We start from the raw sequence: 50,329 nt of genomic DNA on the forward strand, positions 1-50,329 counted from the left end.
GATCCAAACCGACAAATCTGATATGTTCCATATGGCCCGTCTCCTATGCATGAGGCTCTGCGCCGGCCAGCCGGCTTAACCCTCGTACCGTTGCATATCGGATGACGGGCCGCCCTCAGGCCCAGCAATCATAGGGACTAGGCTGGGGTCTGTTTTACTGTGTTTCGTTTCTCGAAGCGATGTATCGCCGTCAGTGCTGCAGTGATGGCGTCGATTTGCGCCATCCATCCAGCTTGGTCGCAATCATCGGATGTCTCATCATCGGGCACGGCGTTTTTCGTCAGCGCCGACGGATGGCTGGTCACTAACGCGCACGTCGTCGACGGTTGCAAGAGCGTAACGGTGGTCGGCCGAGGTGAGGTCACCGACCTTAAGGTCGACGTTCAAAATGACTTGGCTGTTGGCAAGAGTGCTGGCGCCGTACCGGCTGTCCTCAAGTTGAGGAATTCTGAGCCGCGGCTGGGAGAAGACGTCGCGGCGTTCGGCTACCCGCTAACGACCGTCCTGTCGAGTTCAGTGAAGATCACGACCGGCAACGTGAACTCGCTACTCGGAATCGGTGACGACTCCCGCTACCTGCAGATTTCTACGCCAATTCAACCAGGCAATTCCGGCGGTCCCCTCGTAGATCGAAGCGGTGCGGTCCTCGGTATCACGACGGCGGTCCTAAACGACCGCGCGACCGGCACAGATAATGTGCCCCAGAACGTCAACTTCGCCGTCAGGGGAAGTGCGGTTCGATCGTTCCTTCAGAGCCGAGGCGTGGCATTCGATGCCGTCGATGCCATCGGGCCGCACCTGGAGACTGCGGATCTCGCAGAGAAAGTCGCACCAGCTGTGGTGCTGGTCCTCTGCCATAGTCGTGAGAGTGCCGCTGTCACCGACGCGGCGCCCACTACGAGCAGCCCCGCCCCCGAGCCCTACGTGGCGTCGCGACCCTTCCGCAGCGTTGACGATTACGACGTGATCGGTTTTGACTACGCGACGCTGCGAAACGTTTCCGAGGCTCAATGCCACGCAGCCTGCAATGCCGATCGTTCTTGCCTAGCTTCGACCTACAATAAGCCGGCTCGATTTTGCTTTCTGAAGAGCGACGCCAAGCTGCTCGTGAAGAACCCGGATGCGTCGGCCAGCGTGGCCGAAGAACTGAGTTCTAGCGTGCTGGTGTCCACGTTCGCCGTCGCTTCTGGTCGTGACATGGTGGGCGGCGACTACGCGCGCATAAAGACAGATTTCGTGGGATGCTACATTGCGTGTGAGGCCAATCTGCAATGCCGCGCCTTTGCGTTCGTGAGGAAGAAGCGTACGTGCTGGCTGAAGGATCGGTTGGGGTCGCTTTCGGCAGAGCTGGGCGTCGATCTCGGCGTCAGGTGACCCGCCTCGCTCGCGGCGCGCGCCTTCCGCCTCGTCAAGGACCCGGAGCTAGACGATGATTCGTGCCTTCCTTGTCGTGACGATCGCGACCCTCTTCGACATCTCGCCCCACTTGGCTCACGCTTCTTGCTGAGGTCGACAGCGCGATGCAGTTCGTGGCTGGTTCCGCACGCTAGCCGATCTCGAAGCGGCACGACGAGGGTGAGCGGGATTTAGCAAATTTTGTGCGCGTATTGCTGAGACTTTGCTCGGACCAACGAAGCATACGAGAAAAAGCGATCGAACAAGACCTGATTTCTCTCGCTGGGGAGAGGATGCATTGGAATTGGTTTCCGAGCTGCGAGCTATGACCGTCAGTCGTGTCGGTACGATGGCTTGAACGCGGGAACTCCGCCCCGATTCCAGGGGTGGCGATGCGGCCAAAGAATCGCTATCTTCCGTGTATGGCAAAGAGGTCGACCAACAGCCGCAGCGCCGCGGCTCCATCAAAAGTCACAATCTACACCACCAGGAGCTCGCGCCCTGGGAAGGTGAAGTTTGGCAGCGTCGTCATTAGCGGTGCGAAACCTAATGCCAAGCTTGTGCAGGCTAACGTCGAACGAAGTACTGAAGCGCTTGAGCAGGTAACAGCTAAGCTGGCAAAGCCCGGGGTCTCGCTTCGCCCTAAAAAGGGCGTACCCCGCTTTTCGATTGCGGAAAACGAAGCTGGAGTGTTCATCCGGCGTCTGGACGGTCGTACTGAACGTGGTCGTTTGGTCAATGGCGTTTTCGAGGTCATTGATTGAGGCGCCTGAGCGAGGCAATCGATCAGATACTTCAGGCCCAGCGGAAAGAAGCCGCTCGCTATCGTCCTCGCAGGCCACAACGGTTCAGGAAAGTCCACGATGTGGCGGAAAGTCCTGTCGGATCGTCTGCAAATTCCACTCATCAATGCTGACCGGATGATGCTGTCGATTCTGCGTGAAACGGGCAACGATGGGGCTCTTGTTCCATGGGCACAATCTCTCAGGGATACTGATAGAAGCTGGATGAAGGTGGCGCAGGATGGCGTTCAAGCTTTCGTCGGCAATGCGATGCAGTCCAAAGTTCCCTTCGCTATGGAGACGGTCTTTTCGTATTGGGAAGAGCTTCCGGATGGCACCGTCCATTCCAAGCTCGATCTCATCCGTGACATGCAGGCAGCAGGCTATTTTGTTCTGCTGCTATTCGTCGGCCTCGCCAATGTCGAACTTTCAATCCTGCGCGTTCAGACTCGTGTCGCGGAACATGGGCATGACGTTGAGACGGAGCGGCTGCTGCGCCGGTTCCCGAGAACCCAGCGAGCCATCGGGGCAGCGTCAATGATTGCCGATGCATCGGTGTACGCAGACAACAGTCGCGAGGGGCTGGCCTTCACGGTCTGCCGAGTGCAAGTGGGCGAACAGTGCCTGTACGATCTGAGGCAGACGGGCCGCTCGGTACCATCGGCGATCGCACAATGGATTGATATCGTCAGTCCGCAAGCATGAAACGCAACAGCTTCTCCTTTGACAGCAGCCCGGCATCCTCGAGCGCCTCGAAATCCGGCAAGTCGCGCAGCGTCTCAAGCCCGAACTCCAGCAGGAATTCTTTGGTGGTGACGTAGGTGTAGGGCGCGCCGGGTGTCGGGCTGCGCGGACCGGAGGCGATCAGACCGGCACCGCGCAGATGGCCGATCAGGTCGACCCCTATTGCGGGGACGGGTATGGAGACAGAAGGGGAGTGGGCCAACTCTTTGCGGAGGTCGATACCAACTGGGGCAAGCTCGGACATAGATGGCTCCTCTGCTAGGGACGATAACATCCCGACTATGGCGCAATACGACGCCGGGAGCAGGAGCTATCCATACCATCAATCGAGATGGCATTTTCGAAACTCAAGGCGCTGCTGCGCAAGAAGGCGGCCAGAACCTTCAACGCCCTCTCCGACGCTCTCGGCGAAATCTGCCACCTTTTTGACCCGACACAGTGTCGAAACTTCTTCAAGGCTGCCGGATATGAGGCCGATTAAGCGCGACACGCGCTTTAATCGGCGCCCGCCGCCAGAGGCACGCAAACTGCGGCGATATTTGGAGGAGTTCAGCTGCCGATCTCATCCCGAATTTCGCTGAACGCCACCGTTACCGGGAGGTCGTTCAAGCCCCTTCGTTGAGTCAACCATCAATCAGGCAATCGCCAAGCGGTTTGCCCAAGAAGCAACAAATGCAATGGACGCCGCGTGGCGTCCAATTGCGAACGCGCATCCTCGACGGCACGCTCGACAGCGACTTCAAGCGCTGGCGAGAAACGACTGAGACCAGAAAATGCACCCAAGCTGGCCGCCTGACGACCCCCAGCTTTTTCATGCTCCCCTTCCTGATCAGCACTCGCAAATACGCGTCAGTCGCAACATCTCCTTCAAAAAAATTCATAGACTCTTAGCAATTCCAAACGGCTGGGCAGGGTAGACCTATCGCAACATCTTAAGTCAGCGGGTCAACGCCATTGTGCCATGTAGTCTCCGGCCACCGAACGCGGCAAGTCGCTTTAAACAGGACGTCAAGAAGGATGCTCACCTCTGTAAAGGAGCGTATATATCATACTTAATATACTGATACGGCGTCAAATCATTGTCAAATGTACAAGCCGTGAATCCAAATAGAAAAGTTGTTTAACCAAGTTGCCTTTCTTTTTATCATTCACGATGATTACCAATGATGACACTGTCAATCGCCTAAGGACGGCGGCATTTATTAGGCGACGCGCAAGCAGAGACGATAGATCCACTCACTCATCCAGGCACGCAGACGAGACCGCTCTATTCGGAACTAAGTCTGTGACTTTCGCTGAGATTTCAGATGGATGAGGACCACTGCCTCGTCAAGCGGAGGCGAATTGGCCGCTGCAATCGTTACTTGCGGCCGCGAGCGAGAATTGTCGGAACAAGGCCAAGCTCATGAATTGCCGTCTCGCCGTCCCTGTGACCACGCACGGCCCGGTTGATCGGAGGGGTGGGGATTCGACCAAAGGCAACTGCGGCCAAACGAATCGGTTTGCAATTCCGGCTTCGCCGAAACGCGGATTGTGCTGTGCTGACCCCGGTTTCTCCCAAGAGCCTCAGTGGCACCGACATGCAGAGCCGATGCCCGCGAGGAAGCTCGCAGAACACGACCCTCCCAAGAGGAGAGACAAACGGCTGAGCCTGCTTGCGGCTGGAAGAAGGCAAAAGAGTATGTGGGATCGCAGCTGATGAAACGTCGTAACGCCGCGCGGCAACGGCAGATGCCGAACCTTGCATCGATCGACCTGAATCTGCTGATCGTGCTTGAGGCGCTGCTGGAGTACCGTAACGTAACTCGTGCGGCCCACCACGTTGGCCGAAGCCAACCGGCAACCAGCCGGGCGTTGGCAAGGCTGCGCGGCCTGTTCGATGACGATCTCCTGGTTCGCGCCTCAACCGGATTGACTCCGACGCCGCTCGGCGATCGCCTCGCCGAAATGCTGCCGGCAGCGTTAGATTCGATCAGTGAGATCGTAACGAGCCGCTCCGCCTCCCCGGAAAGGCGGTGGAAGGCAACGATCATGTTACCCGACCATCAAGCGCTGCTCTTGCTGCCGCGGCTGTGCGAGCGCGGCATTCATCTCGACATTGCCACCGATCGGCTCCTCAGCGATGCCGCGAGCCGGCTTGAGCAGGGTGAGATCGACCTGGCGATCGGGCAGATTGACGCCGCTCCCCCTGGCTACATGCGGCGCAGCCTGTATACAGACCGCTTTGCTTGCCTGGTACGCCACGAACACCCAGCCGTGACACGGGGATGGACCAGGGAGAATTTTGCGTCGCTCCCCCACGTGGCCATCTCCTCGAACTTCAACGGCGGTTTCGGCCTGATCTATGATAGCCTGGCTAGGTTAAGCTTGCCGGACCAGGACCCAATGCTGGTTTCCGACGTGCTGACGGCTGCCCTAGTGATCTCGACAACCGACATGGTGCTAATCGTACCGCAGCTCGTTGCTGCGCGACTCGCCGCCATGCTGCCGCTGACGGTCGTCGACCCGCCTGTGCAACTGCCGACCTATGAGATTGGGTTGATTTGGCACGAGCGTTGCCATCACGACCCGGGCAATAGTTGGCTGCGCCGCGAGATCGCCGCGGCGCTGAGCCCCCAGAACAAAACCGTCGAAACAAACCGAGGCCCGACGGCCGAATATTTCGTCACATCGCAATAGCGTTGAAGTCGGGCATGCCAGTCAGGGCCAGGATGGCGCGTTCGGTTGCAGATTGATAAAGCCGTCGTTCTCTAGGGCGCGAATGTTGCGTGCGAGGATTTGATGCGCTTTAGGCCGTTGATGATGTCGGCGAGCCCCGCCCGCAGAGTCTGCCCGATGGTGCCCGGGCCGAGGTCCATTGGAGGATTATCGAGCAATGCAACAGTCGCGTTGCTGTCGAGATAGCTGAGCATGCTATGGACTGTGGCTTCGAGGCGCTCAATCGCGCTTGGCATTGCCTCGCCTTCTTCCTCCATCATGGCGGTGAGTTGATCCGAGAGCTCACCATTGAACTGCAGGAAGATGTCGTCGACACGCCTCCAGCTTCCGCCACGGGTTTCCACATCGATCAGCCGGTTGATCCTGATCTTTACGTCGTCCCTCAGTGTCAACGCAGTGCCGAGACACGCCTCCCATGTGTCCTTGATGTTTTCGACCAAATTCACGATGACCTTCTTGCCTTTCTGCTGGTCGGTCACTTTGACGCCAAGCAGATCAACGAGGTGATCATCGTTGCCAAGCCGCTGCTCCACCACGGCGATCAGACGCTCGACAATCTCGCGCCTGCGGGCTGCATCGCCTTCTTCCTTGGGCCATTGCGACGACACTATCATCGCGATTTTTTCAGAATTCGCCTCCGCCAGGGCAAAGGAAAGCTGTCGCTCTTGAGCCTTGGCCTTGGCCAGGCGAAACAAGGTCTCTATCACCTCGTCCTGTTTGAGGGTGTTGGTCGGAACTCTGTTGAGATCTATGCCGTTTACCGCGATCTCTTCCGGGCCGGAGCCGTGTGTCTCGTCCTGGACCACGCCGTCGGCCGTCTCGTCCACGTATTGGAGATTTCGCAGATTCTCAGGACACGCCAGCATCAGCATTAACCGGCTGGTGGAGTTGTGCAGCTTTGCCTCCTGCTCGTCCGAGGGCGTCGCAGCCAGCATCGGCCCAAGCCAATCGGTAACTTTCTTAGTCAATCGGGCCAACTCGGCGGTCTGGCCCGCGCCGATTTGCTCGCTCAGACTTAGAACGTGATTGGAAATTGTTGCCGCCGCGCTGGCAACGCCCTGCTTCAGCACGTCCGAAAGAGGCCGCTGCGAATGCCCTTCCGCTTCGCTCCGGTCTATCCCCTCCCCGTTTTCGACACGTTCCGAAAGGGTATCCTCGGCGTTCTTGACGGTGTTCGTCGGTTGTTCATCGCCGTCTGCCGGGAGATATTGAGAGTTCGTCATGGCAGTGCCTTCAAATAACCGAACGTCTTCTTCCGTTAACACTCCAGCTTCTTCCATGTCGGGTAGCCTCAGGCCGAAGCCCCTGAAATACTCTTTCATCCTCCTTTTCACCTGCTGGAATCCGGCTTTGCCTCCGCGGGCAAGTCGCAGAAGGATAACGCCGTCTTCGTTCATCTTGCCTGTGCCGCGCTGCAGAAGCGCAAAGCCGTCTGCTTTACCATCCTCACCGATTTCATAAGGCATTTTTTTCAGGACTCCGACCAGACTATTGAGCCCGCTCTTCTTCACCAGCACGACAGCTTTCTCCTCCGGATCCCCGATTGTGCCAACGGCAAAACAGAACTCCACATCGGCTTTGCCTTTGGTCTGTTCGATCAGGTTCAGGAACGTCTGTGCTCTTTGCCTGTTATGGGCCTTAGCCATTGTTTGTCTCCAGTTCATCCTGTCCTTGATTATGGTGTGTCGGGTGAAGGGGGGGACAGGATCCGCTCACCCATCAAACTAACTGGCGTCTTCAGCTCGCCTCCGAGTTCATTGTTTGATAGGCTTCGGGCAGATTGGTGGCTCCCGATTCAATTTGGCGGATCGCAACGCCCGCCTGATCGTCTTTTTCCAAGGAGTCCGAACCCGTCAGCCCTTGGGTCTGGCTGAGCGAACGATACAGTTCGCCGAGATTCTGGAGCGCACTGTCGATCGGCGCCTGCGCGCTCACCTGACTATTCGGCGGTATGTCGACGCGTTGGTGCAGCCACCTAACATGATCGTCCGTATAGAGCCGGACGTAAGCTTCAGGCGTGTCCGCGACCGCTCGCGAGGGGATCAGTTCCGCGACGTCAGTTGGTGGTGCCTCGCTCTTTGCGACGCCGTTACCTTTCGTCATTCCGTCCTCGGGAGCCGGTCGCTGCTCGAGCCTTAACTCTTGCGCCATCGCGACAAGGAACCGGCGCATCGGCGACGTCGGCGCGGACGGCGTATCCAAGGTTCGCAGCGCGTCATCCATGGTGCCAATTGGGCGCAGAGACACATCGCCAATGAGCTGGTCCCGGCGGAACGCGAACTCCCGGGCGTAGAGGTCTGCCGCCGGGCGCCGCAGCTGCTGGCTCACGTCACCGGCCGCGGCCGGCGCGACTGCCTGTGCATCGAGCACCCAGCTTTCTGCAGCGATAGCGTCAGCCACCTGCGGCAGCAAGTGCAGGAAAGTCCCGTAGAAACCCATTCGTGTATAAAGGCCAGGAATTTTAGCACTGAGCGGCTGTCCCGATTTACAGACCAGGACGGTTTCCGCAAACGGCCCGGCATGGTCGTCCAGACGCGAAGTGGGCGGCTGCGAGGCCGCGGGACTGGTCGCGATGATGTCGAACACGCCGCGGGGCATCGAGACGGCCTGCAGTTTCGCGCGGCTCTTCTCGATCAGTTCACTATTAAGCGCAACATGAGGTAGTGGCGGTTCCAGGAGGGCGTCGAGGTGATCAGCGAGCGCGTGCCGAAGGTCGGCGTCCGCTTCGGCCGGAAACATCACGCGCCAGTCAACAGCCATCCAGTTCTTGACGACCTCGCGCTGGAGCGGAGCCTGCTTACCCAGCATCAGGTAGACATTCAGCACCTCGTAGAGAAACAAAGGATCGTGTGTTTCCGCAAGTAATGTTTCCAACCGGGAGATCAGCCGCGGCAGCAGGACAGTATTGAGAGCGCGGTGGTACGCCGCGCGCGCTTGAAGCGAGATTTTCTTGCTTTGGTCGAGACCCAATCCCGCGAGGCGATCGCCCGCCGTGTCGCCGTCGGCATTGCCGCCCCTGATATTGCGTAGCCGCTGGAGCAATGGCAGGATGGGTCGAAGCTCGCCGTTATCAACCCGGTCGAGATTCAGCTTCTTGGCCTCTGCGGCATAGCTGTCAGCGGTTAGACGAACGCTCTCGATCAGCGTGACGTTTCGAACATAGGTGACCGTCCAGAAGACGCCAGCGGCGATCATGGCCGCCGCACCGATCGCATAGACGCCATATCGGACCCGCCGCTGACGCCGGAGGAAGCGGGGATCGGCATCGACGAGCTCGGCTTCGGCGAAAACGACTTCGCGGAGCAGCCGGCCGATGAAATAACTGCGCCGCTGGCCAGGGAGCCCAGGACAAGGCGGCCTAGCGACCTCGAATATCTGAGATCTGGCCTCCGCAACACGATCAAACCGCGTGCCGACTTGCGTCCCGCTTACGAAGTAGACGCCGCGGAGCATAATCGGCTCCTGAAACGGATTCCGGGCGAATGCCTCCTGCAAGAACTGCTCGGTCAGATACTTCAGGCTAGCAACCTGCTGTGGAAAGTCGAATATGAGTGCGCGACGTTGGGGGTTACTTTCTTGCTGCATTCGTTCAAGCAGCCTTTCGTTCAGGCGGCCAACCAGCGCCTCGTATGCTGGTATGTAAGACTCCATCGGATCGCCGTCGCCCTCCGAAGGCTCTCTCGCGAATGTGAATCCGCACACGGCCCCCGTCCCCTCACCACCAAGCTCACCGAAGAACTCGACAAATCCCGCCGCCAGATCACTCTTGGTGAATAGCACATAGACCGGCAGCTGCAGGCGGAGCTCCCTGTTTAGTTCAAGGAGCCGCTGACGGATGCAACTGGCTTGGTCGACGCGCACGTCGTCGGATGTCGAGTTCAGGTCGCTGATTCCGATGGTTACCAAGACCCCGTTCAGCGGCTGGCGCGGCCGATAGCGACGGAGCAGCCGAAGCAGGCCGCGCCAAGCCGCTTTGTCCCGCTCTGAATCGCTTTCATGAATCGTGTAGCGGCCGGCGGCGTCGATCAGCACCGCTTCGTCGGCAATCCACCATTCGCAGCTGCGCGTTCGCCCGAGGGCTCTCCGGCTGGACCTGTCCGCCAGCGGAAAGCTGAGCCCGCAATTGACTATTGCGGTGGTCTTGCCCGATCCGGGGGGGCCAATGACCAGATACCATGGCCGCTGATAGAGCCAGCTCCTGCCGATGATTCCGGCCAAGCGGCGCCCCTTGAGGATAGTAAGGGTCTCGCGGAGACGAATGAGTGTCGTCTGCAGCTCCTTTTCAGCAGCCGTGCCAGCTCGGACCACGTCGGGGTCGGAACTCGCGGGATTCGCCTTCTTTCGCTCTGCCCCAGTCCCGTCCAGCGCGTCGGACACTTGTGATTGGACGAGGTCTTCGAAATAAGCCCGAACCCCGTCGAGTTTAGACTGAAGCGCGACGCCCACGGCATATCCGAGAATCACCATCGACGCCGCAATTTGACTGCCGAGGTCGTCGAGTGGCGTAGATTCACCGACCGAGATGTGCGGTCCGAGGATGAAGATTAAAGCACAGGCGATGCCCGCCAAGCTGACACGCACCCATAGCGACCGAAGCGTCTTTCGGATTGACTTCATGGCTGCCTCTCAGCGTGTCTTCCTGATGATGATTTCGATGCGACGGTTCTGCGCGCGGCCTTCGGGCGTATTGTTCGGCGCGATCGGCTCCGCGCGGCCTTTGCCTTCCTCTCGCACTCGCCCTGCGTCGCTCATCATGGATTTGATAATCTCGCCAGCCGCCTTGGCACGGGCAAGCGAGAGGTAGTGGTTTGAAGGAAAGACGAGCGATTGGATGGGCATGGCATCGGTGTGCCCGATCAGGACGACCGTTCCTGCCTCATCATTAAGAGATTGGCCGATCCGCAGAAGAAGCGGCACGAATGGTTTTTTCACCTTCGGACTCGCAGAATCGAACATCCCTGCGGCGTGGATGGTGACGACGACCTGCTGCGCGTCCTCGCTCACAGTGACGAGTCCATCACGGATTTCGGGCTCGAGAAAGTGACGCAGTCGATCGCCGCGCAATGCAACGGCTGGTTGCGGTACGATCCTCACCACGCTCCCTGTGCCGTTCGGCGGCAATTTCGCGAGATCGTTGAGGACTGTGTCAGCGCGGGCATTTAGTGCAAACAGGAGCCCGGTATAGATCGACAGGAGGACACCTGCCAAGAGCGCTACGACGACCCAGATCGGAACGAATTTGCGGCGCAGTTTCCGATCTTCACAGTCCCCGCGCCAGTGCAGGGACAGGTCGCGCTCCAAATCACCGCGGCCTCGGCGGATCAGACGGTAAACGTCTTCGCAAAGTACCCTGAGCTCGGCGGCTCCGCGCATAGTGACCCGGTGTCGGCCCTTAAAGCCCAACCTTATGCAGTAGTAGAGCAGTTCCAGGAGTTCGAGATTGGCGCGCGGTTTTTTTCTCAGGTGCGCCATCAGGTCGAAAAAACGGTCGCCACCGAAGGTATCGCCAAACAGTGATCCGACCATGCCCCGTGTCATCCAGACGCTGTGGCTGCCCCAGCGTGTGTTGAGAACAACATCATCGATTGTCGCGCAAAGGGCGTATTTGCAGATTTTGATCGCTGGGGAGGACAGTCCGAGCGGCATGATACGACGCTCAAAGGCACCAATCTCTTGCAACACTTTCAGGCGCAATCCCTCAACGTCGGAATGGCTGCCACCGCGCTTGAGTTGAGCGCAAAGGCCCAGCAGCGCCGCCGCGGCCGCGATCAGCGGATTAGGTTGATGGAGCGCAAGCGTCTCCCAGAAAGACTCGTTTGGTGCCGCCGCCGGCGGCGGAGGGATTTCCAGCGGCTTCTCGGCTGGCAAACGGGCCGGTGGCTGGTAAATTGGGATCGTTTTTTCAATCAACATCACCCCCCAGCTCATGCCTCTCGGAACGGGCGCTCTCGTCACGGCCCTGTGCCGGGTGCAGGTCGCCGACGCCCTCGCGATACGCGGATTCGAAGTGGGCGCCGAAGCTTCGGAGCTTATCAGTTTCGATGCTTGAGACGACTTCATCCAGGACACGGCCGAACGCATCCCAGCTTGCCGCCTTATGTTTGCTGGGCCAGATTGAACGGGTCCGCCCCAGCGCCCTTTCGATCGCTGATGGGGAGAGACGTTCACGGACACTGAACAGAGCCTTCTGCATAGTGGGCGCCCCAGGAAACTGTTTTGCTAACAGGCTCGAATGGCCCACAGTGCCATTTCGAGCTTGGGGAAGTCGCCGGCGACGTGCAGGGTCAACGCGGCGGAGCGAGGCAAGTCCATCCAGCAGCGGCTGTGCGGATCGACCTCGAAGTAGGTGAATCCAGCATGGAACGGAATCTGACGCGGCGCGACCGAAATGGGATTGATGGTGATGCCCGGCAATGCGACTTTGACGAGTTCTTCGATCTTCTCGGCCGGCCCGATCTTGACACGGCGCGGGAACTCGCGTCGGAGTCGCTCGATCTCGACATCGGCCCGAGCGGCCAGCACGAAGCTTGCGGTCGTAAACAGCGACCGATCGGTCACCTCGGCGATATGGAACCCATATTTGTGCGGCCGTAGCGGCACCGGCTCCGCCGTCTGTTCGGGTATGGCGTTTAGTGACGACCGGATAGACTGGATCACAGGCAAAAAAGTATGCGCGAGAGCGTGGTGCTTGTAGTCACCGAAGGTCTGAGTACGTTTCTCAACCAGGGCAAAGGTGGCTAGTTCGCCCGCCAGTTGGAGCATGACGCCATACAGTGATTCCGGGTTTACGACCGCTGCCTTGGAAAGGTGGGAGAAGTAGGGCTCGTAACGATTGATCGCCTGTAGCAGAAGGAAATCGGCGATTTCCGCGATCCCATGCGTCCCCGAGTGCGAAACTCGCGCGGCCAAAGCCTCACCACGATGGTGAAGCAGGCCAGTGATCTCGGTGATGTAGTTCGAGAGGACGTGGGAGCTGGCACAGTCGGGAGTTGGCGCGACGTGCGCCTCATCGAGAATGACTTGCCGGTCGGCCCGGACTTGCATGATACGGGCGATCGGGAGGCAAGTGAAGGCTGACCGATCCGCCGCGTCCGGCAAGAGCTGAAACCGCAGCTGCGCCACCTCAATGGAGGCGCTGCCCCTTTCGCCGGCATTTGTGTCGATGATATCCTGGCTCACGCCCGCGAAGCGGATCGGCACGTCAGCTTCCGCTCGCACGTCGGTTTCAACGGCCCCGCTTCGATGAAGCGGTACCGCCAAATGGATGAGCGAATCCCGAAGGTACTCCGGAACATCGTATGGAGTTGGCTGGTTGGCGTCATCAGGGATGCTGAACGGCGTGCCATCCTCCAAGACGCCACATGCCGTTTCGACGGCGATCTTGCCGAGAGCGAGTAGTTCGCGATTGATGCGGAGCTCAGTGATGCCCCAGCCATAGCCATGTAGAGCGGCAGTCCTGCCGCGCAGCAACTTTTCCACGTAACGGTCGTTCTGCTGAAAGTGCTGCGGTCGAAGAAACAGGCCTTCCGACCACACCACCCTGTTTTCTAACGACACCTTAACTGCCCCGCGTCTGACGAACCGATGATTCAACCGCAGCGGCAATTTAGCAGGCTTCTACTGCTCCCTAACATGCGTAGCCGATATGCAACCATTCGCGGCCCGAATGCAGTGTCTGGGGTCGCCAAAAGAGGCTGCTGGCTGCCGCGATTTGCCATGCAGGGCTCTCGGATTGGGATAACGGATGCCGTTTCTAATGCGGGATCGCCAATTCCAATCTGATGCCGCGTGCGGATTGCTGAATTCGGGGGGCGGGCAAGCGTCGATCTAGCCCTTCTGGCGTGCCGCGAGTGGTGGGCCGGAGCGGCAACCGAAACCGCCCAACTGCGTGTTGGTGCTTACGCGTCCACGTGACGGCCAGCGAGCTGATCTTCAGTGTATTAGCGCCGGCGGACGCTGATGGGCGCGAACAAGATCACCTATCTTAGAGCCGCGGCGGTCCACCAAATGCCTTCTGGATCAAACGGCGAAGCTGCGGCGCGACAATCAAGGTGAGAGCGCGCCTCTCACCCAGATTGTCGCGCTACAGGCGAAGCAGCGGAACCCGACGCTGCACGCATCGAACCACCTGCGAATGATCGCCAAGCAACATCGAATGCCGTCGAGGCCGGTCCTTCCAATGGTATCGGGTAAAGCGCGGGCCTGTCTACGTAGAAGGCCCGACACTATCACCAATATGCTTCGAGAGGTTCCTTCCACCATAAAACTCTTCCGCTGCCTTTCGGCAGACAACCGTGTAGAACTCATCCGCATCCTCGATGGTGTAGCCAGCGCCCGCGAAACAGCCGCGCGCTATCTCGTGAAGCGTATGCCGCATTGAACCCGTGTCATCGTACACTGCGTTGACGCACGCAATGATTACTATGACCTCTTCCTTCGAGAGCCGCTGCCGACCACTCATTAAACGAGCGTGGTTGATGCAGGCGACGGCATTGGCGCATGTGAATGAATCGCCCAGTCCAGAGCAGTCCTCGAAACCATTACCCTGCTCGTTCAACTTGAAATGCGCGATGGGCAGGTATTTCATGTCCGCGATTTGCGGATGGTTCAGATCCGCGACCACTGCGGGCTCCTGACCCGATCGGATCTCCTGGAGCCGGGTTTCGAAATTGTGCAGCCACGGACCCACCAAGCTAGTGTTGCGCTGCAGCTTGTTCTTGTCGGGTTTCTCGAACATCAGAGTCGAATCGAGCTTCTCAGTCTCCACCGGTGACAGGAAGCCGTGCTCAACCAGAGTCTTCATCACGACCTTTTCGGCATGGCCCCAGTGCGCAGCATAGACCTGTCTAAAATTAAGAATGCCTTGGCCGGCCGCGAACTGAGCTTCCTCGCCAAGCCCGCAGTCCTTATCGAGGAGTGCTTCGAGTGTCTCGTTGCATCGCTTGAGAGTTACGCCCTTCTCGCTGTGGATGGTATCGTGGAAGTGCCGGGCACCCTTGTTCACAAAGGGATGAGTGATTGACCTTGACGTGTAGCCGTAGGCACCGGTCTCCTCGTTGAGTACGCCTGTCAAAGCGTACTTGTTCTTCTGATCGTACAGCTGGCTCTTTGTAAGGTCCGGATCCTTGGGGACTTGCGGCGGCCTGTACTTGGTCACGCACTCATTTTTAACAAGATGACCCTTCATGCACGCCAGGTTCAGAAGGAGTGACGCGCGCGCCTGCTCATCGTCCACGAGGCGCGCGACGTGCACGCGGGTCGCCGCCCGGTAATCAATCAATGTTGCAAATTGATTGTTGCCACAGGTACGGATTCGATCCGTGGTGCGCTCACTCGAACGCTGGGTTTCGGCGCCGGCGGCGTGATAGCTGTCATAATACTCCCTCGCTTTCGCGTGAGCGGTCCTGAGCCGCTCGTTGCTGGTGAAGCCCATTTTCCCGTCATGCAACGCCGTGGTGGACAGGAAGAAGTTGTTGGCGACTTCGTTGTAGGCGTAGCCCGCACCCGCGAGGAACAAGCCGTACTTAACCGCGCGCGCGGAAAGGCTCGATCCTTGCCCCGTTCCGCCTTTCCCCGCTCCTTTCCTGCCGAGCTCTCCCTCCGGATTCAGCAGTGCAGAATGCCTTGCAGGGGGTGGCGCCGTGCTCTGGGAACCAACCTCGGTGAGTGCACGAACCCAAGCGTAAAATACACTCCTCGCACTCGGATCCCCAGCCACTCCGTCAAGAAGCCGCTGGGTCACCGTTAATGCGCCTTTAGGTTCTCTATTTCCACCCCTCATGTCGCCCTTACGACGCCTCCGCTTCGCCGCTTTTTAATCTGCCGCACAGATCGATGTCGCGGTTACCAAACACCTGGCGCATCAGCTCGCCCTTAATTTCGCGGGCGATCTCGTTACGGATGTGAATCCGAGCTCCCGCTCGGCGTCAGCGTCGCCGGCCCCGGTCAAACCTGCTCGGGCCAGTCGTCGCTGCAGGCGTCTTGTTGCCTCTTCCCGATTCTCATTTTCTCTTTGATCCTCCTTTGCAACCCATGCGTCCAGGACGTGGTCCAGCTCCGCTTCCCCGTGGGTCATGCCTTCGATCCACCATTCCGTGGTCGGGCTGAGATTGCATTGGTCGCCGCTACCCGGTGGGTTCCCTCTTCTGTTCACCACTGCCGCCACTCCATACCAGGATAGTGAGCGTCCCATGCTAGTGCCTGGCCGCCGCCCCTTGCCATGCACAATCAATATTCCATGATGCACCGGCGACAGAGTTGCTCTCGGTCAGGCTCGACGACCAAGCAGACTCAGCAGTTCGTGCGTCGCCGCCGCCGTCGCCCCAACCGATCGGTTCCTCCGCAATGCCAGTCCCTTGTACGTGTTCCACGGCGCAGCTTGAGTTTTCAGTCGGGCCGAATAGCTCCGATGAGAGTACTGGCCAATGCAGCTGCTACAGCGCCACGTTCAGGATCAGACGCGAGCGACCCCGTCATCTCCCGTTGGGGCGTTCAGGCCGCGGCCAACAAACGGCTTGGCAGCAGCTGCTATCCGGGCCCGTCGTATATTTGCCGCTTGCATCGGCGCGGATGTGAGCGGCAAACCTCCGTGCCAGTTCACCTACGAGCAGGAGTTCCGGCGCTTGCTAAAACAGATGATAGAGAAAGCGCTGGGTGGCGTCGTCGAGCGCGCTCGGCTCCTCGCTTAAGAGCCATTCGCAAACGCGCTGCGATGGCGGCTGGCATTTGTGGCGTCGCAGCGTCACGCTCAGGCGCCTGCCGACGAGCGGCCAGCCAACGATAAAGGGGCGCCTTGCTGCCTTCAAAGCCGCGCTGTTTGACTCCGGCCCATGGGAGAGCGCCGTTCCGCCGCCCATCCCGCCATGTTCAAGATAGTCGCGAAAGGGATCGATACTGGGATCACGCGCTGCTGGCCGCCGGTGCTCGGGCTGGCGGCTGGCGGCCAACCAGCGTTCGAGCGTGCTCACGCTCAGGCAAATCCGCGGCGCGATTTGCCGTGGCGACAGGCCGGCTTGCCGCAAGCGCAAGATTTCCGCATCGCGGTCGCGGCGCTCAACCGCTACATCGACCTGCGCGAGCACAAGAAGCTCGCTCTGCGCCAAGCCGCATGACCAGCCTCGTGGCCGCCCCTTTTTGCAGAATTTGACGCACACAACCGCTCACCCCAGGCATTCACTGCTCCTCTACATGCGCAGCGATATCAGCCACAGGATGAAGCGTGGACTCCGCGCTTCAGCATACCTGCATATCAATCACGCATGCGAAATATCCCGGGATCATCGTTAAAATGAGCGAAAGGGCCCAAGGCACTCCGGGATCGGGGTAGCACGGACCCAGTAAAAGTCACGACGTCCAGGGTTGTCATGCTCGATGCAGAATATCTATTGAGGCCGGTCAGCGAGGGCAACGCGTGCGGGGACGCTCTCGATTACGACTTAAGCTTCCTGGAATTTGAAATGGCGTCGCAGGGGAGGCCTGCCCAGCATATCGGCGGCTCTCTCAAGGCGGAAGAGGCTCCCAATTGGGAAGAGGTGTGGCGGCTCGGCCTCGACCTTGCTACGCGTACCAAAGACCTACGCATCGGCGTCTTGCTGACACGCTCCGCTGTCAGCCGGTTCGGTTTCTCTGGACTGGCCAAGAGCCTTGAGCTTCTCGTCGCTTATGTCGAGATTTACTGGCCGGAGCTACATCCGCGGCCGGATGCAGACGACGGCGGCGACCAGACCGTGCGTCTCAATGCTTTGGCAAATCTGTGCGATCCCTCCGGGCTTATGGCGGACATCCGCCGCGTTCCTCTCACCGCTTCCAGGCGGTTCGGAGCATTTGCGCTCGGTGACTGGATGTCAGCGCAGCAGTCTCAGCCAGGTGAAGTTGATACCACGACCATCAAACTCGCCTTTGGCGACACCGATCCTGGCCAGTTCGACCAAACAAGCGGTGATCTCGACGCCAGCCTCTCGGCGGTCATCGATTTGGATGGTAGCGTTAAGCGGCGCGTCGACATGGCCGAAGCCGTCCGTTTCCAACCTCTAACAGCGCTGCTTCGCCAAGGCAAGGAACTGGTCGATGCCCATAGACGCTCCGAGCCCGTGGCCGCAATGCCCCTGTCGGAGGATTCTGGCGACGCCCCATATCCGGGAGAGATCCGCGACCGAGATGACGTCGTCAATATCCTCGGCCGCGTTTGCCGCTGGTATCAAGTTAACGAGCCGGCCAGCCCCGTACCAGCGCTGCTCGAGCGGGCGAAGCGTCTCGTGTCGAAGGACTTCATGGCTCTAGTGGCAGAGCTGGCGCCGGAGGGCGCTGCGCACTACCGCTCCATAGCCGGCCTGATTGCCGACGAGGGTACTTGAGGCATCGCAACTTCATAGCCGACAAGGAGAATAAAACACATGGCAAAGGAGAGCAGTCAAAAGTTCATTTCGCGAAATCGCCCTCCTCGCGTCCAAATCGAATACGACGTCGAGACCTACGGCTCGCAAAAGAAGGTGCAGCTTCCCTTCGTGGTCGGCGTCATGTCTGATCTCGTAGGCGATCCTGCCGCGCCGTTGCCTCCGCTTGCCGAGCGCAAGATGATGGAGATCGACATTGACAACTTCGATGATCGGCTCAAATCGCTCAACCCCAGGGTGGCGATGCGGGTAGCGAACCTGTTGACGGGCGAAGGCCAGCTTGCCATCGAATTGAGTTTCGAGCGAATGCACGATTTCTCGCCTGCGGCCGTGGCGCGTAAGGTCGACAGTTTGAACAAGCTGCTTGAGGCGCGAACGCAGCTTTCTAATCTTCTAGCCTACATGGACGGCAAGAACGGTGCCGAGCGGTTGATCGCCAATTTCCTCGCCGACCGGTCCCTGCTCAGCGCCCTGAGCGGCGTGCCCGAGGCTGAACATAAAGCGCCTCAGTTGCCACCCACAGAGACGAAGTAGAATTGATCATGACGTCCACAGATACAATCTCCGCCGGGTTGCAAGACGCCACTGTTGCTACGTTTGATCCGGACGGTTTCAGCAGCTTGCTACAATGCGAGTTAAGGATCTACTCGGACCAAGCCCGTGATGCCGTGGATAGCGCAGTCAGAACACTGGCCGAGCAGGCGCTTGGTAACACGTCCCTGATCAGCGATGACATCGTGGCTACTATCCAGTCGATTATTGCGTCCATCGATGACAAGCTGTCCACACAAGTCAACGAGATCCTCCATCACGAGGATTTCCAAAATCTGGAATCAGCCTGGCGGGGCTTGCATCACCTTACGGTGAACACCGAGACAGACGAGACGCTAAAGATTCGCTTTCTTCCGGTCTCCAAGAAGGAGCTTTCTCGTGCCCTGAAAAAATACAAGGGCGTCTCCTGGGATCAGAGCCCGCTATTCAAGAAAATCTACGAAGAAGAGTATGGGCAGATCGGCGGTGAACCCTATGGCTGCCTGATTGCCGACTACTATTTCGACCATACCCCGCCAGACATCGAATTGCTATCGGGACTCGCGCAAATTGCTGCGGCAAGCCACTCCCCTCTCATTTCTGCTGTCTCGCCGCATCTGCTGCAGATGGACTCTTGGCGCGAGCTCTCGAACCCACGCGACATCACGAAGATTTTCCTAACGCCCGAGCACGCCACTTGGCGAGCATTTCGCGAGAGCGAAAACTCGCGATACGTGGCGCTGACGCTGCCGCGCACCCTCGGGCGGTTGCCCTACGGGACCAAGACCAACCCGGTCGACGAATTCGCCTTCGAGGAGGAGACGGACGGCGGCGATAGCCAAAGGTACCTCTGGACGAACGCAGCCTATGCCATGGGGGTAAACATCACGCGCTCGTTTAAGCTCTACGGCTGGCTCTCCAGAATACGCGGTGTAGAATCCGGTGGCCTCGTCGAAGGCCTGCCGGTGCATACCTTCCGAAGCGACGACGGCGGCGTTGATCTCAAATGCCCCACTGAGACCGCGATCAGCGACCGCCGCGAGGCCGAGCTCTCCAAGAACGGCCTTCTGCCGCTGCTGCACCGCAAGAATACCGATCTTGGCGTATTTATTGGCGCTCAGACCGTAAACAAACCGATCAAGTACGAAGACTTGGACGCGTCAGCGAATGCTGAGCTCAGCGCTAGGCTACCCTACATTTTCGCAATCTGCCGCTTTGCCCATTATTTGAAGTGCCTGGTTCGGGACAAGATTGGCACGTTTAAAGAGCGCCATGAGGTCGAGGAGTGGCTCAACCAATGGATCCAGCGTTACGTCCACCCCTCGCCCGAGCTGGGGAGCGAAGAAAGCAAGGCACAACAGCCGCTCTCCTCGGCCAAGGTCGAGGTGGACGAGGCTGAAGACAATCCTGGTTATTACACCGCCAGATTCTATCTGCGGCCGCATTACCAGCTTGAAGGCTTGACCATCTCTCTGAGGCTGGTGTCGCGCCTGCCGTCTGCCCGAAAAGGCTGAGAGGGTACGTCCTTCCATAAAGGAAGTGGCGGAGGCAAATTCGGTCCGCAGAGGGCCGTTCGCCGCACCCGGCAGCTCTATATGACAAGAACGCCCGGCCCCAGTGTCACGATACCGAAGGAGAATTCGTCATGGCGTTCGACGCAGTCATGAAGTTCAACACAGTGTCCAAGGATGGCATTCAGCCCAAAGGGGAATCTCTTATCCTGAAGGATGGTTTTACGCTTGCCGACGAATGGAGCTTCTCAATCGAAAACAAGCTCAACATCGGGCCTCACACTGTCGGCGCTGGGACAGGCAAGGCTGAATTCGAGGTTTTCACTATTAAGAAGCAGGTGGATACCGCCTCATCCGCGCTGTACGTGGCCTGCGGTCGAGGCGCGCATTTTAACGACGTTGACTTAAAGCTCTTCAAGTCGACAGGCAGCGGACTTCTCACAGCTGATTCCAACCTGTTCTTGCACTGGAGTTTCAACATGCTCGCCATCGAGAAGGTCGAGTGGGCCTATGCGGAAGACGCTCCGGAGGAGACGATCACCTGCCGGTTCGGCGCCTGCAAGATGATCTATTACAAGCAGGATATGCATGGCGCTCTAACCAAGGCAGGCGAAGGCATCTGGAACCAGGTCTCGAACAGCGCCGAGTTCAATAAGCTGGTTGTCGACTGACGGTGGCGAAATTGGCAGTCGCCTCGTCGAAAATTGCGATCTGGAGATCGAACATGACCAGACATCTTAGGCGGGATCTGGTGCAGCCTTCCCTCCTCGACAGGCTCACTGACGATGAGCCGAACAGCGCGTGCGAAACGCAGGACAAGCGCAGTTTCTCAATTCGCCAACTACAAGAGGTGATTCTACGCGACGTGTCCTGGCTGTTGAACACGAATCAATTGGCTTCAAGCGTGGCACTCCACGCATACCCCCTCGTCGCGGCCAGCACACTCAACTACGGGGTCCGGCCTCTCAGCGGGCACATCCGCGAAGGCATCGATTCGAGCGCCTTGGGAGACGAAATCGCCGAGAGCCTGCAGCGATTCGAGCCACGGCTCTTACCGCGCAGTATTAAGGTGATGGTCCTCAACGACGGACAGGACTGCAGCTCCTTTCGCTTTAAGATTGCGGCCGATCTGTGGGCGCTGCCTGCTCCGCTGCCGATGACAATGCGCACGGAGGTGGATCCCGAACTCCAAGTTGTCCGTGTTGCTTTGGATCCGGAGACAAGCTGATGGATCCCCGGCTTCTCGGATTATACAACGATGAGCTCGCCTACATGCGCGAGATGGGGGCCGAATTTGCTCGCTCCTTCCCGAAGGTTGCCGGACGGCTCGGGATGGAAGCAGCAGAGGTCGCCGATCCTTATGTCGAGCGGCTGCTGGAAGGCTTCGCCTTCATGGCCGCGCGGGTGCAGCTGAAGCTGCAGTCACGTTTCCCGAATTTCACGCAGCACCTGCTGGAGATGGTGTATCCGCACTTTCTACCGCCGATACCGTCGATGACGATCGTGCGCTTCGAACCGGATGCGGAAGCCGGACCGATCGAGAATGCATACGTCGTGCCGCGCGGAACCAAACTTTTCGGCCGACTCGCTCCGGGCGCCGTCACCCATTGCGAGTTCCGCACGGCTCACGATGTCCATCTATGGCCGATCATGGTGAGCGCCGCCGACTACTTCGCGACGCCCGGGCAGATCTCCTCCCTGGATCTTCCGGCCCGGCAACCGGTGAAGGCTGCCTTTCGACTGCGGCTTCGTACCACCAACGGCATGCCATTCAATCGACTCTCACTTAAGGCCCTGACACTACACCTTCTCGGGCCCGGTGGCATCGGTGCGGCGCTTGCCGAGCAGCTGATCGCCGACACACGCGCCATCGTTGCCCGTCCCGTCGGCCGGCCAATCACTTGGCAGGAGAGAATCCCGCTCAATATGTTGCGGCAGCGCGGTCTCGAGCCGAACTGCGCGCTCCTGCCCGAGGTCCCACGCTCCTTCGACGGCTACCGTCTCCTGCAGGAGTATTTCGCCATCGCGGAGCGGACGTTGTTCGTCGAGGTGAGTGGGCTTGCCGACGCCGTGTCCCTGTCAACGACGGAAAGCCTCGAGATCGTGTTCGCGCTTGGCCGAGTCGAACCACGGCTGGAACGTCATCTCGGACCTGAGAACATCGCTCTCTTCGCGACCCCTGCGATCAATTTGTTCGAACGCCAAGCTGATCGAATTCACGTGAGGGAAAAAGACCATGAGCATAATGTAATCGTAGACAGGATGAGGCCCCTCGACTTTGAGGTCCACTCCATCCTCGCAATGAGTGGCTACGGAGAGAGCAACGGAGCAGCCCCCGCCGAGTTCCTCCCCTTCTACAGCATCAGCGCGCACGGCCGGGAGGAGCAGCACTCCAGGTACTACATGCTCCGGCGGGAGCAGCGGCAGATGTCGGAGCACCAACGATCGAATGGGGCGCGAACTGGCTATATCGGCAGCGAGACCTTCGTCTCTCTGGTCGATCGCCGGGCGGGTCCCTATTCGGCGGGACCTCAGCAGTTGTCGGTGCGCTGCCTGTGTTCGAACCGGGATTTGCCGCTGCTGTTACCGATCGGCCGAGACGAGACCGACTTCACCCTGGAAATCGGCGCTCCGGTTACCGCCACCCGGTGCATATCGCCACCGAGCCGACCAGGCCACTCCTTCGCCAACGGCGATTTCACCTGGAAACTGGTCAGCCACCTTTCGCTGAACTACCTTTCAGTCAGTAATTCCGACAAGGGTGGTCACCAAGGCGCAGAGGCGCTGCGCGAACTCCTGCGCCTCTACATCGATCCGGACAATGCGTGCGCCTCACGGCAGATCGACGGCATCCGGGAGATCCGGTCACAACCTGCGATCCGGCGGCTGCCTGGCGGTGGACAAGCCGCCGTGGCACGTGGAATCGAGATTGGCATCACCCTGGACGAAGCGGCTTTCGAAGGCGTCGGCATCTTTCCGCTCGCCTCGGTACTCAACCAGTTCTTCGCAAAATATGTTTCGATCAACAGCTTCACGGAGACGGTCATCTCGACGTTGCAACGAGGGGAGATCATGCGATGGCCGACGATGACCGGCCGCCGGGCGATCCTCTGATTGCAGACGCTCTCGGCCAATTCCTCAGCACCGTTGCAGCCGAACCGCATGGTTACGACTTCTTCGAGGCTCTGCGGCGGGTCGACGCGATCTGCTCAGATCGACCTCGACTGGGGGAATCGGGCCGGCCGAGCCTGGATCGGGTGCGGATCGGCCAAGAGCCCTCGCTCGCCTTTCCGACGCGACCGATCGCGGGCGTGACGGATGGAGGGGAGACTGATTTTGTGCGAATCTCCACTTACCTCTTCGGATTGTTCGGATCCAACGGTCCTCTCCCGTTGCATTTGACGGAGTATGCTCTTCTCAGACAGCAAAACGCCGCAGATGAGACGCTGGTCCGGTTTGCCGATATCTTCCATCACCGTATGGCCTCGTTCTTCTTTCGTGCCTGGGCGGAGAGCGAGCCGACCGTAAGCCACGACAGGCCACACGAAGATCGCTTCGCGCTTCAGCTCGCCTCCCTCGCCGGCTTTGGCATGACCGCCCTGCTTGCACGAGATGCTATGCCCGATCTGGCCAAACTCCACTTCACCGGCCGTCTCGCCTCACACACCCGCAATCCCGAGGGGCTTGCCGCCATCGTCGCGAGCTTCTTCGAGGCGCCGGTCGATATACGTGAGTTTGTCCCGCAATGGGTCAAACTGCCCCGCGTCTCGCTCTGCCTCCTGGGCCTCGACCCGCGCACGGGCAGGCTGGGCTGCACGGCTACTGCCGGTAGGAGGATCAGAGTGCACCACCACCGCTTTCGTCTCATTGTCGGTCCGCTCAGCCTGGTTCAGTACGAGTCGCTTTTGCCCGGGGCTCTCGGTCTTAGGACCATGGCTCAGATCATCCGCAATTATATTGGAGATGAACTGGACTGGGAGGTCAATCTTGTCCTCCGCCGCGAGGAGATGCCGGAAGTGCGGCTGGGTCGCCGCGGCAGGCTCGGCTGGACGAGTTGGATAGGCAAGCGGAAGATGCGGCGGGACGCCGATGACCTAACGACTACCCCGCCTGATCAGCGGCTGGAGCAATTGTGTCCAATTCCGCCGTAACAGCTTGAGCGTGGCGCCCACACCGGTTCGACGACGCTTTCCATCACATTTTGCTAGCGGATCTTCGGTTGGGTCTTTTCCACTTACGCCAGATCGCAGCGAAACCAAGGAACACAATGATGGTCCGATCAAAAATCGACAATCTCCTGAAGCGCAATTGTTCTGCTGCGGTCACCTTGGCCGCGTTCCACCCCGATGATGTCTTTCTCCGACGGCTCACAGGCACCGAGCGGCTGGGGCAACCCTTCCACTACGAGGTGAGGCTCGTCAGCCGCCATCCGATCCAGAACTTTGCTACGATTCCCGGGCAAAGCTTGGCGGTAGGCCTTAAACTCAAGGGCTCTGCAATGCGCTTCTTCCACGGCATCGTTACGGAGTTCCAATACTTGGGGCACGATGACATCGCAAACCTGAACTACGTGGCGCAGATGCGACCTTGGCTTTCGCTTCTCGATTATCGCTCCAACAGTCGGATCTTTCAAAACAAGACCAGCATAGAGATCATCACCACGATTTTTCGGGAACACAAAGGAAATTTTAAGAACCAGACCACCGGACGGTTCCCACAGCGCACCTACTGCGTCCAGTACGATGAGACGGATCTGGCCTTTGTCAGCCGACTGATGGAGCAGGACGGCATCTACTACTATTTTGAACATGCGGAGGACCAACACGACCTAGTGCTGGTCGACAACGCCGCGAGCCACATCGCCTGCGCGCCCGAGATTGTGGAGACGCACCACAACCTCAGGCCTGCACCAAATCTACATCGGGACGGCGTCATCCTGCGTTGGGAGGAGGTCGTGTCGCTCCAGCCGAACAAGGTCGTTCTCAAGGACTACAACCATGAGAAGCCGAGGGCAGAGCTCACGGCCGTCGCGCAAGTTCCTTCCGTGAAGATCGGAGGCATTCCAGCTTGCAAGCCTATGGAAGGCACCTTCATCCGATCTCCCGAGGCCGGGCGCTTCAGGCCAGTCAATACCTCAACAGCCTTTGGCGGCGGCTCCACGGCAATTCGGGAGACCTTCGTCTATCCGGGACGCTACACCGAAAAAGCGGACGGGGATTTCTATGCTTGCATCCGCGCCGAAGAGCTCGCCTGCAACGCTTATCGTGCGCGGGTCGAATGTACGGCACGCCAGATTAGAACAGGGTTGATCTTCAAGGCTGCGAATCCCTTTTACTATGGCGATGTGGGTGCGCGCCCAACGCCCAGTGATCGGTTTTTGGCGGTCGCGAGTGATTTCACTTTGGTCGCAGAGTTGGGGGACATTCGCACCGAAGCGGACGCCGCGGGTCGGGAGAGAGAAGTCGTATATCGTAGCACGGTGGAGATTATCCCCGCGACCACCCAGTATCGCCCGCCGCGCCGCACGCCCGCGCCGGAGATTCGGGGACCGCATACGGCGGTCGTCGTGGGCCCAAAGGGAGATACGATCGCGACGGACCAGTTCGGCCGCATCAAGGTGCAGTTCTTCTGGGACCGCGAAGGCAATAAGGACGACACCAGCTCCTGTTGGATCAGGGTTGCCCAGAGCTCGGCGGGTAAGGGCTTCGGCCACGTCATCATTCCCCGGATCGGCCAAGAGGTTGTCGTGAACTTTATTCACGGCAATCCAGACTGGCCCCTGGTGACCGGTGTCGTCTACAACGGCTCTAATCTGCCTCCTGAAACCCTGCCGCTGGACAGGACCTGCTCGACTTTCCGAACGCACACCGATCAGGGCGCCGTCAATGCCTACAACGAGCTGCGCTTCGAGGACAAACAAGGTTGCGAAGAGGTCTATCTGAAGGCAGAAAGGGACCATACCGTGGAGGTTGGTAATTCCTATTGCATCGATGTCAAGGGTCAGTACCTCCTGACTTCAGCCGGCAACTGCATCGAGGTGACGCCCGATAAGATCCGCCTTGTGGCAATGGGCAAAACCGGTCAGCAGGCGATCGAAATCAGCGGCAAGGGTATCAGCATCGCCGGCGCGACGATCGGCTTTTGGCAACGGCTCCCCGGCTCGGAGCCACCGTTTCCATCCCACCGACGACACCAGGCCCGCCCACGCCAGCGATGATGAAGGCCATGCGGCGCCCGTGACGGAGCCCGCGCTCGGTAGGTTCCTCTCAGGAGTGCGAACTGCCTGGAAGGGGGCGACGAAATCCGTCCCACCGCGTAGCTTGCAGGAGTTACCGAGGAGTTGCTTGGCTGGTTTGACGAAGAACCATGGCGGCGAGCCGGGAACGCAGGCAGCAAACCAAGGTGAAGATATGGCGCAAGGAAAAGGTTCACGCGATGGCATTTGATACGCCGCTGGCGGTCGCGACCATCAAGATAATGGTCAACTGAGCGTCCCAGTCGTGGGGAACAATCCTGGTGAGGCAACGCGGGGGTCAGTTTCTCAATTCGCCCGACAAGGCGGCCAGCAGATGGTTCTTTGGGACGATATTCGAACCGCCCCACGGCACCATATGCAGATGTCTTTCCAGCAGCGCTGCCGCGGGATCGTTGGTGACGTTCGGCAGCTAAAGGTCGATATCGATAGCTACAACGAGGCGAGGTCGGACGAAGAGCCTATCCAGATGGATTTCGACTTCACTATGGACTTGGCGGAAATCGAGGCAGCAGAAGCCGCCTAGTCGCCGCGCTTTCTCCAGCGGGCGGATGCAGCTAATCGCGTCGCTGCTTCGGCCCTTTGTTCTGCCGACATGCGGTCAGCCCGCACGCGGCCGCCAATCTTGCCACAGCGCCGCCCCAGCTCCACAGCGGCCTTGTTCTTGAGATCTTCTTCAGCCGGCGCCTCGCCGCCAATTGGTTTGCGTCGCGCGGGCGCTTTGGATGCTTATCGGTCATAGCTTGAAGATGGCCTTCGTTTCCGCCTATTTCCAGACGGCGCATAGGCGAAAGCGCCTATTGTGATTGGGACGGAGTTTCAAACTGACCCCACTACCGCCGCGCCGCAGGGCTTGCACCACCCGCTGGATCCGGCGTTGCTGAATGCTCTCGAACGCGCATGATGGCATATCCGTTTTATATGGGACGCTTCAGCACATCGCAGCTAAACAAAGAAATGCCGTTTTGCCGGCCAGGAGACAGGGAGAGTTGGGGACAGTAGTCGGCCCGGCAGGAGCGGCTGGTGAGGCGATGGGCAAGGAGTTGAAAGCCGCGTAGCCAACGCTCAACGAGGCGCGCCCGACCGGCGACGGCCATGTGGAGCTGGCGTTTGGGCCCAGCTCAGGACGAACTGGCCCGCGAGATCAAGTCGCGCTGATGCCAAGTGCTCCGGACCAAAGGCTCGAAGTTGTGAGTGAGGACACCAAGCGAAATGATGCCACAACTGGACCACTGGCTCCAACAGGTAACAGGAATAACGGGGCTGCTCCCGGAGTTACTCGGCGCGATTGCGGAAAGGCTCAGCCCGATCGATCTGCTGGCGGTGTCGCAGACAGACGGCGAGCTGCGTGCTGCTGTCCAAATGTCCGCGGCGTTGGAACAAAGGCGCCAGATGGCGATCCGGGTTCAGGCCGTCTGGAACAGGTTAATGGTCCCGCAGCCAGGAGTCGCGAATCCCTTTGTCGCACTAGGTGTTCCCGGCGTGTTGGAATCTCTCGCATCCAATTTCAATTGCCTGACCAGCGTGCAGCAGGAGCAGCTCGTTGCCATCGCCGAAGGACATAACGACCCCGAGCACCGCGTCTTTGCCCTGCGAGCCCTCGGCGGGAGGCTGGGAGGGCTCGCGCCCACGCTTCAGCAGCGCCTCGTCGAGGTCGCCGAAGGACTTGACGACGAAGAGCACTGCTTCCAAGCCCTGGAAGCGCTCAGACGGGGGGTGGGAGGGCTCGCGCCCGCGCTCCAGCAGCGTCTCATTGATCTTGCCGAGGCGCTTGACCCCGAATATCGCTTCTTGGCCTTGGAGGACCTCGGGCTGGCCGTGGGTGAGTTTACGCCCATGCTCCAGCAGCGTCTCGTCGAACTCGCCGAGGGGGTTGACGATCCCCAGTATCGCGTCTCTGCCCTCGTTTGTCTCGCAATGGGTGTGGGAGGGCTTGTGCCGGCGCTCCAGCAGCGTGTCGTCGATCTCGCCGAGGAGCTCAACCCGGAAGACCGCGTCTCGGTGCTTCGAGCGCTCGGGATAAGCGTGGGAGAGTTTGTACCCGCGCTCCAGCAGCGTGTGGTCGACCTCGCAGCAGGGCTTGTCGATCCCGTGCATAGCGCTGAAGCCCTGCAGCGCATCGGACTGGCCGCAGGAGAGTTTGCGCCGGAACTACAGCAGCGCCTCGTCGTGCTCGCCGAGGCGTTTGTCGATCCCGAGCATCGCGCTCAAGCCCTGGAGGGCATCGGACGGAACCTAGGAGAGCTTGCGGCCGCACTACAGCAGCGCCTCGTCGTGCTCGCCGAGGGGCTCGCCCAGTACGAGCATCGCGTCACAGCTCTGCGGGGCCTCGCAGTGGGCGTCGAAGGACTTGCGCCCACGCTCCAGCAGCGCCTCGTCGACCTCGTCGTGAGCCCTGACCTCGAAGATCACTTCTCGGCCCTCGCAGCCCTGGAGTCAGCCGTGGGAAAGCTTGTGCCCGAGCTACAGGAGCGCCTCGTCGTGCTCGTCGAGGGGCTCACCCAGCCTCATCAACGCGTCTTAGCCCTATGGGGCTTCAGATGGGGCGTAGGCCGGTTTGCGCCGGCGTTACAAGAGCGCATCGTCGTGCTCGCCGAGGGGCTCGCCCAACCTGGAGATCTCAACCAGGCCATGTGGATCTTGAGAAAGGGCTTTGGACGTTTTACGCCCGAGCTACAGGAGCGCCTCGTCGTGCTCGCCGAGAATCTCAACGACCCACACGATCGTGTCACTGCGCTGCTAAGCCTCGGAGAGAGCGCGGGATTGCTTCCGCCCGAGCTACAGGAGCGCCTGGTCACCTTCGCCGAGAGTCTTAACGACCCGGACAACCGTGTCGCGGCCGCGCGGGTCCTTGGAGCAAGCGTGGGAGCGTTTCCGCCCGCGCTACAGCAGCGTCTCGCTGCTATTGCTGAAGGTCTTGTCCATCCGTGGGCTCGGGCTGCCGCCCTGGCAGCCCTGTGTCCTAGGAACTAAACCCATTCACTTGGGGTTTTTCCGCCCAGGGTAATTCAAGTCTTGCAATCGGGCGGCCTCCGGCCGCGTTGCCGGTACGAAATCAGGGACCACGAATGGTTGATCATGTCACCGCTGTTGGCGAACATGCCTCGTGGTGTTCTCGCGTCGATCATCCGCGTCCTGAACAGCTCGGAAATGTCTGGTCGAATGGGTCATGCCCTAGCCCGCGGCGTCCGGGCTCCGTCGAAGTCGAGAACGGTCGTCGTGCCATCAGCTCATCTTGAAATCGCCGGATGGCTCCTGTGGATCTCGATCAACTTTCTGGGAGCATAATGGGACGGGACTGAGAAGATGGACATGGTTGGACAACTTGTTAGCCTCAAAGGCCACATGCATATCTGCCCCCTGGTCGAGCCTGGACCACGGCCGCATATCGGCGGCCCAGTGATCTTGACCGGTCAGAATTTTGTCTGCGTGGAGGGCGTTCCAATCGCCACCGTGAGCGACAAATGCCTATGTTCCGGCGCGCCGACAACCTCCGACAGAATTAAGGAAGGCTCTTCAATCGCGCGGATCAACGGCAAAAGGATTGCGCGGATGGGAGATTCCTGTTCACACGGTGGGCGCTTGGTTCAAGGCGTGCCGTGGATAACGTTCGAGTAACATCGCCGGCTAACGCGCTCGCGCCGACTCGAACTTCGAGACGCCGCGGCAGCGCGTACAGGGCAACGCCACGCCGCCGCTCGTGCCGATGCCGGAGGCGATGAAGCGAGAGCTTGAAGAAATACCCCGGGCGTATTTGCGACCAATGCTGCGGCGGAGCGGGCAACAACTCAGGATGCGGGCGGCCGAGGCCGAGCACGACTGCGAGGACCACGGTGATCGTTGCGATGCGCCAGACGGTGGTCTACTCCTGTGAGCTGAAATTAAACGATCTGGAATATTCAAACAGCTTGAAGGCTGTAGCCTCCCGCATTCAGCACCGGCAGACGTGGCGGCCGCGCAACGAGGGCACGCAAGCGCCGACGATACTTTAGTGGAGTGCGTACATAAATGGTCCCGTGCTCGCCACCCACGAACTGCCGTTGCAGAGAGGACGTGAAGCCGCTCCACGTTGGCACGGTGCCGTCGCCGACGTCCTCTTCCTCGATCGCGTCGGGACGCAGTTTGCCGGGATGGACCGACGTGCTTGAGACGGCATGATCCGTGTCGTCTGGCGTCGCTGGGTTAACAACGTCGGACGTCTGCGCCCCGGTAAGCTGGCAGATCCATTCCATAACATCGGCAGCAAACGCCACCAAACAGGGGCCGAAATCCTGATGGAGGTCGCACGGGACTTTTGAGGCCGATTGCGCTTCATGGTTTGCGATCAAAGGCTGGAGCTAACCAACCCGAGTGCTGGCTACATCGCCAACCATATGTCATTCATGCTCGATCTCCTGAAGGTGCCGCGTCCGCACGCAGGTGCCGTCGACGGCCGCAGACATCTTTGGGCAGTCGCAGCCTGGATTGCCGCCTTTCACTCCGGTAGGCGCAGGAGTCGCCACGAACTTCAATAGCCCTTGACTGTATCGCAATTGAGACACATATAGGGGGTCATATCGCCATTCGATGTGAGTGGGCCACCGGCGAGTTGTTCGTTATAAGGAGTCTTGATATGGCTGCCACTAAAATGATTCATGTTCGGGTCGAAGATGACATTCGTGAAGAGGCTTCCTTGGTTCTTGGGTCGTTCGGTCTTTCGCTTTCGGATGCCGTTCGGGTGTTTCTTCATCGAGTTGTGGCGAGCCAAAGCTTTCCTCTCGAGCTCAAGGTTCCCAACGAAACAACCCGCGCCGCCCTGACGGAGGCTCGTGAGATCAGGAAGGCCCGTAAGGCTCGCTTTACGACACCGGATGAGCTTTTCGCCGAGCTGAACGGCAAGAAGTAAATTCAGCGAGCAAGCAGCTTGAAGAAACCGAGCGACGTCAGACGCACCTCCCTTCCAAGAGCATCGGAATACACCAGACAATTTCGAAAGGACTGGAACCGATACAATAAGGCCGGGAAAATGGATATGAGTCGCGCAATCGAATTGATGACGCTGATCATTCTGAAAAGGCCGCTCGGCGCTGAGTGGGCCGACCACGAGCTCTCAGGTAGAGAGTGGAAAGGGGCGAGGGAAGCACATATCGGTGGTGACTTTCTCCTCGTCTATACTGCCGATGACGACTTCGTCGAATTTGTCAGGCTTGGCTCACATTCAGAGCTGTTTGGAAGATAAGGCGCGGCGCTGGCGCGCCCGACATCGCGATTTGTATACCGCAAAAAAGGGCAGAGCCGCCCAAGGGAGATTGGGGGCTTTTGCTATCCAATGCCGCATATCTGCTTGTCACGAGCACAAGCGGTAGTTCTCGTCCAGGCTCGGGGATAATGGTTACCGCTTCCCGCGCCGAATAGAAAACCGCAATCGCCGCGGTAGTCCCATCCTCTTCGACGCGCTCAAGGTGGTATGCATCCCGCCGTTCCGGTCTATTTTTGTCAGTTAACTGTAAGCGGTTTCCGACGGCCGAACGCTCGCCCACGAGTGGAGAAGGCTTGCGTTGCGCCTTAGCTCGTGAGCCCCCCAAAACACAAATATTTCAGGTCCAGGTAATCATCGACGCCGTATTTCGAACCTTCCCGGCCAAATCCTGACTGCTTGATACCCCCGAACGGCGCGACCTCAGTCGAAATGAGCCCGGTGTTGATGCCAACCATGCCATACTCCAAGGCCTCCGCGACGGCCCACACACGGCTCATGTCCTGGGCGTAGAAATAGGCCGCAAGCCCGAATTCGGTGTCATTTGCCATCTCAATGACGTCATTGACCGCATCGAAGCGGAACAAGGGCGCCAACGGCCCGAAAGTTTCTTCGCGGGCGACCGCCATCTTGGAGGTTACCCCGGTCAGGACAGTCGGCCAGATGAAATTGCCGCCAAGAGGGTGGTCTGGCCCACCCGCCACAATGCTGGCGCCCTGAGAGACTGCATTCTCAATGTGACGCCTGACCTTGGCCACGGCGCGGTCATCGACCAGGGGGCCGATCTCGGTGCCTTCCGCAAAGCCGTCACCAACTTTGAAGGCTTTGACGCGATGCGCGAGCTTGTCGGCGAACTCTTCGTAGATACCGCTCTGCACGTAAAGGCGATTGGCGCAGACACAGGTCTGGCCAGCATTGCGGAACTTGGAGACGATGGCTCCTTCGACGGCCGCATCGACATCGGCGTCGTCGAAGACGATGAACGGTGCGTTGCCGCCCAGTTCCATGCTGAGCTTCATGACTTGCGCGGAGGCTTGCGCCATGAGGGTGCGGCCGACTTCGGTTGACCCGGTGAACGTGAGTTTGCGAACCTTCTCGTTTTCGCAAACCTCATCGCCGAAGTCCGAGCTCTTCGTGATCGGGACAACGCTCAGCAGCCCGGCCGGCACCCCTGCCCTGTCCGCAAGTACGGCGAGGGCCAGGGCGGAGAGTGGCGTCAGGGCCGCCGGTTTGAAGACGATCGAGCAGCCTACCGCCAGCGCCGGAGCGATCTTGCGCGCCACCATCGCCGAGGGAAAATTCCAGGGCGTAACGGCGCCGACGACCCCGACAGGTTGCTTGATCACGACGATCCGCTTGTCACGGGCATGTCCGGGGATTGTGTCGCCATAGATGCGCTTGGCCTCTTCGCCAAACCACTCGAGGTAGGACGCGCCATAGAGGATCTCGCCCTTGGACTCGGCGAACGGCTTCCCCATTTCAGCGGTCAGGATCGTCGCCAGGTCATCAAGATTGGCGATCGTCAGATCATACCAGCGCCGAATGACTGCAGCGCGCTCCTTGCCGGTACGGGCAGCCCACTCCTTCTGGACGACGTAGGCCACATCGATCGCATTGGCGATGTCGGCTCGGGTAAAATCAGGCAGCCTGGCCAGCACTTCGCTGGTCGAAGGGTTGGTGACCTCGAAGGTTTGTCCGGATCGGGATTGGCCGAGCCACTCCTTGCCGATCAATCCCGCTTCCCGGATCAGATCCTTGTCCTTGATCTTGTTGAGGAGTGTCGCTGATACGGCCATGGTTAGACACCTTCACTGAGTTGCGAACGGCCCCGCGCGAGAAGTGCCCGGGCCTGGGCGATAATGGGAGCGTCGATCATCTTGCCGTCGACAAGGCGCGCTGCGCCGTCCCGGGCCGCGTCGACGACGCGCTGCGCCCAGCGCAGTTGCTGTTCACTCGGCTGGAAAGCCGAGATGACATGGGAAGTCTGGGCAGGGTGTATGCAAAGCTTCCCGCCGGCCCCATGATCTAAGGCCTGCTGGCATTCTGTGGCCAGTCTGGCGGTGTCCGTGACCTCGAAGGATGGGCCATCCAACGGCAGGGGCATGCCGGCGGCCCTGCTCGCCACCGCCAGCCGCATCATGGCATGCGCTTTGAGGTCATTGGAGGCGGGCACACCCAAGTCCAGCGCAAAATCTGCGGGTCCGAAGGCCAGTCTCGCGACATGCGAATGAGCGGCCAGCGCCCCCGCCGCCTGCAGCCCTCGCGCCGTCTCGATCAGCGCCATGATCTCGATGTCGTCACCCAAAATCCGAACCATCGCGTCGAGGATCGCCGCGGACTCCGCTTTTGGCAGGCAGATGCGCCGAAGCCCGAGCGCCCCGACTGCAGCAAGGTCAGTCGTGTACCAGCTGCTGTCTTGGCTGTTGATCCGAACGTAGGTGGGGTTCCGCAATGTCAGGGCATGGTGAAGGTTGGACCGGGCGCCATCCTTGGCGGCGGGCGCAACGGCGTCCTCAAGATCGATAATAATCGCGTCGGCTCCGGACCGGTCGGCCTTTTCAAAACGCTCTGGCCGGTCGGCCGGAACGAACAAAGGCGCGACAGGCGTAAAATGCAAGTCACCCTGTGCAGACATCAGGCCACACCCCGGTCGATATCGGCTTCCATGTGCACGGCGCCGCTCCCGCCTTGCGTCCAGAGTCGCTGACCATCGATGCCGACCCTGACGGTCAGTTCACGGTCTACAATCGCCGGAGCTATCCCGCGGTAGCGAAACGTCAGGGGTATACCGGCGCCTTGGGACGCCGCGAGGTTGAGGAGAAGCGTTGCCTGGAAGGGGCCATGGACAACCAACCCCTCATAGCCTTCAGCCTCGGTCGCGTAAGGCAGATCGTAGTGGATACGGTGACCGTTAAAGGTGATCGCAGAGTAGCGGAAGAGCAACGTGGACGAAGGAACGACAGACCACACTTGCGCTGCTGGCCGGATTGCCGTGGGCTCGGCCGGTGAGGTGTTTCGATACACGCCATTTCCCGAGATCGCAGCTTCCCGATAAACGATGTCCTGCCGTTCACTCAGTGCGAGACCACGATCGGAATGATAAGCGTGGCCGACCGCGACGAACCATAGTTCACCGGATCGGCCTTGCTTGCGCACTATGTCCAGGATGGTGGACACCTTGCGGACTTTGTCACCGACCCTAAGGTGATCATGCAGCTGAAGTTCACCACCAGCCCACATGCGGCGCGGCAGCGGCACAGGCGGCAACGACAGGTTCTTGGCGGGGTGTCCGTCAGCACCCAACTGGTCCATGCCGGCGATTGCCGGCGACAGGCACCAATGGATGCCCAACGAGGCGGCATCTGCGGGCAGCGGCGCTAGATGCGGTTCGAAAATGGCGCGGAAGCTCATCACAAGGCGCTCCGAAACGACATCGATGCTTTCGCTCTGACGGCCAATCCATTCTGCCGATAGCTTCTGTTCGGTCGCGTCCACTGGCCTTGACCGTCAGTACGAACGTGGCATCCCGAGCACATGCTCGGAGAGGTAGGACAGGATGAGGTTCGTCGAGATCGGCGCAACCTGGTAAAGCCTGGTCTCGCGAAACTTGCGTTCGACGTCATACTCTTCAGCGAATCCGAAACCGCCATGCGTCTGGATACAGGCGTTCGCGGCTTCATTGGAAGCATCAGCAGCCAGCATCTTGGCCATGTTCGCTTCAGCGCCGCAGTCCTGACCGGCCTCATAGAGCCGCGTGGCTTCGCGGACCATGAGTTCGGCTGCACGCATGTTCGCGTAAGCCTTAGCGATGGGAAACTGGACGCCTTGGTTGGCGCCGATGGCCCGGCCGAAGACGTTGCGGTCGCATGCGTAAGTGGAAGCCTTGTTGATCAGCCACTTGGCGTCGCCGACACATTCGGCGGCGATCAGGATCCGCTCGGCATTCATCCCGGAGAGGATATACCGGAAACCCTTGCCTTCCTCACCGACCAGGTTTTCGGCAGGGATCTTCACATTATCGAAAAAAACCTCCGTCGTGGAATGGTTCATCATCGTCCGGATCGGCCGGATTGAGAGACCCTGCTTGAGTGCTTCCTGCATATCAAGAATGAACACAGATAGGCCGTCAGTGCGCTTTGCGACCTGATCCTTCGGGGTGGTCCGGGCGAGCAGCAGCATGAGATCCGAGTACTCGGCCCGGCTGGTCCAGATTTTCTGACCGTTGACCACGTAGTGATCGCCGTTCTTCCGTGCGAAGGTACGGATTGAAGTGGTGTCGGTGCCGCTGGTCGGCTCGGTTACACCGAACGCCTGCAGCCTCAATTCTCCGGAGGCGATTTGCGGAAGATAGCACTGCTTCTGCGATTCATTGCCGTGGCGAAGCACCGTGCCCATGACATACATCTGCGCATGGCAAGCCGCACCATTGCATCCCGCCCGTTGAATCTCCTCGAGCACGGCGGCCGCTGCCGAAAGCGTCAAGCCCGACCCGCCATATTCCTCGGGGATCAGCGTCGCAAGGTAGCCGGCCTCGGTCAACGCGTTGACGAAATCCACGGGGTAGGCGCGGTCGGCATCGAGCTTGCGCCAGTATTCGCCCGGAAACCGCTCGCAGAGCCGACGCACGGCGTCGCGGATGTCCTCGTTGTCAAAGTCCTTGAACATCAGGCGCTCCGCGCGGCATGAACCTGGGGAGGCGCGTCCCCAGCGGTTTCAAACAGACCCAGCGAGCGCACCGGACAGTTGTCGGTAAGGCCCAGGATAGCGCCGATCAGGTCGTCGGCACGGGCTTGCGAAGTGCCGCCGGCGACGAGCTGCGTGCGCGCCTTCTGAGACAGCTCGGCTGCCGTCACCGGGTTATCGGGATCGCCCTTGGCGTCGTGTCGGGCGGCGAAAAAGCGTCTGCCGGAAGCCGTCTCGACGATCACCTCGGCACCCCACGATTCCGGATAGGCGGCATCGATCGACGGCGCCAGCTCGACCCTGACCTTCTTGCGTTCGCCGACCATCCGTTGCCGTGCATCAGCATCGAAGCTGGCCTGATCGACGCGGCCGTCCGCGAGCGCTATCGCCACCGTGTGCTGCAGCGAGAATTTGGCACTGTACGGATCTTCCGGAATGGGCCGGTCGCACACGTCAAGGGCCGCCCGGTAAGCCCCGACATGAACCCTTGCGATGGCTTCCCCGGCGATCTCGTTGTGCAAGGCGATCGCGCCGTCGATCGCCGGATGGGTGTGTCTGCAGCACGGCCATGGCTTGATCGAGGTGTTGATCAGTTGCCAGGCCCGCTCAGGCCCTGCCGTGACGGCCTCCGGAATCGGGTCCGGACACAGACCGGCGTAGAAGCCCTTCTCGCCTTCCAGGATGTTCTGCGCGCCCGTGAATCCTTCCTTGGCCAGGAACGAAGCGATGACGCCTGATTCCGCAGCCCTGGCGGTGTGGAGATGCTTGCTCATGGCGCCTTCGGCAAGGAACTCCCAAAGACCCGATGACTGGGTACCCGCATTCCCAAGCGCCCATACGGTCCTGGTGTCGTCGAGGCCGAGGAGCTCCGCCACGGCAAACGCCGCACCGAACGGCCCGCAGGTCGAGGTGTTGTGCCAGACCCGGTAATGCTTCTTGCCGACGGACGTTCCGACCCGGCAGCAGGCCTCGTATCCTGCGAGAACCGCGCGAAGAAACGCTTCACCGCCAAGATCGTGGTCGTGGGCTACCGCCCAGGCCGCAGGAATGACGACACTGCCGGGATGGGTCACCGAGTCCCGGTGGAGGTCATCCATCTCCAAGATATGTGCTAGGCCGCCCAGGTAGAACGCCTTGCGGGCGGTATCGGTTTGCGCCGGCGGGGCGACCACCTTCAGCATGCGGGCGGGCTCGGTTGGCAATGCGCCGAGGGCGCAGCCGAGCGTATCCAGGACGAATAGCGATGCCCATTCGAGGTCGCAGTCGGTCACTGGCTTTTCACGGATCAAGCGGGTCAGGTCGCGGGTCAAGCTCATAATGCTGCACTTCCTATCCGTTTGGGATCCACCGTATCCTGAGGGCCGAACTCCTGCCGCAAAGCCACGTCGTGTTCACCGAGTGAAGGCACCCGGCCAAGCACGGGGCGCTTGCCATTGACTGTGACCGGCGGCGCAAACAGCTCGACTTGACCAACGGTGGTCTCCACCGGGACTTTGGTGGCACTGCGATGCACCGCCAGATCCGCCATGGTCGACACACGGCCATAGGCAATTCTGACGTTGTCAAGCAATTCGCATAATGCAGACATGGTGTAGGTCGCCAAGATCGCCTGCACGCATGCGTCAAGCGGCTCGCGGTTTTTGATGCGAAGCACGTTGCGCTCGAATCTCGGGTCCGTTGCAACCGACGGCCGGCGCAGGACACTGTCGCAGAAGACGACCCATTCGCGTTCGTTCTGGACGGCGATCAGGATTTCCCCGTCACTCACCTGAAACAGCCCGTAGGGCGCGATCGAGGGGTGGGCGAGCCCAAGCCGCCGCGGCTCCTTGCCACCGTAGTGGCGCGCCAGATATGGCACGTTCATGTATTCGGCGAGGGTGTCGAAAAGGGAAAGCTGCAGGTGAGCCCCGTCCCCGGTTCGGCTGCGCATGATCAGGGCTTCGAGGATAGCGGCGTAGGCCCCCTGTCCCGTAGCGATATCGGAGATCGATATGCCGACCCGGGTCGGGCCAGAAGTTGCGGACCCAGTGACCCCCGCCAAGCCCGCTTCCGCCTGGATCAGCAGATCGTAGGCTTTCCGCTCGTGGTCGGGTGTTCCGGGTGCGTAGCCACCGATGTCACACACGATTAGCCTGGGGAACCGCCGCCTGAGGTCGGCGCTGCCGATGCCCAACCTGTCGGTTGCGCCAGGTGCGAGGTTCTGGACGAACACGTCGGCGGTGGCGAGCATGGATTCGACCAGCGCAAGATCATCCGGCTGCTTCAGATCGACGGTGCAGGATTGCTTGCCGCGGTTGTTCCAGATGAAATAGCTGGAGAGGCCGTGAACATAGTCGTCATAGCCGCGCGCGAAGTCGCCCTCGGGTCGCTCGAGCTTGATGACCCGCGCGCCCGCGTCGGCCAGACGGGACGTCGCCAAAGGCGCGGCCACGGCTTGCTCCAGCGAGATGACGGTCGTTCCCTCCAGCGCGCCTGGCATGGCTCGCTCCTTATGCTGCTTTTCCGATACCATCGCACCGGAAGGGGTCCTTCCGTCAAATAGCGTTTTGTAATGGGAGGTATAGCGAAACGGTACAGTCGGCCGCCCGCCTGCAGCACCCTAGCCGAAGAGGTTGGGTCGCTGGTTTTCGTTGGATAGCTCGGCGCTCCAGACCTGGTCCTTGACCAGCTGGCGAAGGATCTCCCACGAGAGCTGCCCGACGGCGCGGGGCGCTGTCTGCAACGCCCGTTCGGTCGAGTAAGCCAGGTACACTTTCCGTGTAATTGGCGGGTTTTGGAAACTCCACGCCCGAAACAAGCCGGCCTGCGCCTCAGCGTTGATCGCCATCCGCGGCAGGATCCCGTAACCGATGCCACGTGTCACCAATCTCTTGATTTGGGTGTAGGAGTCGATTTCGATCGCCGGGTTGATGGCGACCTGGACTGACGTTGCCACGGCTTCGATCAGTTCTCGCAGGCCGTGGCCGGGGCCCGGCACAACGAGGGGCAGTCCGGCGACGTCACGAAGCTCCACAGAAGAGCCCTGCAAGTCGGCCTGGCCCTGCATCGACGGGCCGGCAAAGAGACAGATTTCCTCGGACAAGCCGTGATGTACCGCGAGCCCCCGGGGATCCGAAGTTGCATAAATCATCGCGAGGTCAACCTCCCCGCGCTTCAACCATTCCAGAATGTAGCCGCTCATCGCCTCAACGATGCGGATGCGCACCTCGGGGAACCGCTCGCGGGCGGCCTCGATCAGCGGCGCCGCAAGAAGCTCGCTCACTGTACCCGGTAGGCCGAAACGCACTTCGCCGCGAGGGGCTATGGCGGCGCCCCGGACACTGTCGTTAATTTCGGCAAACTCGGCAAGGATGCGCTTGGCATGGACCATCAGCCGCGTGCCCGCTTCGGTCGCACTGACGCCGTGTGGCCCGCGATGCAGGAGGGCAAGGCCAAGCTCCTCTTCCATGTGCCTGACATGCTGGCTCAACGCGGGTTGTGCTACATGAAGCTGCGTCGCGGCTTTCGAGAACGAGCCGCTCTCGACGACCTTGGAAAAATATCTTAGCTGCCGAAGATCCAAAACGCCTCCCTACGCTCTACGGAGGGCTAGCGTATAACATTTCGTTATTGAGGGAACGACAAAAACCGGCGGTCCGTCTATCCCTGTCCCAACAAGACCACGTCGGCGCTGCCCATGGATCTTTTGATCCGTCCCGCCTGCCGGCGGACTTCGTCAATCAAGGCGGTGAGCACCACTTTCCGGGGGCTGCCTCCCTGGGGCCGCACCACGGCTATAGTGCGGACCATGGCGCTGTCGGCGATCGCATAAGCGCTCAGCACGTGCCCGGCCAGTTCACGCGTGACGCTCGAGTGCGGCAGAATGGTTGCGTACTGGGTGGTTTTGTCCGCAATGACAGCTTTTACGGCGTTGAGCGAGTCGAGTTCGAGTTCCGGCTGCAGCGCGATGCCACGCTCGCGATAGACCCGATCGATGATCCGCCGCAGTTCATGGATTTCGCTCGGCAATATCAACTTTAACCGGCTGATGTCACTCAGCTGGCGCGGCGCGTCGACCTGAGCGCGGGTATAAGAGGTTACCAGCACGAGGCGCTCTGCGAACAGATCCACGATGTCGAGCTGATCCGGCGCACTCGGCCGATAGGTGAGCGCAGCGTCGAGGCGGCCGCCGCGCATGAGACTGGCTAGGTCGCCGCTGTAGGCTTCGACAACATTCAGCGTCACACCCTGATACTGGGCTTGAACAAAATTGCGTATGTCTTCCAGAAACAGCGGCACAATGGTCGGGCATATGCCAAGTGAGATCTCGCCTTTGAGCTTATCCGAGCGCTGGCGCACCTCACGGACCGCATCATCGAGCCCATCGATGTGCAGGCGCGACTGGCCCAGGAGGAACCGTCCTTCGGCCGTGGGCTCGGCACCGCGCCCACTTCGGTTAATCAACGAGATACCGACTTCCTTTTCGAGCAGCTTGATTTGTCGCGTCAGGGACGGCTGGGCGACCCCTATGGATTGGGACGCGCGGGAGAAGCCGCCGTGCTCGCAAACCGCGATGAAATAGCGCAGACGCCTGAGGTCGATGCCTTCCATGCCCTGCCCCGGTTACCGGCCCGTCACGCGGTCGAGGAGCCGTGCGATCCACGGGGTCGAAACTGGCTCGAACAATGGGTTCACCTCCGGCACGAGGACGATCCTGTGGCGAGGACGTTCATCGATAACGGACAGGCGTCCTTGATAGGCCAACCACCACACGATGAATACGCCGACAAACCAGAACAGGACCTGCCAGATCAGCAGCGAAGGCACTCCCGACGCCACCACCGTGCCAGCAAAAATCGGCTCGCTGAAAAATGTGTTGCCGAGGATTGCACCGGGGCCGAGCGCGAAAAACGCCCACAGAAGTGTCAGGGCCCATTTGGCCGTTGTGGCCGCCTGGCTCCCGTTACGCGCCGGCTGGCTCTCCTCGAAGGCGTCATGGAGGCGATCCCTGCGATCCCGCTCGGCGCTGCTGCGAGTAAACAGGGACACAAGGAGGCACGCCGTAAAATTGGTCGCAAGTCCCCATCCCGCCGAATGGACCGACAAGGGCCAGCGACCCCATGGCAGGTCGACGAAGAGCCGCTCGAACAGCACCAGCCCAAAGCTCTCGGTGAACACCACGCAAAGGCTTCCGACAATCAAACCGGCCAGAACACCGCTACGGCTGATCCAACGCACCCAGCACAACCCGAGCACCGCAGGCAGCAGCTGCATGGACAGGCTGAGCGTGAGGGATGAGAAGATTGTCGCGCTGAGGGGCGCAAAGCTCGCGACGGCAGCGACTGCTCCGTAGACGAGCGCCAGGGTCACGCGCGCGGCAAACCGCGTCGACCGCTGGTCCATGCCCGGGATAATGTATCGTGACGTCAGCTCGATGGTGCACACCGATGCACCGGATCCGGCAAAGAATGCGACGGCGATCTGGCTCGACGCGACCAGAAGGAGTGTAAAGCCCACCGCCACCATCGGATCGAGCGTTGCCAGTCGTGTCGTGAAGGCTGTCAGCGAGCCACTGGCCGCAATCTCCGCGGCCAGAACCGGCCCGATCAGTATCAGGGTGCCAGCCGCGAGGCCCGCGATCATCCAGACCTGGCCAAATGCAAGGCCGCGGCGCGGCGCACTTGTCACGCCCAGAAAGCTGAAGCCGGGACTGATGGCGATGCCGCCCAGAGACAGGGCGAACGTCAGTCCCGCGAAGGTGGTCCAGAGCCCCCCGGCCGGCAGCTCCTTGCCAATGCCGGCGCTAAACTGGATCACGCCCGGGATCTTGTCCGGCAGCACACCGCTGGCTGTACCAATCCCGTTGACGGCGAATGCCAATTTGTCGAGCGTAAAGCCCGTGAACCCGCCGAAAAATACCATGAGGGCCAGGACCAGCAGGGACTGGGCGGCGACAAGATAGGCAATCCCGCGCCAGCCTCCGATCACGCTGCAGAGGAACAGGACGAACGCGATCGACCAGATTGCGAGACCGGACGGAACGTCGTTGGCGGTCGCGGCGCTCACCAGGGCACCCGCCTGAGACAGGCACATCGCTGCAAAGGGGATGCTGAAAAGGAACAGCACGAGCAGCAAATAGATGCGAAGGGTCGTGCTACCGAAGTAGTCGCCCAGCAGGTCACCAAGCGTGCGCAGCGAGGTCAGCCGGGCGGCAAGCCAGACCCGCTTCTGCGTGATGGCAGCGCAAAGGGCGATACAGATGAGACCGACTGCAACCTGGTTATATTGAAGGCCGAAGGTGGCGAGTAAAAGCAGATGATCGGGAAGGCTGAGGCTGGCCAAGGTGATGCCGGCGCCGGCGAAGATGGTCACCCATGGCGGCAATGCCAGGCCCGCGTCGACGAAATCACCGGGTTGCTGGGTGTGACGGCCGCTGATGGTCGCAAGGTAAAGGCCCAGGACCGCGACAATGCCGAGCACGGAAACCAAGAGCGGGGTCATATATGGTCTCCCGGCGAGCGTGAGCGGAAGTCCCGGATAACGTCGAACGCTGCGAAGGCCTGCCGTGCCCCGTACCGGGTGATCAGGTAGAAAACGACCACGGCCCCCGTTGTGATAAAACCGATGCTCAGCGGCAAGAAGTTGTGCGCGGCAAACGACGCGCTGACCAGCGACAGGACAACGAACAACACAAGCGCGAGTCCGTAGATGACCAGGCCGAGCCCCAGTTCTCGGGGCGAGAAACCCGTCCCGTAGACCACATTGACGATCACGTGGGCGACAAAGCCTGCCAGAATGGCCGCGAACCCGGCAAGGATATAGGGTGTTCCGCCCCGGCCAAATCCATACTCAAACAGGATCGCGGCGGGCATGGCCGCTGCCAACCAGCAGGCCATGACCAAGGCGTGGCGGTCCAGCGCTTCGTTTTTGCCGAGCGGGGTCATCGGTTGCTCTCGCTAGTTTAGTACGCGCTCAGTCGTCCTTGTCCTTCGGCGCATCCGGACCCTGGAAGTTCCGGAACGACATGCCGCCGGCGCTTCCGAGGTTTTCGATCGGCAGTCCCAGGTCCTTCATGAGACCGTCTACGAAGGCGACCTGAGTGCGATACTTCATGGCGGAATTCACCACACGGTCTGTCATGTTGCCGCCGCCAGAGCCGCCCTCTCCCCCGCCACCCATCTCGGACGGGCTGTTGAGACCCGGCAGCCCGTCGACCTGGAGGATCTTGATCGATTCGATGTTTTCCATCGGCTTGACCGTTTCGCGGATGATGCTCGGCAGATTGCTGACGAGGTTTTCGTAGATGGCACTGCGTCTGCTGGCATCCGAACGGGTGTTTTCAGACTCGTTGAGCATGCGCTGCCCGGCGGCGTCCTTGGCATAGCGGACCTCGGCCGCATTGGAGTCGGCGATTTCCGCCAGCGCCCTGAGTTCCGTGGCTTCCTTCTCGGCCTTTGCCGAAGAAACGACGCGTTGGGCGTCACGCTCGACCCTGGACGAGGACTGAATGAGCTCGATCCGCTTGATGCGTTCGGCCACCTCTTCTTCGCGTGCGCTGTTGACCTGCTCTTCCTGTTCAACCTGTTTTTTCAGGGCTTCCGCAGCCTCGGTCTTTGCGTAGGCTTCCTCGATCGACTTGTTGATCACCGCGATCAGGCGCTCCTTGTCGATGATTTCGACTTCCTTCTGCTGCTCGATCTCAAACTTATCGACAAACTTCCGCGCAGCGATGCGCAACTCGTCGATCTGGCGGTTGGCGGCGATCGACGCGTCCTGAATCTCCTGAAACGCCTTGGTTTCGGCGAGCTTGATCTTCTGGTTTTTCTCGATCTCGAGCTGCACGATTTCCTCGTCGACCCTCAAGCGTTCGACATCGACATCGTAGCGCTTCTTCAGGCGCGCCTTTTCCTGGTCAGCCTCAGCAAGTTCGTTGCTGATGCGAACCTCTTTCGACTTCGCCACGGCGAGCAATTCAATGGTTTTATCGGTTTCAATACGGTGCGACTCGGTTATCCGCTGGTTCTCCAGTTTGGCCTGGTCGATCTCTGCCGATGACGTCGTCTCGATGATCGACAGCTCCTGACGCGAACGGATTTCAGACTCCTTCACATGCTGCTCGTTGTCGATCCGCTCCGCCTCAACTTCCCGGCGGTTCTGGATCCGCTGCATCTCGAGCTCACGGCGCGACATGATCTCGGTCATTTCAGTCTCTTGCTGCTTCTTGATCTCCAATGACCGCACCTCCGACTGAGTGTTGATCCGTTCGGAATCGATGAGCCGGTCCTTGGCGATACGAATCCGCTCGCCTTCTTGTTCGCTGCGGATCCTGGCGTTCTGAATACTGATTGTGGAACTAGATCTCTCGGCCTCAATCTCGGCCAGTTGGGCGGCTTTACGGATTTCGATCGCTTGCGTCTGTTCGATGCGGGCATATTCGAGGTCACGCTCGATCTCCAGAGACCGCTGCTCGGTCTCGAAATCCTTGAGCTTGATGCCGATCCGCGATTCGTTTTCGATGCGGTTGCGAAGCTGGCGGCGCTCTTCGATCTGCTCGGTCAGCTGCGTCAGGCCTTCGGCATCGAACGCATTGGAGGGATCAAATACGGAGATGTCGGTCTGGTTGAGGCTCGTCAGAGAGGCATTTTCAAGCTCGAGGCCATTCGACCCCAGGGTCGTCGCCGCCAGGGCGGCCGCCTCACTCATGTAGCGGCCGCGATTGGTGTGGATTTCATCCATGGTCATCGTGGAGGCGATGGCCGACATCGCATCGATGAACCGGCCCTGAACGATCTCCTTCAGCGCGGCAGGGTTCTGGGTGCGGTCACCGAGGGTGCGGGCCGCAGTCGACACCCCGGCTTCCGTCGGCACCACCCGCACGAAGAACTCGGCGATGATGTCGATGCGCATTTTGTTCCTGGTGATCAGGGATTGCTCGCCGAGCCTCCGGATCTCCACCGGGATCGCGTTCATGTTGACGCGCGTGATGTCGTGGACAATCGGGATGATCAGCGCACCACCGCCCATGACCACCCGCTCGCCGCCGAGGCCGGTTCGGACGAAGGACTGGTCTTTTGACGAGTGTCTGTAAAGCCAGTGCAGCAGATAGACACCGATCGCGATGATGATCGTTATGAGAATAACGACTGCGATCACATCAGAGCCATTCATGGGAAGATCCTCCACTTAACCGCGGGCGCCGAGCAGGTTGGCGCGAAAGATTGACAGCCTTCAGAAACGCTCCTCGCCGGCGACGGCGAGGACGATCATTGAGACAGCGATGAGATTGATAAGGTCAGCAACGGTGTAGAGCACAATGATCGGTGCCACGTGCCCCGTGCCGATAACGACATCCACGAAATGCAGGATCGGGTAAATCGCCCAACCGATGGTCATGATCAGCCTGATCCAGAAATAACCGAGCCGGATGGGCCGCGTCGACTTGCCAACGGCATCTGCCATGGCGCCGAAATACAATTCGCCCAGGATATAAAGCCAGAACGCGATCGACAGCAGCACGCCAAGGGTTGGGTTGAAAAGCCGTGCATCACCGAGGTAGCGAGCAAGCACCATCAGGATTGCCGCGGCCAGTGTCCGCCAGAACACGCCCACGGGCACTTTCCCTGCAATGCAGGTAAAGAAAAACACCGATGCGACCTGCATCGGCTGGACCACGAACCACGCGACGTAGCGTGAGGCGGCGCTGAGCTGCTGGCCCGCCAGCCAGATGTTGGAGGCAGCATAGTATTCAAGGCCCGACACCAGGAGCGCAACGGCTGACAGCGCCAGGGGAACCCGCCAGCGCTCTGACGTCCATGTCAGGCCCAGCATTGCCAGGGCAGCTGTGGCAAACATGGCAAGCGTTGCAACGCTGAGCGCGGTGCTGACCACGGCGCTGGACTGAAAGAGTGTTCCAAACATGGGCTTTCCCTAGACCTGGGCTCTGATGTGAGGGGCGCGGCCGTAGAGCGCGACCATCGGCAGGATCAGAAGACCGAAAATGAATTGTTGCCATTCGTATTTGAGCCCGATGCCAATCAGGAAGGCGCTCAGGACTTGCAGGACGAGAACCCCGATCACGGTGTAGCCATAGCCGCCATATCCGCCCATGAGCGACGTCCCGCCGATCACGACTGCGGCCAGGGTTGTGAAAAGATACTGGTCGCCGACCCCGATGAAGCCACCCCCGCTCCAACCGAGCAGGAGCGCCCCGGTCAACGCCGCGGAAAAGCCGCTGATGGTGTAGGCGAGTGTCCAGTATTTGAACTCGGAGACGCCGATCAGCTTGGCCGAGCGGCGATTGCCGCCCAGGGCGTAGATGTAGCGGCCGAAGGCGGAATAACGCAGGCCAACGATGACTATGACCGCGATGACAATCCACAACAGGATCGTTGGCGGGACAGCCAGACCGAAGGTACGACCGTTCATGGCGGCGAGATTTTGCAGCCATTTCGGAACGGTCCCAAAGACGTTGCCGCCAAAGGACGATCCAATGCTGGTCAGAATCTGGACAAGCCCAGCGATTGCAAATCCCATTCCGAGGGTGAGGATCAACGCCTGACCTTGCAGGCGGTAGGACAGAACGCCGTTCAAGAAACCCAGGGCACCGCCGATGATCAGAACGAACACCACCGCGAGCCAGGGCGGTACGCCAAGACTGATCAGGAACAAAAGCCCTATGTTGGACGCGCCGATAACAAACGGGATCGAGAGGTCCAAGCCGCCGAGCAACGCCACCAGCGTTTGCCCGACGCAGGCAATGCCCAGGAAGGCTGCAAACAGCAAAATTGCTTTGATGTTGGCTGCGGAGAGGAACCCTTTGATCGTAAAGGAACTGATCACAATCAGCGCCAGCAGCACAATCAGTCCAATAAAGGCGCTGCGGCCATGGGCGAAACGGTTACCGACCTTGAACGCAAAGACCAGGATCGCTTCCAGCAGCAGGAAGGCTATCAGGTTGCCAAGGGATCTGAAGGACGGGACCGTGGCCGTGATCAGCAGATACACGATCAACATCACCGCCATGGTGATGATCAGAACTCGGTTGCCGGCCCAGACGCCACCGGCGCCAGCCGGGGCTGCAGTGTCGGTTTCAAGAGACGAAGATCGGGACTCGAAGATGACGGCGACGTAGTTGATCAGCCAGAACAGCACGGCGGCCAGAACGATGGTGTAGAGGATGACGATCTGGGCGCTGAGCCCCTGCCAAAAACCCAGGCTGAAGCTGATCGCCGCCACCACGAACGTGACGGCGAGGTTAAGCCACACCAAGGCGCGCGAATGGGGGATGAAGAGACCGCCATTGCGGCCGCCGTCGCCGAAAGTCTGACTCATGGCCCGATCCCCAACGATTGTCCTGTCGCCAGAATTCCGGCCGCGTGGCTTTGCTGGCCGACGACCAGGAAGAGGAGCAGGATGAGTGCCGAGACGAAAACATAGATGAAGGCGCCAAGGCGCACGGAAACCGCTTCAGCTACGATGACGCGGACAGTGAACGTCAGCACGGCCAAGATGACGGCGAAGCCGAAGACGATCTTTTGCAGCGGCGTGAGATCGGGCAGAGCCGGCCCGCTTCCCGACTGTACGGGCAGCAGCAGATAGCGGGTCATCACGTCCGGATTGGACTTGAAGGCCTCGCCGGCGACGGCCACGCCATAGGTATCGCGGGTGCTGATGTACAGCATGATCCCGACGACCACGCAGCCCAGGACCGCGAAGGCCGCAAAGGGTGAAATGAAGTGGAGGTATCGCCCGATGATGGGGACCAGAAGGGTCAGCAAAAGCGACAGAACGAGGATCAGCCCGTAGAAAAGCTGCGTCACAAAGGCTTGCGTGGAACCGAAATTGAACGTGGCAAGAACATAGCCGATAAGAAAGAGGTTGAGCGCGCCCAGCAGCCCGCCTGCCACGCCACCGCGTCCACCGGACAGGCTGACCCCGCCCAGCACCAGGGCGGTCACTGCCGTCAACGTCATGGTAGTGCCCTGTGTCGGATCACCGGACGAGATCAGGGCGGTATAGCAGATCGCTCCCAGGCCAACGAAGAGCCCGGCGATGATGTGGGCACCGATCCGCACCACATTGATGCGGACGCCGCTCGTATAAGCCGCACGCTCATCGTAGCCCATCAAACGCAAATTCGCGTAAAACGACGTCGTGGTGAACAGCAGCCAGGCCGCGATAGCCAGCAGCACGATCAGCAAGATCGGTGAAAAGATCGTGTTGCCGAGGCCCCAGGACGACATCCAGTCCGGTGCGGTGCCGCCAGGTCTTGGGAGGATGACGAGGTTGATCCCGGTCAGGGCCAGAAAGCCACTGAGCGCTACAATGATCGGCTGGACGCGCACGAAAATGATGATGAGGGCAAAGAAGAGCTGATAGAGAACGCCAATCCCCAGGGCGACCAGAAAGACGCCAAAGGGACCCGTGACGATGCCAAGGCCATTGAGCTTGACGATCGTGACGTTGATGAAGGCGAGCAAGGGTCCGACCGCAAGGTCGACTGTCCCACGTCCCGCCACAGCCAGGGCCATGAGTGAGAATGTCGCCAGGATCAGGGGCGCCGACACGATGATCGCGCTACCGAACCCCGACAAGCACACAAGGTTCGGCCCCCTGATGACCGCAGCGCTCAGGAGCAGCGCGATCAGCAGGATCGGGACCAACAGATAGGTGTTTTGGGAACCCCTGGACTGCGACATCAACATTTGTCTTTCGTTGCTAGTGCAACCTAGAACTCAATGACCTTCCGGCCGTCGTTGGGCCGCTCGCTGCGAGACGACGACCGGCTTTCGGAAATGCTCCGCCCCCCCAGGGCATTGCCTCCCTGGCCGCGCCGTTCCGGATCCGCGCTGAGGATTTTCTTCAGCACGGGGGTGATGACTTCCTTGAACTTCGCCGGATCTTCCGATGTCGGGAAGTGGCCACCGCCGAAGATGATGCATTCCGAATTCTTCACTTTTTCGGCGGTGCGCTGGGTCATTTCCGGTGTACAGGCGAAATCGTACTCGCCAGTCAGGAAGTAGATCGGCACCTTCCCGGAGATCTTCTGGCACTGGTCGCGGAAATCCGAATCGACGCTGTAAAAATAGAGGTCGCCCTTGAAGATGCCGGGCCCCCCCTGCGCGTAGTACCACCAGGTCTCCCACCGGTAGTCGTCGGGAGACTGCGTGGCCATCAGACCGAATACAGAGGTCGCCACGACCTCGCCACCATGGATATGGGGGTGATGCAGCGGATCGATCCACCATCCCGGGGAATAGTCGCAGGCCTCGAGGGCGATAAAGGCCGAAAACTCGCTCTCATAGCGCAATGCCAGCGCCAGGCAGATGTTGCCGCCCATCGACTGGCCCATGAGGACCGGCTTGCGCAGTTCGAGGGCCCGACAGAACGCCACGATGAACTCACAGTAAAATTTGGTTGTGAGTTTGTACTCGTCTTCCATTAGGTGAAAGTCTGCAGGCGGGATCGACTTGCCGTGCCAGGGCATGTCGAAAGCGATAACGCGGAAATTCAGGCTGATGTCCGGGTCGCACAACTGGTGCCGATACTGGCGCCCGTCCGTGCCTGCCGTGTGCAGGCAGACCATCGGAATGCCCTCGCCGTGTTCCTCGTAATAGGTGCGGTACGTCTTGCCTTCGCACTGGACGTAGACGTAGCGCCCAACGATTGGATCGTGTGTATTCATGACAACTCTCCTGCGCTGCCGTTAAACTTGTCGCATCAGCGAGAGCATGCGCGTCAGCGCCCGCAGATTTTGCCAGAAGGGGAGCGAATTGCCCTCGATAATCAGCTGCTTATGCAGCGGATGCGCCATCGCCCAGATGTCGTTGAACATCGGCGGTGGGATTTCCTGGGCAAATTTCGACCAGGCGCTGCTCGGCGCCTTGAGCCAAAATTCGACTCCCATGTCATTCGGAGTGAGGCCTTGCGCAATCTTCTGGATCTTGCCGCCCCGGACGTCGACGAGATACTCCGTGTCGTAATTACCCACCCTTTCGATGCGGCACGGTGCGTCGTCACTCGTCGTCGATGTCCGGGTACTGCGGGGGAGCCTTGCCGATCTTGCTGACGATCCTCTGGTAATTGGCATCGGGCTGCGCCTGCCC

The 50,329-nt window shown here is 60.0% G+C and carries 43 protein-coding genes and 2 pseudogenes; 20 read left to right on the top strand and 25 right to left on the bottom strand.

Annotation, left to right across the window (positions count from 1 at the left end; translation table 11 throughout):
- Positions 1–159: 159 nt before the first annotated feature.
- The 3 genes from D3227_RS31860 to D3227_RS31870 all read left to right on the top strand — a co-directional run bounded on the left by D3227_RS31860 (position 160) and on the right by D3227_RS31870 (position 2,882).
- Positions 160–1,374 (top strand): trypsin-like peptidase domain-containing protein, encoded by a 1,215-nt coding sequence (locus D3227_RS31860; protein WP_147377724.1) that lies wholly within the window; start codon positions 160–162, stop codon positions 1,372–1,374.
- A gap of 530 nt (positions 1,375–1,904) precedes the next feature.
- Complete coding sequence (locus D3227_RS31865; protein WP_208646506.1) at positions 1,905–2,159, top strand: hypothetical protein; 255 nt, start codon at positions 1,905–1,907, stop codon at positions 2,157–2,159.
- Positions 2,160–2,180: 21 nt separating this feature from the next.
- On the top strand, positions 2,181–2,882 hold the full coding sequence (locus D3227_RS31870) for a zeta toxin family protein (protein WP_120018163.1): 702 nt from the start codon (positions 2,181–2,183) through the stop codon (positions 2,880–2,882).
- On the opposite strand, the pseudogene D3227_RS31875 reads toward D3227_RS31870, so the two are convergent.
- Positions 2,866–3,084, bottom strand: a pseudogene (locus D3227_RS31875) (SMC-Scp complex subunit ScpB); the annotation flags it as partial. The gene D3227_RS31870 and the pseudogene D3227_RS31875 overlap by 17 nt on opposite strands.
- A 162-nt stretch (positions 3,085–3,246) precedes the next feature.
- Between D3227_RS31875 and D3227_RS31880 the strand changes: the two are divergent.
- A pseudogene (locus D3227_RS31880) lies at positions 3,247–3,402 on the top strand (IS630 family transposase); the annotation flags it as partial.
- 1,217 nt (positions 3,403–4,619) lie between these two features.
- Complete coding sequence (locus D3227_RS31885; protein WP_120018164.1) at positions 4,620–5,600, top strand: LysR family transcriptional regulator; 981 nt, start codon at positions 4,620–4,622, stop codon at positions 5,598–5,600.
- A 71-nt stretch (positions 5,601–5,671) separates the two neighbouring features.
- Here D3227_RS31885 and D3227_RS31890 read toward each other — a convergent pair whose 3' ends face one another.
- The 7 genes from D3227_RS31890 to D3227_RS41240 form a co-directional block, all read right to left on the bottom strand.
- Positions 5,672–7,285 (bottom strand): hypothetical protein, encoded by a 1,614-nt coding sequence (locus D3227_RS31890; RefSeq protein WP_120018192.1) that lies wholly within the window; start codon positions 7,283–7,285, stop codon positions 5,672–5,674.
- A gap of 91 nt (positions 7,286–7,376) precedes the next feature.
- Positions 7,377–10,256 carry a type VI secretion system membrane subunit TssM gene (tssM, locus tag D3227_RS31895; protein ID WP_120018165.1) on the bottom strand — a complete coding sequence of 960 codons (2,880 nt, stop codon included), beginning with the start codon at positions 10,254–10,256 and terminating at the stop codon, positions 7,377–7,379.
- 9 nt (positions 10,257–10,265) lie between these two features.
- Positions 10,266–11,552, bottom strand: coding sequence for a type IVB secretion system protein IcmH/DotU (gene icmH, locus D3227_RS31900; protein ID WP_245451963.1), 1,287 nt, complete (start codon positions 11,550–11,552; stop codon positions 10,266–10,268).
- Positions 11,542–11,832, bottom strand: a complete 291-nt coding sequence (locus D3227_RS31905) for a type VI secretion system-associated FHA domain protein (RefSeq protein WP_120018167.1) — start codon at positions 11,830–11,832, stop codon at positions 11,542–11,544. Before D3227_RS31905 ends, icmH begins: the two co-directional genes overlap by 11 nt.
- A gap of 26 nt (positions 11,833–11,858) precedes the next feature.
- Complete coding sequence (gene tssK / locus D3227_RS31910) at positions 11,859–13,244, bottom strand: type VI secretion system baseplate subunit TssK (RefSeq protein WP_245451964.1); 1,386 nt, start codon at positions 13,242–13,244, stop codon at positions 11,859–11,861.
- 601 nt (positions 13,245–13,845) lie between these two features.
- Positions 13,846–15,420 (bottom strand): XopAG/AvrGf1 family type III secretion system effector, encoded by a 1,575-nt coding sequence (xopAG, locus tag D3227_RS31915; RefSeq protein ID WP_281034991.1) that lies wholly within the window; start codon positions 15,418–15,420, stop codon positions 13,846–13,848.
- A gap of 844 nt (positions 15,421–16,264) precedes the next feature.
- Positions 16,265–16,741: a helix-turn-helix domain-containing protein gene (locus D3227_RS41240; protein ID WP_147377725.1), complete on the bottom strand. Its 477-nt coding sequence runs from the start codon at positions 16,739–16,741 to the stop codon at positions 16,265–16,267.
- A gap of 261 nt (positions 16,742–17,002) precedes the next feature.
- On the opposite strand from D3227_RS41240, the gene tssA reads away from it, so the two are divergent.
- The 12 genes from tssA to D3227_RS31985 all read left to right on the top strand — a co-directional run bounded on the left by tssA (position 17,003) and on the right by D3227_RS31985 (position 29,944).
- Positions 17,003–17,992 carry a type VI secretion system protein TssA gene (tssA, locus tag D3227_RS31935; RefSeq protein ID WP_120018171.1) on the top strand — a complete coding sequence of 330 codons (990 nt, stop codon included), beginning with the start codon at positions 17,003–17,005 and terminating at the stop codon, positions 17,990–17,992.
- A 39-nt stretch (positions 17,993–18,031) separates the two neighbouring features.
- Positions 18,032–18,565, top strand: a complete 534-nt coding sequence (gene tssB / locus D3227_RS31940; RefSeq protein ID WP_120018172.1) for a type VI secretion system contractile sheath small subunit — start codon at positions 18,032–18,034, stop codon at positions 18,563–18,565.
- Between the two features lie 8 nt (positions 18,566–18,573).
- Positions 18,574–20,076 (top strand): type VI secretion system contractile sheath large subunit, encoded by a 1,503-nt coding sequence (gene tssC, locus D3227_RS31945; protein WP_120018173.1) that lies wholly within the window; start codon positions 18,574–18,576, stop codon positions 20,074–20,076.
- Between the two features lie 131 nt (positions 20,077–20,207).
- Positions 20,208–20,744 (top strand): type VI secretion system tube protein Hcp, encoded by a 537-nt coding sequence (locus D3227_RS31950; protein WP_120018174.1) that lies wholly within the window; start codon positions 20,208–20,210, stop codon positions 20,742–20,744.
- A gap of 53 nt (positions 20,745–20,797) precedes the next feature.
- Positions 20,798–21,301, top strand: coding sequence for a type VI secretion system baseplate subunit TssE (tssE, locus tag D3227_RS31955; protein WP_120018175.1), 504 nt, complete (start codon positions 20,798–20,800; stop codon positions 21,299–21,301).
- A complete protein-coding gene (tssF, locus tag D3227_RS31960) occupies positions 21,301–23,187 on the top strand; it encodes a type VI secretion system baseplate subunit TssF (RefSeq protein WP_120018176.1) in 1,887 nt (628 codons plus the stop codon). The genes tssE and tssF overlap by 1 nt, the downstream gene beginning before the upstream one ends.
- Complete coding sequence (gene tssG / locus D3227_RS31965; RefSeq protein WP_120018195.1) at positions 23,151–24,224, top strand: type VI secretion system baseplate subunit TssG; 1,074 nt, start codon at positions 23,151–23,153, stop codon at positions 24,222–24,224. Before tssF ends, tssG begins: the two co-directional genes overlap by 37 nt.
- Before the next feature lie 119 nt (positions 24,225–24,343).
- Positions 24,344–26,290: a type VI secretion system Vgr family protein gene (locus tag D3227_RS31970; RefSeq protein ID WP_245451965.1), complete on the top strand. Its 1,947-nt coding sequence runs from the start codon at positions 24,344–24,346 to the stop codon at positions 26,288–26,290.
- 149 nt (positions 26,291–26,439) lie between these two features.
- Positions 26,440–26,562 carry a hypothetical protein gene (locus D3227_RS43895; RefSeq protein WP_281034993.1) on the top strand — a complete coding sequence of 41 codons (123 nt, stop codon included), beginning with the start codon at positions 26,440–26,442 and terminating at the stop codon, positions 26,560–26,562.
- A gap of 80 nt (positions 26,563–26,642) precedes the next feature.
- Positions 26,643–26,852, top strand: a complete 210-nt coding sequence (locus D3227_RS31975) for a hypothetical protein (protein ID WP_245451966.1) — start codon at positions 26,643–26,645, stop codon at positions 26,850–26,852.
- 686 nt (positions 26,853–27,538) lie between these two features.
- Complete coding sequence (locus D3227_RS31980; protein ID WP_120018177.1) at positions 27,539–29,299, top strand: hypothetical protein; 1,761 nt, start codon at positions 27,539–27,541, stop codon at positions 29,297–29,299.
- Between the two features lie 372 nt (positions 29,300–29,671).
- On the top strand, positions 29,672–29,944 hold the full coding sequence (locus tag D3227_RS31985) for a PAAR domain-containing protein (RefSeq protein ID WP_342634026.1): 273 nt from the start codon (positions 29,672–29,674) through the stop codon (positions 29,942–29,944).
- 281 nt (positions 29,945–30,225) lie between these two features.
- On the opposite strand, the gene D3227_RS42310 is transcribed toward D3227_RS31985, so the two are convergent.
- Positions 30,226–30,654, bottom strand: coding sequence for a hypothetical protein (locus tag D3227_RS42310; protein ID WP_208646509.1), 429 nt, complete (start codon positions 30,652–30,654; stop codon positions 30,226–30,228).
- A 284-nt stretch (positions 30,655–30,938) separates the two neighbouring features.
- Between D3227_RS42310 and D3227_RS31995 the strand changes: the two genes are divergently transcribed.
- Positions 30,939–31,211 carry a type II toxin-antitoxin system RelB/DinJ family antitoxin gene (locus D3227_RS31995; RefSeq protein WP_208646511.1) on the top strand — a complete coding sequence of 91 codons (273 nt, stop codon included), beginning with the start codon at positions 30,939–30,941 and terminating at the stop codon, positions 31,209–31,211.
- An 18-nt stretch (positions 31,212–31,229) separates the two neighbouring features.
- Positions 31,230–31,544, top strand: a complete 315-nt coding sequence (locus D3227_RS32000) for a type II toxin-antitoxin system YafQ family toxin (RefSeq protein WP_208646515.1) — start codon at positions 31,230–31,232, stop codon at positions 31,542–31,544.
- A 326-nt stretch (positions 31,545–31,870) separates the two neighbouring features.
- Here the strand turns inward: D3227_RS32000 and D3227_RS32005 are convergent, their stop codons facing one another.
- The 11 genes from D3227_RS32005 to D3227_RS32055 all read right to left on the bottom strand — a co-directional run bounded on the left by D3227_RS32005 (position 31,871) and on the right by D3227_RS32055 (position 45,221).
- Complete coding sequence (locus D3227_RS32005; RefSeq protein ID WP_120018180.1) at positions 31,871–33,358, bottom strand: NAD-dependent succinate-semialdehyde dehydrogenase; 1,488 nt, start codon at positions 33,356–33,358, stop codon at positions 31,871–31,873.
- A gap of 2 nt (positions 33,359–33,360) precedes the next feature.
- Positions 33,361–34,197: an HpcH/HpaI aldolase/citrate lyase family protein gene (locus D3227_RS32010; protein ID WP_095090175.1), complete on the bottom strand. Its 837-nt coding sequence runs from the start codon at positions 34,195–34,197 to the stop codon at positions 33,361–33,363.
- On the bottom strand, positions 34,197–35,057 hold the full coding sequence (locus tag D3227_RS32015) for an HTD2 family dehydratase (RefSeq protein ID WP_120018181.1): 861 nt from the start codon (positions 35,055–35,057) through the stop codon (positions 34,197–34,199). Before D3227_RS32015 ends, D3227_RS32010 begins: the two co-directional genes overlap by 1 nt.
- 12 nt (positions 35,058–35,069) lie before the next feature.
- Entirely contained in the window at positions 35,070–36,227 is a 1,158-nt protein-coding gene (locus tag D3227_RS32020; RefSeq protein ID WP_120018182.1) for an acyl-CoA dehydrogenase family protein, read from the bottom strand.
- The gene (locus D3227_RS32025) at positions 36,227–37,561 is read right to left on the bottom strand and encodes an MmgE/PrpD family protein (protein WP_120018183.1); all 1,335 of its coding nucleotides are present in this window, start codon (positions 37,559–37,561) and stop codon (positions 36,227–36,229) included. The genes D3227_RS32020 and D3227_RS32025 overlap by 1 nt, the downstream gene beginning before the upstream one ends.
- The gene (locus D3227_RS32030; protein ID WP_120018198.1) at positions 37,558–38,724 is read right to left on the bottom strand and encodes a CaiB/BaiF CoA transferase family protein; all 1,167 of its coding nucleotides are present in this window, start codon (positions 38,722–38,724) and stop codon (positions 37,558–37,560) included. The genes D3227_RS32025 and D3227_RS32030 overlap by 4 nt, the downstream gene beginning before the upstream one ends.
- Positions 38,725–38,844: 120 nt before the next feature.
- Positions 38,845–39,807 (bottom strand): LysR family transcriptional regulator, encoded by a 963-nt coding sequence (locus D3227_RS32035; protein WP_095090188.1) that lies wholly within the window; start codon positions 39,805–39,807, stop codon positions 38,845–38,847.
- Positions 39,808–39,884: 77 nt separating this feature from the next.
- Positions 39,885–40,835 carry a LysR family transcriptional regulator gene (locus D3227_RS32040; protein ID WP_120018184.1) on the bottom strand — a complete coding sequence of 317 codons (951 nt, stop codon included), beginning with the start codon at positions 40,833–40,835 and terminating at the stop codon, positions 39,885–39,887.
- A 12-nt stretch (positions 40,836–40,847) separates the two neighbouring features.
- Positions 40,848–42,725 (bottom strand): hypothetical protein, encoded by a 1,878-nt coding sequence (locus tag D3227_RS32045; RefSeq protein ID WP_120018185.1) that lies wholly within the window; start codon positions 42,723–42,725, stop codon positions 40,848–40,850.
- Positions 42,722–43,168 (bottom strand): hypothetical protein, encoded by a 447-nt coding sequence (locus D3227_RS32050; protein WP_095090196.1) that lies wholly within the window; start codon positions 43,166–43,168, stop codon positions 42,722–42,724. Before D3227_RS32050 ends, D3227_RS32045 begins: the two co-directional genes overlap by 4 nt.
- Before the next feature lie 28 nt (positions 43,169–43,196).
- Entirely contained in the window at positions 43,197–45,221 is a 2,025-nt protein-coding gene (locus D3227_RS32055; protein ID WP_342634027.1) for a flotillin family protein, read from the bottom strand.
- On the opposite strand from D3227_RS32055, the gene D3227_RS41920 reads away from it, so the two are divergent.
- Positions 45,153–45,299, top strand: a complete 147-nt coding sequence (locus tag D3227_RS41920) for a hypothetical protein (RefSeq protein WP_167480942.1) — start codon at positions 45,153–45,155, stop codon at positions 45,297–45,299. The genes D3227_RS32055 and D3227_RS41920 overlap by 69 nt on opposite strands.
- A 153-nt stretch (positions 45,300–45,452) precedes the next feature.
- On the opposite strand, the gene D3227_RS32060 is transcribed toward D3227_RS41920, so the two are convergent.
- Genes D3227_RS32060 through D3227_RS32080 form a run of 5 tightly spaced genes read right to left on the bottom strand, consistent with a single transcriptional unit; the run spans position 45,453 to position 50,214 of the window.
- Entirely contained in the window at positions 45,453–46,142 is a 690-nt protein-coding gene (locus D3227_RS32060; protein WP_120018187.1) for a bacteriorhodopsin, read from the bottom strand.
- Between the two features lie 9 nt (positions 46,143–46,151).
- A complete protein-coding gene (locus D3227_RS32065) occupies positions 46,152–47,555 on the bottom strand; it encodes an ABC transporter permease (protein WP_120018188.1) in 1,404 nt (467 codons plus the stop codon).
- Positions 47,552–48,928, bottom strand: a complete 1,377-nt coding sequence (locus D3227_RS32070; protein ID WP_245451968.1) for an ABC transporter permease subunit — start codon at positions 48,926–48,928, stop codon at positions 47,552–47,554. The genes D3227_RS32065 and D3227_RS32070 overlap by 4 nt, the downstream gene beginning before the upstream one ends.
- A gap of 23 nt (positions 48,929–48,951) precedes the next feature.
- A complete protein-coding gene (locus D3227_RS32075; RefSeq protein ID WP_120018189.1) occupies positions 48,952–49,908 on the bottom strand; it encodes an alpha/beta fold hydrolase in 957 nt (318 codons plus the stop codon).
- Positions 49,909–49,929: 21 nt separating this feature from the next.
- The gene (locus D3227_RS32080) at positions 49,930–50,214 is read right to left on the bottom strand and encodes a hypothetical protein (RefSeq protein WP_120018190.1); all 285 of its coding nucleotides are present in this window, start codon (positions 50,212–50,214) and stop codon (positions 49,930–49,932) included.
- Positions 50,215–50,329: the final 115 nt, after the last annotated feature.

This window comes from Mesorhizobium waimense, from assembly GCF_003601975.1.
GTDB classification, from domain to species: domain Bacteria; phylum Pseudomonadota; class Alphaproteobacteria; order Rhizobiales; family Rhizobiaceae; genus Mesorhizobium; species Mesorhizobium waimense.

What these genes read in the sequence shown, in the direction of transcription:
- tssB (WP_120018172.1), top strand. Translation starts at nt 18,032, where the DNA reads ATGGCAAAGGAGAGCAGTCAAAAGTTCATTTCGCGAAATCGCCCTCCT.
- D3227_RS32060 (WP_120018187.1), bottom strand. Translation starts at nt 46,142, where the DNA reads ATGTTTGGAACACTCTTTCAGTCCAGCGCCGTGGTCAGCACCGCGCTC.
- D3227_RS31980 (WP_120018177.1), top strand. Translation starts at nt 27,539, where the DNA reads ATGATGCCACAACTGGACCACTGGCTCCAACAGGTAACAGGAATAACG.
- D3227_RS32020 (WP_120018182.1), bottom strand. Translation starts at nt 36,227, where the DNA reads ATGTTCAAGGACTTTGACAACGAGGACATCCGCGACGCCGTGCGTCGG.
- D3227_RS32065 (WP_120018188.1), bottom strand. Translation starts at nt 47,555, where the DNA reads ATGAGTCAGACTTTCGGCGACGGCGGCCGCAATGGCGGTCTCTTCATC.
- D3227_RS31970 (WP_245451965.1), top strand. Translation starts at nt 24,344, where the DNA reads ATGGTCCGATCAAAAATCGACAATCTCCTGAAGCGCAATTGTTCTGCT.
- D3227_RS43895 (WP_281034993.1), top strand. Translation starts at nt 26,440, where the DNA reads ATGGCGGCGAGCCGGGAACGCAGGCAGCAAACCAAGGTGAAGATATGG.
- tssE (WP_120018175.1), top strand. Translation starts at nt 20,798, where the DNA reads ATGACCAGACATCTTAGGCGGGATCTGGTGCAGCCTTCCCTCCTCGAC.
- D3227_RS31890 (WP_120018192.1), bottom strand. Translation starts at nt 7,285, where the DNA reads ATGGCTAAGGCCCATAACAGGCAAAGAGCACAGACGTTCCTGAACCTG.
- D3227_RS31975 (WP_245451966.1), top strand. Translation starts at nt 26,643, where the DNA reads ATGGTTCTTTGGGACGATATTCGAACCGCCCCACGGCACCATATGCAG.
- tssC (WP_120018173.1), top strand. Translation starts at nt 18,574, where the DNA reads ATGACGTCCACAGATACAATCTCCGCCGGGTTGCAAGACGCCACTGTT.
- D3227_RS32075 (WP_120018189.1), bottom strand. Translation starts at nt 49,908, where the DNA reads ATGAATACACACGATCCAATCGTTGGGCGCTACGTCTACGTCCAGTGC.
- D3227_RS32070 (WP_245451968.1), bottom strand. Translation starts at nt 48,928, where the DNA reads ATGTTGATGTCGCAGTCCAGGGGTTCCCAAAACACCTATCTGTTGGTC.
- D3227_RS32045 (WP_120018185.1), bottom strand. Translation starts at nt 42,725, where the DNA reads ATGACCCCGCTCTTGGTTTCCGTGCTCGGCATTGTCGCGGTCCTGGGC.
- D3227_RS31885 (WP_120018164.1), top strand. Translation starts at nt 4,620, where the DNA reads ATGAAACGTCGTAACGCCGCGCGGCAACGGCAGATGCCGAACCTTGCA.
- xopAG (WP_281034991.1), bottom strand. Translation starts at nt 15,420, where the DNA reads ATGAGGGGTGGAAATAGAGAACCTAAAGGCGCATTAACGGTGACCCAG.
- D3227_RS32050 (WP_095090196.1), bottom strand. Translation starts at nt 43,168, where the DNA reads ATGACCCCGCTCGGCAAAAACGAAGCGCTGGACCGCCACGCCTTGGTC.
- D3227_RS32040 (WP_120018184.1), bottom strand. Translation starts at nt 40,835, where the DNA reads ATGGAAGGCATCGACCTCAGGCGTCTGCGCTATTTCATCGCGGTTTGC.
- tssM (WP_120018165.1), bottom strand. Translation starts at nt 10,256, where the DNA reads ATGAAGTCAATCCGAAAGACGCTTCGGTCGCTATGGGTGCGTGTCAGC.
- D3227_RS31995 (WP_208646511.1), top strand. Translation starts at nt 30,939, where the DNA reads ATGGCTGCCACTAAAATGATTCATGTTCGGGTCGAAGATGACATTCGT.
- D3227_RS31905 (WP_120018167.1), bottom strand. Translation starts at nt 11,832, where the DNA reads ATGCAGAAGGCTCTGTTCAGTGTCCGTGAACGTCTCTCCCCATCAGCG.
- D3227_RS32010 (WP_095090175.1), bottom strand. Translation starts at nt 34,197, where the DNA reads ATGTCTGCACAGGGTGACTTGCATTTTACGCCTGTCGCGCCTTTGTTC.
- D3227_RS32005 (WP_120018180.1), bottom strand. Translation starts at nt 33,358, where the DNA reads ATGGCCGTATCAGCGACACTCCTCAACAAGATCAAGGACAAGGATCTG.
- D3227_RS31985 (WP_342634026.1), top strand. Translation starts at nt 29,672, where the DNA reads ATGCATATCTGCCCCCTGGTCGAGCCTGGACCACGGCCGCATATCGGC.
- D3227_RS32025 (WP_120018183.1), bottom strand. Translation starts at nt 37,561, where the DNA reads ATGAGCTTGACCCGCGACCTGACCCGCTTGATCCGTGAAAAGCCAGTG.
- tssG (WP_120018195.1), top strand. Translation starts at nt 23,151, where the DNA reads ATGGCCGACGATGACCGGCCGCCGGGCGATCCTCTGATTGCAGACGCT.
- icmH (WP_245451963.1), bottom strand. Translation starts at nt 11,552, where the DNA reads ATGTTGATTGAAAAAACGATCCCAATTTACCAGCCACCGGCCCGTTTG.
- tssA (WP_120018171.1), top strand. Translation starts at nt 17,003, where the DNA reads ATGCTCGATGCAGAATATCTATTGAGGCCGGTCAGCGAGGGCAACGCG.
- D3227_RS31950 (WP_120018174.1), top strand. Translation starts at nt 20,208, where the DNA reads ATGGCGTTCGACGCAGTCATGAAGTTCAACACAGTGTCCAAGGATGGC.
- D3227_RS32030 (WP_120018198.1), bottom strand. Translation starts at nt 38,724, where the DNA reads ATGCCAGGCGCGCTGGAGGGAACGACCGTCATCTCGCTGGAGCAAGCC.
- tssF (WP_120018176.1), top strand. Translation starts at nt 21,301, where the DNA reads ATGGATCCCCGGCTTCTCGGATTATACAACGATGAGCTCGCCTACATG.